The 56,703-nt window shown below is 60.4% G+C and carries 49 protein-coding genes; 33 read left to right on the top strand and 16 right to left on the bottom strand.

Annotated elements, in window-relative coordinates:
* Positions 1-216: 216 nt before the first annotated feature.
* The gene (locus ACKZ62_RS00820; protein ID WP_003213894.1) at positions 217-1,593 is read right to left on the bottom strand and encodes a glutamine synthetase family protein; all 1,377 of its coding nucleotides are present in this window, start codon (positions 1,591-1,593) and stop codon (positions 217-219) included.
* 598 nt (positions 1,594-2,191) lie between these two features.
* Between ACKZ62_RS00820 and ACKZ62_RS00825 the strand changes: the two genes are divergently transcribed.
* The 7 genes from ACKZ62_RS00825 (at position 2,192) to ACKZ62_RS00855 (ending at position 10,560) form a co-directional block, all read left to right on the top strand.
* Entirely contained in the window at positions 2,192-3,550 is a 1,359-nt protein-coding gene (locus ACKZ62_RS00825) for a glutamine synthetase family protein (protein ID WP_032884240.1), read from the top strand.
* Between the two features lie 58 nt (positions 3,551-3,608).
* Positions 3,609-4,973, top strand: a complete 1,365-nt coding sequence (locus ACKZ62_RS00830) for an aspartate aminotransferase family protein (protein WP_032884238.1) — start codon at positions 3,609-3,611, stop codon at positions 4,971-4,973.
* A 181-nt stretch (positions 4,974-5,154) separates the two neighbouring features.
* A complete protein-coding gene (locus ACKZ62_RS00835) occupies positions 5,155-6,249 on the top strand; it encodes a polyamine ABC transporter substrate-binding protein (RefSeq protein ID WP_032884518.1) in 1,095 nt (364 codons plus the stop codon).
* 208 nt (positions 6,250-6,457) lie between these two features.
* Positions 6,458-7,552, top strand: coding sequence for a polyamine ABC transporter substrate-binding protein (locus tag ACKZ62_RS00840; RefSeq protein WP_032884236.1), 1,095 nt, complete (start codon positions 6,458-6,460; stop codon positions 7,550-7,552).
* A gap of 67 nt (positions 7,553-7,619) precedes the next feature.
* Positions 7,620-8,762, top strand: coding sequence for an ABC transporter ATP-binding protein (locus tag ACKZ62_RS00845; protein WP_003195240.1), 1,143 nt, complete (start codon positions 7,620-7,622; stop codon positions 8,760-8,762).
* Positions 8,759-9,679, top strand: coding sequence for an ABC transporter permease subunit (locus ACKZ62_RS00850; protein WP_447096222.1), 921 nt, complete (start codon positions 8,759-8,761; stop codon positions 9,677-9,679). The genes ACKZ62_RS00845 and ACKZ62_RS00850 overlap by 4 nt, the downstream gene beginning before the upstream one ends.
* Entirely contained in the window at positions 9,676-10,560 is an 885-nt protein-coding gene (locus ACKZ62_RS00855; RefSeq protein ID WP_115485540.1) for an ABC transporter permease subunit, read from the top strand. Before ACKZ62_RS00850 ends, ACKZ62_RS00855 begins: the two co-directional genes overlap by 4 nt.
* A 112-nt stretch (positions 10,561-10,672) precedes the next feature.
* Here ACKZ62_RS00855 and ACKZ62_RS00860 read toward each other — a convergent pair whose 3' ends face one another.
* Positions 10,673-11,314, bottom strand: coding sequence for an HD domain-containing protein (locus tag ACKZ62_RS00860; RefSeq protein WP_447096223.1), 642 nt, complete (start codon positions 11,312-11,314; stop codon positions 10,673-10,675).
* Positions 11,315-11,606: 292 nt separating this feature from the next.
* Between ACKZ62_RS00860 and ACKZ62_RS00865 the strand changes: the two genes are divergently transcribed.
* Complete coding sequence (locus tag ACKZ62_RS00865; protein WP_447096224.1) at positions 11,607-12,578, top strand: GlxA family transcriptional regulator; 972 nt, start codon at positions 11,607-11,609, stop codon at positions 12,576-12,578.
* Between the two features lie 29 nt (positions 12,579-12,607).
* On the opposite strand, the gene ACKZ62_RS00870 is transcribed toward ACKZ62_RS00865, so the two are convergent.
* Positions 12,608-14,962, bottom strand: coding sequence for a penicillin acylase family protein (locus ACKZ62_RS00870; RefSeq protein ID WP_447096225.1), 2,355 nt, complete (start codon positions 14,960-14,962; stop codon positions 12,608-12,610).
* A gap of 27 nt (positions 14,963-14,989) precedes the next feature.
* Positions 14,990-15,565, bottom strand: a complete 576-nt coding sequence (locus ACKZ62_RS00875; protein WP_032884222.1) for a DUF6436 domain-containing protein — start codon at positions 15,563-15,565, stop codon at positions 14,990-14,992.
* Between the two features lie 104 nt (positions 15,566-15,669).
* On the opposite strand from ACKZ62_RS00875, the gene ACKZ62_RS00880 reads away from it, so the two are divergent.
* Positions 15,670-16,611, top strand: coding sequence for a phospholipase BipL (locus ACKZ62_RS00880; protein WP_095185158.1), 942 nt, complete (start codon positions 15,670-15,672; stop codon positions 16,609-16,611).
* A gap of 104 nt (positions 16,612-16,715) precedes the next feature.
* Here the strand turns inward: ACKZ62_RS00880 and ACKZ62_RS00885 are convergent, their stop codons facing one another.
* A complete protein-coding gene (locus ACKZ62_RS00885; RefSeq protein ID WP_078050614.1) occupies positions 16,716-17,468 on the bottom strand; it encodes a DUF2059 domain-containing protein in 753 nt (250 codons plus the stop codon).
* A gap of 131 nt (positions 17,469-17,599) precedes the next feature.
* Between ACKZ62_RS00885 and ACKZ62_RS00890 the strand changes: the two genes are divergently transcribed.
* Positions 17,600-18,232 carry a 2OG-Fe(II) oxygenase gene (locus tag ACKZ62_RS00890; RefSeq protein ID WP_095185157.1) on the top strand — a complete coding sequence of 211 codons (633 nt, stop codon included), beginning with the start codon at positions 17,600-17,602 and terminating at the stop codon, positions 18,230-18,232.
* Between the two features lie 2 nt (positions 18,233-18,234).
* A complete protein-coding gene (locus tag ACKZ62_RS00895; protein ID WP_032884217.1) occupies positions 18,235-18,717 on the top strand; it encodes a 2-thiouracil desulfurase family protein in 483 nt (160 codons plus the stop codon).
* Here the strand turns inward: ACKZ62_RS00895 and ACKZ62_RS00900 are convergent.
* Positions 18,668-19,192 carry a transporter substrate-binding domain-containing protein gene (locus ACKZ62_RS00900; protein WP_095185156.1) on the bottom strand — a complete coding sequence of 175 codons (525 nt, stop codon included), beginning with the start codon at positions 19,190-19,192 and terminating at the stop codon, positions 18,668-18,670. The two genes, ACKZ62_RS00895 and ACKZ62_RS00900, sit on opposite strands and share 50 nt — an antisense overlap.
* A 134-nt stretch (positions 19,193-19,326) precedes the next feature.
* Between ACKZ62_RS00900 and ACKZ62_RS00905 the strand changes: the two genes are divergently transcribed.
* Complete coding sequence (locus tag ACKZ62_RS00905) at positions 19,327-19,767, top strand: DUF4399 domain-containing protein (protein WP_447096226.1); 441 nt, start codon at positions 19,327-19,329, stop codon at positions 19,765-19,767.
* Positions 19,768-19,836: 69 nt separating this feature from the next.
* On the opposite strand, the gene serA is transcribed toward ACKZ62_RS00905, so the two are convergent.
* A complete protein-coding gene (gene serA, locus ACKZ62_RS00910) occupies positions 19,837-21,066 on the bottom strand; it encodes a phosphoglycerate dehydrogenase (protein WP_003176761.1) in 1,230 nt (409 codons plus the stop codon).
* Between the two features lie 205 nt (positions 21,067-21,271).
* On the opposite strand from serA, the gene ACKZ62_RS00915 reads away from it, so the two are divergent.
* The 4 genes from ACKZ62_RS00915 to ACKZ62_RS00930 all read left to right on the top strand — a co-directional run bounded on the left by ACKZ62_RS00915 (position 21,272) and on the right by ACKZ62_RS00930 (position 25,567).
* Positions 21,272-22,666, top strand: a complete 1,395-nt coding sequence (locus ACKZ62_RS00915) for a D-2-hydroxyglutarate dehydrogenase (RefSeq protein WP_032884215.1) — start codon at positions 21,272-21,274, stop codon at positions 22,664-22,666.
* Between the two features lie 22 nt (positions 22,667-22,688).
* Entirely contained in the window at positions 22,689-23,354 is a 666-nt protein-coding gene (locus tag ACKZ62_RS00920) for a fumarylacetoacetate hydrolase family protein (RefSeq protein WP_032884213.1), read from the top strand.
* A 251-nt stretch (positions 23,355-23,605) separates the two neighbouring features.
* The gene (locus ACKZ62_RS00925) at positions 23,606-24,532 is read left to right on the top strand and encodes an SdiA-regulated domain-containing protein (protein ID WP_095185154.1); all 927 of its coding nucleotides are present in this window, start codon (positions 23,606-23,608) and stop codon (positions 24,530-24,532) included.
* A 120-nt stretch (positions 24,533-24,652) separates the two neighbouring features.
* The gene (locus ACKZ62_RS00930; RefSeq protein ID WP_181639293.1) at positions 24,653-25,567 is read left to right on the top strand and encodes an SdiA-regulated domain-containing protein; all 915 of its coding nucleotides are present in this window, start codon (positions 24,653-24,655) and stop codon (positions 25,565-25,567) included.
* Positions 25,568-25,618: 51 nt separating this feature from the next.
* Here the strand turns inward: ACKZ62_RS00930 and rpiA are convergent, their stop codons facing one another.
* A complete protein-coding gene (gene rpiA / locus ACKZ62_RS00935; protein WP_017253881.1) occupies positions 25,619-26,290 on the bottom strand; it encodes a ribose-5-phosphate isomerase RpiA in 672 nt (223 codons plus the stop codon).
* Positions 26,291-26,426: 136 nt separating this feature from the next.
* On the opposite strand from rpiA, the gene ilvA reads away from it, so the two are divergent.
* Both ilvA and ACKZ62_RS00945 read left to right on the top strand, forming a co-directional pair.
* On the top strand, positions 26,427-27,941 hold the full coding sequence (ilvA, locus tag ACKZ62_RS00940) for a threonine ammonia-lyase, biosynthetic (protein ID WP_032884206.1): 1,515 nt from the start codon (positions 26,427-26,429) through the stop codon (positions 27,939-27,941).
* A 42-nt stretch (positions 27,942-27,983) separates the two neighbouring features.
* Positions 27,984-28,397 (top strand): DUF2269 family protein, encoded by a 414-nt coding sequence (locus ACKZ62_RS00945; protein WP_095185153.1) that lies wholly within the window; start codon positions 27,984-27,986, stop codon positions 28,395-28,397.
* A 149-nt stretch (positions 28,398-28,546) separates the two neighbouring features.
* Here the strand turns inward: ACKZ62_RS00945 and ACKZ62_RS00950 are convergent, their stop codons facing one another.
* The gene (locus ACKZ62_RS00950) at positions 28,547-29,206 is read right to left on the bottom strand and encodes a histidinol-phosphatase (RefSeq protein WP_032884204.1); all 660 of its coding nucleotides are present in this window, start codon (positions 29,204-29,206) and stop codon (positions 28,547-28,549) included.
* A 143-nt stretch (positions 29,207-29,349) separates the two neighbouring features.
* Here ACKZ62_RS00950 and ACKZ62_RS00955 point away from each other — a divergent pair, with 143 nt between their 5' ends.
* Both ACKZ62_RS00955 and ptsP read left to right on the top strand, forming a co-directional pair.
* Complete coding sequence (locus ACKZ62_RS00955) at positions 29,350-29,829, top strand: RNA pyrophosphohydrolase (RefSeq protein ID WP_003176750.1); 480 nt, start codon at positions 29,350-29,352, stop codon at positions 29,827-29,829.
* Positions 29,830-29,851: 22 nt separating this feature from the next.
* Entirely contained in the window at positions 29,852-32,131 is a 2,280-nt protein-coding gene (gene ptsP / locus ACKZ62_RS00960) for a phosphoenolpyruvate--protein phosphotransferase (RefSeq protein WP_032884201.1), read from the top strand.
* A gap of 126 nt (positions 32,132-32,257) precedes the next feature.
* Here ptsP and ACKZ62_RS00965 read toward each other — a convergent pair whose 3' ends face one another.
* A complete protein-coding gene (locus tag ACKZ62_RS00965) occupies positions 32,258-33,004 on the bottom strand; it encodes an NRDE family protein (RefSeq protein WP_032884199.1) in 747 nt (248 codons plus the stop codon).
* A gap of 121 nt (positions 33,005-33,125) precedes the next feature.
* On the opposite strand from ACKZ62_RS00965, the gene ACKZ62_RS00970 reads away from it, so the two are divergent.
* The 3 genes from ACKZ62_RS00970 to ACKZ62_RS00980 all read left to right on the top strand — a co-directional run bounded on the left by ACKZ62_RS00970 (position 33,126) and on the right by ACKZ62_RS00980 (position 35,675).
* The gene (locus ACKZ62_RS00970; protein WP_032884198.1) at positions 33,126-33,908 is read left to right on the top strand and encodes a sulfite exporter TauE/SafE family protein; all 783 of its coding nucleotides are present in this window, start codon (positions 33,126-33,128) and stop codon (positions 33,906-33,908) included.
* 65 nt (positions 33,909-33,973) lie between these two features.
* Entirely contained in the window at positions 33,974-34,786 is an 813-nt protein-coding gene (lgt, locus tag ACKZ62_RS00975; RefSeq protein WP_032884196.1) for a prolipoprotein diacylglyceryl transferase, read from the top strand.
* A 55-nt stretch (positions 34,787-34,841) separates the two neighbouring features.
* The gene (locus ACKZ62_RS00980; protein WP_015886389.1) at positions 34,842-35,675 is read left to right on the top strand and encodes a thymidylate synthase; all 834 of its coding nucleotides are present in this window, start codon (positions 34,842-34,844) and stop codon (positions 35,673-35,675) included.
* A gap of 116 nt (positions 35,676-35,791) precedes the next feature.
* Here ACKZ62_RS00980 and cadR read toward each other — a convergent pair whose 3' ends face one another.
* Positions 35,792-36,232 carry a Cd(II)/Pb(II)-responsive transcriptional regulator gene (gene cadR, locus ACKZ62_RS00985; RefSeq protein WP_032884195.1) on the bottom strand — a complete coding sequence of 147 codons (441 nt, stop codon included), beginning with the start codon at positions 36,230-36,232 and terminating at the stop codon, positions 35,792-35,794.
* 85 nt (positions 36,233-36,317) lie between these two features.
* Here cadR and ACKZ62_RS00990 point away from each other — a divergent pair, with 85 nt between their 5' ends.
* From ACKZ62_RS00990 to ACKZ62_RS01020, 7 genes are all read left to right on the top strand, one after another.
* Positions 36,318-38,564, top strand: a complete 2,247-nt coding sequence (locus ACKZ62_RS00990; protein ID WP_447096227.1) for a heavy metal translocating P-type ATPase — start codon at positions 36,318-36,320, stop codon at positions 38,562-38,564.
* A 16-nt stretch (positions 38,565-38,580) separates the two neighbouring features.
* Positions 38,581-39,444 carry a LysR family transcriptional regulator gene (locus ACKZ62_RS00995; RefSeq protein WP_032884193.1) on the top strand — a complete coding sequence of 288 codons (864 nt, stop codon included), beginning with the start codon at positions 38,581-38,583 and terminating at the stop codon, positions 39,442-39,444.
* 237 nt (positions 39,445-39,681) lie between these two features.
* On the top strand, positions 39,682-40,746 hold the full coding sequence (locus ACKZ62_RS01000; protein WP_032884191.1) for a putative 2-aminoethylphosphonate ABC transporter ATP-binding protein: 1,065 nt from the start codon (positions 39,682-39,684) through the stop codon (positions 40,744-40,746).
* A gap of 1 nt (position 40,747) precedes the next feature.
* Entirely contained in the window at positions 40,748-42,454 is a 1,707-nt protein-coding gene (locus tag ACKZ62_RS01005) for a putative 2-aminoethylphosphonate ABC transporter permease subunit (RefSeq protein WP_032884190.1), read from the top strand.
* A gap of 19 nt (positions 42,455-42,473) precedes the next feature.
* Complete coding sequence (locus ACKZ62_RS01010) at positions 42,474-43,496, top strand: putative 2-aminoethylphosphonate ABC transporter substrate-binding protein (protein ID WP_095185149.1); 1,023 nt, start codon at positions 42,474-42,476, stop codon at positions 43,494-43,496.
* Positions 43,497-43,631: 135 nt separating this feature from the next.
* Positions 43,632-44,765, top strand: coding sequence for a TIGR03364 family FAD-dependent oxidoreductase (locus tag ACKZ62_RS01015; RefSeq protein WP_032884185.1), 1,134 nt, complete (start codon positions 43,632-43,634; stop codon positions 44,763-44,765).
* Positions 44,765-45,319, top strand: coding sequence for a phosphonate degradation HD-domain oxygenase (locus ACKZ62_RS01020; RefSeq protein WP_122681960.1), 555 nt, complete (start codon positions 44,765-44,767; stop codon positions 45,317-45,319). Before ACKZ62_RS01015 ends, ACKZ62_RS01020 begins: the two co-directional genes overlap by 1 nt.
* Here ACKZ62_RS01020 and ACKZ62_RS01025 read toward each other — a convergent pair.
* Together ACKZ62_RS01025 and ACKZ62_RS01030 are read right to left on the bottom strand one after the other, a co-directional pair.
* Positions 45,316-46,683, bottom strand: coding sequence for a DUF3482 domain-containing protein (locus ACKZ62_RS01025; protein ID WP_032884183.1), 1,368 nt, complete (start codon positions 46,681-46,683; stop codon positions 45,316-45,318). The genes ACKZ62_RS01020 and ACKZ62_RS01025 overlap by 4 nt on opposite strands.
* Entirely contained in the window at positions 46,676-48,055 is a 1,380-nt protein-coding gene (locus ACKZ62_RS01030) for a DUF2868 domain-containing protein (RefSeq protein ID WP_447096228.1), read from the bottom strand. The genes ACKZ62_RS01025 and ACKZ62_RS01030 overlap by 8 nt, the downstream gene beginning before the upstream one ends.
* 69 nt (positions 48,056-48,124) lie before the next feature.
* Here ACKZ62_RS01030 and ACKZ62_RS01035 point away from each other — a divergent pair, with 69 nt between their 5' ends.
* Positions 48,125-48,637 carry a dihydrofolate reductase gene (locus tag ACKZ62_RS01035; protein ID WP_095185145.1) on the top strand — a complete coding sequence of 171 codons (513 nt, stop codon included), beginning with the start codon at positions 48,125-48,127 and terminating at the stop codon, positions 48,635-48,637.
* A 78-nt stretch (positions 48,638-48,715) separates the two neighbouring features.
* Here the strand turns inward: ACKZ62_RS01035 and ACKZ62_RS01040 are convergent, their stop codons facing one another.
* Positions 48,716-50,107: an L-cystine transporter gene (locus tag ACKZ62_RS01040; RefSeq protein ID WP_447096229.1), complete on the bottom strand. Its 1,392-nt coding sequence runs from the start codon at positions 50,105-50,107 to the stop codon at positions 48,716-48,718.
* Between the two features lie 242 nt (positions 50,108-50,349).
* Between ACKZ62_RS01040 and ACKZ62_RS01045 the strand changes: the two genes are divergently transcribed.
* Positions 50,350-51,411 carry an HAD family hydrolase gene (locus tag ACKZ62_RS01045; RefSeq protein WP_095185144.1) on the top strand — a complete coding sequence of 354 codons (1,062 nt, stop codon included), beginning with the start codon at positions 50,350-50,352 and terminating at the stop codon, positions 51,409-51,411.
* A 193-nt stretch (positions 51,412-51,604) separates the two neighbouring features.
* On the opposite strand, the gene ilvD is transcribed toward ACKZ62_RS01045, so the two are convergent.
* Positions 51,605-53,446 (bottom strand): dihydroxy-acid dehydratase, encoded by a 1,842-nt coding sequence (gene ilvD / locus ACKZ62_RS01050; protein WP_032884175.1) that lies wholly within the window; start codon positions 53,444-53,446, stop codon positions 51,605-51,607.
* 281 nt (positions 53,447-53,727) lie between these two features.
* Here ilvD and ACKZ62_RS01055 point away from each other — a divergent pair, with 281 nt between their 5' ends.
* A complete protein-coding gene (locus ACKZ62_RS01055; RefSeq protein ID WP_447096230.1) occupies positions 53,728-55,461 on the top strand; it encodes a DUF4153 domain-containing protein in 1,734 nt (577 codons plus the stop codon).
* Here ACKZ62_RS01055 and ACKZ62_RS01060 read toward each other — a convergent pair.
* A complete protein-coding gene (locus ACKZ62_RS01060; protein WP_122763938.1) occupies positions 55,458-56,618 on the bottom strand; it encodes an MFS transporter in 1,161 nt (386 codons plus the stop codon). The genes ACKZ62_RS01055 and ACKZ62_RS01060 overlap by 4 nt on opposite strands.
* Positions 56,619-56,703: the final 85 nt, after the last annotated feature.

A 56,703-nucleotide genomic window follows, 5' to 3' on the forward strand; every position in this document is an offset into this window, starting at 1 on the left:
GTCTCCTACAAGGCAGCGGGCATTGTATGAGTAGGAGTCTGTGTTGTCTTCCAGGCCGCCATCGGGAGCAAGCCCCCTCCCACACTTTGATCTGTGAACATTCAAATGTGGGAGGGGGCTTGCCCCCGATGAGGCTGGCTCGGTCTTCTGGAAGAAACCCAAAAAAAACGCCGCAGACCATAAGGTCTGCGGCGCTCTTTTTTCTGCAGCCGTCGTTTAGACGGTATGCAGGTACCAGTTGTACTCAAGGTCGGAGATGGAGTGTTCGAACTCTTCCAGCTCACTTTCCTTACAGGCGACGAAGATATCGATGTACTTAGGATCGATGTACTTGGCCATCACCTCGCTGTCGTCCAACTCGCGCAGGGCATCGCGCAGGTTGTTCGGCAGGCTCTGCTCGTTCTGCTCGTAGCTGTTGCCTTCCACGGGTGCGCCCGGTTCGATCTTGTTGGTCAGACCGTGGTGCACGCCTGCCAGGACCGAAGCCATCAACAGGTAAGGGTTGGCGTCGGCGCCGGCTACACGGTGTTCGATACGTACAGCGTCGGACGAGCCGGTCGGTACGCGAATCGCCACGGTGCGGTTATCCAGGCCCCAGCACGGCGAGTTCGGCACGTAGAACTGTGCGCCGAAACGACGGTAGGAGTTAACGTTAGGGCAAAGGAACGCCATTTGGGCGGGTAGGGTCTCCAGCACACCGCCGATCGCGTGACGCAATGCGGCGTTCTGCTCGGGATCCTCGCTGGCAAAGATGTTCTTGCCGTCTTTGTCCAGAATCGAAATGTGTACGTGCAGCCCGTTGCCTGCCTGGCCTGGGTAAGGCTTGGCCATGAAGGTGGTGTCCATCTCATGGTCGTAGGCGATGTTCTTGATCAAGCGCTTGAGCAGTACAGCGTAATCGCACGCTTTGATCGGGTCGGCGACGTGGTGCAGGTTCACTTCGAACTGCGCCGGGGCACTTTCCTTGACGATGGCGTCAGCCGGGATACCTTGCTCTTTGGCACCTTCCAGGATGTCCTGGAGGCAGTCGACGTATTCGTCGAGGTCGTCGATCAGGTAGACCTGTGTCGAGTGCGGGCGTTTGCCGGAGATCGGCGAGCGGGGCGGTTGCGGGCGGCCGTTCACGTTCTCCTGGTCGATCAGGTAGAACTCAAGCTCGAAGGCAGCGCAGATGGTCAGACCGAGGTCGTCAAATTTGCTTACAACTTGGCGGAGCACTTCGCGTGGATCGGCGAAGAAAGGTTCACCTTCAAGTTCGTGCATGGTCATCAGCAATTGCGCGGTAGGGCGCTTTTGCCAAGGTTCATTGCACAGGGTGTCGGGGATTGGATAACAGATTCGGTCAGCATCACCGATGTCCAGACCCAGGCCGGTGCTTTCCACCGTCGAGCCGTTGATATCCAGGGCAAATAAAGAGGCAGGCAGGTTAATGCCCTTCTCGTAAACCTTGTGGAGGCTGGTGCGTTCGATGCGCTTACCGCGCACCACACCATTCATATCCGCAATTAGAAGGTCTACGTACAGAACCTCAGGATGATCCTTAAGGAACGCGTTCGCTTCGTTAAGCTGAACGGCACGCGGGGGTACCGACATGATGCAACACCTTTGTTGTTAAAAATATCAATCATTGATCTTTTCTGGTTTCAGTCAACCCGAACGGCATGCCGAAGTCAAGCGAGGCCTTTTTTGCCCTAAAAAAGCGCCGTGAAGGCATTTTTGGGGCTTTTTGGGGCGGTTTTTTGCATTTGATTCGCTTGGGACTCGCAGGCTTGAGCGGGCCGTGTTGTATTTTTTACGGGGGTGTTGTGTAAAAAAATGAACAAGGCTAAGCTCGATTCAAACCCATAACAGCAATAATACCGGGGTGCTTCATGTTTCACCTGCCGCCGCTCGGCGTCTCTGCCTGCTCCAGCCAGGCGTTGTCCGCAGTTCGTTCGCCCCGCGTGAATGTCCCTGCACCGGCTAATATTCTTGACGGCCCGTCCGACCTCTTCTTTGCCACCTCAACTGCCTCTGACCGGCTCCCGTCCACGGAGCCGATCATGATTCTGCACGACTTTGGCGTGAGGAATGCAACGCTGCAGCAAATGGCAGGTAAGCTCCTACCCTGAATGAACAAAACGACGCGGATGCTGCGTCAACCAACGCCTGGCCTTTAATGGATGCCAGGAAACCCAGCCCAGAGGCATTTATGAGTAACAACCTCGACCAGCTCACCGATTGGTTGAAAGACCACAAGATCACAGAAGTCGAATGCATGATTGGCGACCTCACCGGCATCACCCGGGGCAAGATCTCGCCGACCAACAAGTTCATCGCCGAAAAAGGCATGCGCCTGCCCGAGAGCGTTCTGCTCCAGACCGTGACCGGCGACTATGTCGAAGACGACATCTATTACGAATTGCTCGACCCGGCCGATATCGACATGATCTGCCGCCCCGACCAGAACGCGGTATTCCTGGTGCCTTGGGCCATCGAGCCCACCGCCCAGGTGATCCACGATACCTACGACAAGCAAGGCAACCCGATCGAGCTGTCGCCGCGCAACGTGCTCAAGAAAGTCCTCAAGCTCTACGCCGACAAAGGCTGGCAGCCCATCGTGGCGCCGGAGATGGAGTTCTACCTGACCAAACGCTGCGAAGACCCTGACTTCCCGCTGCAACCGCCGATTGGCCGTTCCGGGCGCCCGGAGACCGGTCGTCAGTCCTTCTCTATAGAAGCCGCCAACGAATTCGACCCGCTGTTCGAAGACGTCTACGACTGGTGCGAACTGCAGGAGCTGGACCTCGACACGCTGATCCACGAAGACGGTACCGCGCAGATGGAAATCAATTTCCGTCACGGCGATGCGCTGTCCCTGGCTGACCAGATCCTAGTGTTCAAACGCACGATGCGTGAAGCAGCGCTCAAGCACAACGTGGCGGCCACCTTTATGGCCAAGCCGATGACCGGCGAGCCCGGCAGCGCGATGCACCTGCACCAGAGCATCATCGACATCGCGACTGGCAAGAACGTCTTCTCCAATGAAGACGGGAGCATGAGCCAGCTGTTCCTCAACCACATTGGCGGCCTGCAGAAATTCATCCCTGAATTGCTGCCGCTGTTTGCTCCCAACGTGAACTCGTTCCGCCGTTTCCTGCCCGACACCTCGGCGCCGGTCAACGTGGAATGGGGCGAAGAAAACCGCACCGTCGGCCTGCGCGTACCGGATGCCGGCCCGCAGAACCGCCGCGTAGAAAACCGCCTGCCGGGGGCCGACGCCAACCCTTACCTGGCGATTGCCGCCAGTTTGCTGTGCGGCTACATCGGCATGGTCGAAGGCCATAACCCGAGCGCACCGGTGGTAGGTCGTGGTTACGAACGACGCAACCTGCGTCTGCCGTTGACCATCGAAGACGCCCTGGAACGCATGGAAAACAGCAAGACCATCGAGAAATACCTGGGTCAGAAATTCATCACAGGCTACGTCGCGGTCAAGCGGGCCGAGCATGAAAACTTCAAGCGCGTGATCAGTTCGTGGGAGCGGGAATTCCTGCTCTTCGCCGTCTGATGCGCCGGGCGCACGGGGTAACCCGCGCGCCCTTAACTGAAAAGTCTAGGAGATTGGTATGTCCAGCAACAACCCGCAAACCCGTGAATGGCAAGCCTTGAGCAACGATCACCACCTGGCGCCGTTCAGCGACTTCAAGCAATTGAAAGAGAAAGGCCCACGGATTATCACCAAAGCCCACGGCGTTTACCTGTGGGACAGCGAAGGCAACAAGATCCTCGACGGCATGGCCGGCCTGTGGTGCGTGGCGATCGGTTATGGTCGCGATGAACTGGCTGACGCCGCCGCCAAGCAAATGAAAGAACTGCCGTACTACAACCTGTTCTTCCAGACCGCTCACCCGCCGGTGTTGGAGCTGGCCAAAGCCATTTCCGACATCGCACCCGCCGGCATGAACCACGTGTTCTTTACCGGTTCCGGCTCCGAAGGCAACGACACCATGTTGCGCATGGTCCGCCACTACTGGGCGATCAAAGGCCAGCCGAACAAGAAAACCATCATCAGCCGCAAGAACGGCTACCACGGCTCCACCGTGGCCGGCGCGAGCCTGGGTGGCATGACTTATATGCACGAACAGGGCGACTTGCCGATCCCGGGCATCACCCACATCGCCCAGCCGTACTGGTTCGGTGAAGGTGGCGACATGAGCCCCGAGGAGTTCGGGATCTGGGCCGCCAACCAGTTGGAAGAGAAGATCCTCGAGTTGGGCGTGGACACCGTTGGTGCCTTTATTGCCGAGCCGATCCAGGGTGCCGGTGGCGTGATCGTCCCGCCCGCCACTTACTGGCCGCGCATCAAGGAAATCCTCGCTAAATACGACATCTTGTTTGTGGCCGACGAAGTGATCTGCGGGTTTGGCCGTACCGGTGAGTGGTTCGGTAGCGATTTCTACGACCTCAAGCCGGACATGATGACCATCGCCAAGGGCCTGACCTCGGGTTACATCCCTATGGGCGGCCTGATCGTGCGCGACGAAGTGGTCGAGGTGCTGAACGAAGGCGGCGATTTCAACCACGGGTTTACCTACTCCGGTCACCCGGTGGCCGCAGCGGTGGCCCTGGAAAACATCCGCATCATGCGTGATGAAAAAATCATCGAGCAGGTCAACAGCGAAACGGCACCCTATTTGCAGCGTCGTCTGCGCGAGCTCAACGATCACCCGTTGGTGGGCGAAGTTCGCGGAGTGGGTCTGTTGGGCGCCATTGAGCTGGTGCAGGACAAGGCCACGCGCAAGCGTTATGAAGGCAAAGGCGTGGGCATGATTTGCCGCAACTTCTGTTTCAACAATGGCCTGATCATGCGCGCCGTGGGCGACACCATGATCATTTCCCCGCCACTGGTGATCAGCAAGGCTGAGATCGACGAGTTGGTGACCAAGGCGCGCAAGTGCCTGGATCTGACTTTGGCGGCATTGCAGGGCTAGGTGCTAGGCTCAGTGCGCAGAGCACTGGGCAGTTATAAATGTAGGGGCTTTGGTTGAAAGCCGGCCCCTGAACTTGCCAGACTGTCGCCCTGTTTTGTTGCCCTCTGGAAGGGCCGCAGAACATGAAAAAACGTGGCCCAAAAAAGAAAAATTGGAGCATCACCAAATGAAGGCATTAGGTTTGAAGAACGCTGGCAAGACCCTGCTCGCCTTGTCCCTGATGGGCGCAATGGCGGGCGCGGCCCAGGCAGACGATAAGGTGCTGCACGTCTACAACTGGTCCGACTACATTGCACCGGACACCATCGCCAACTTTGAAAAAGAGTCGGGCATTAAAGTGGTGTACGACGTTTTTGACAGCAACGAAACCCTGGAAGCCAAGTTGCTGGCAGGCAAGTCCGGTTACGACATCGTCGTGCCGTCGAACAACTTCCTCGCCAAGCAGATCAAGGCCGGTGTCTACCAGGAGCTGGACACGTCCAAGCTGTCCAACTACAGCAACCTGAACAAGTCCCTGCTTAAAGCCGTGTCGGTCAGCGACCCGGACAACAAGCACGCCTTCCCGTACATGTGGGGTTCGATCGGCATCGGCTACAACCCGGAGAAGGTCAAGGCTGCGCTGGGCGTGGACAAGATCGACTCGTGGGACATCCTGCTCAAGCCTGAGAACATCGCCAAGCTCAAAAGCTGCGGCGTGAGCTTCCTCGATTCGCCGACCGAAATGCTGCCAATCGCGCTGCATTACCTGGGCCTGCCGACCGACAGCCAGAAGAAAGAGGACCTCAAGCAAGCCGAAGCGCTCTTCCTGAAGATCCGTCCTTCGATCGGCTACTTCCACTCCTCCAAGTACATCTCGGACCTGGCCAACGGCAACATCTGCGTGGCCGTGGGTTACTCGGGTGATATCCAGCAGGCTAAATCCCGCGCGGCTGAAGCCGGTGGCAAAGTGAAAGTTGCCTACGACATTCCGAAAGAAGGCGCTGGTAGCTTCTTCGACATGGTCGCCATCCCTAAAGATGCCGAAAACGTCGACGCCGCTTACAAGTTCATGAACTACCTGCTCAAGCCGGAAGTCATGGCGTCGATCACCAACAGCGTGCGTTTCCCGAACGGTAACGAGAAGGCCACCGCACTGGTCGACAAAGACATCACCAGCGATCCGGGCATCTACCCGCCAGCCGATGTGCAAGCCAAGCTCTACGCCATTGCTGACTTGCCAGCCGCAACTCAGCGTGAAATGACGCGCAGCTGGACCAAGATCAAATCGGGCAAGTAAGCCTTAAAACCTGTGGGAGGGGGCTTGCCCCCGATGGCGTTGTATCAGAAACACATGTGCAAGCTGACACACCGCCATCGGGGGTAAACCACCTCCCGCACATTAAATGACAGAAAGTTTTGCCGGATCGGTTTATCGAGGGTAAGTTGCGCGCCGGTTTTGTTGCCGGGCAACAACTTCAGGCCCAACTATTTAAGAGGACCTCCACTTGCCAATTTCTTTATTTCGCAAAGCCATGCTGGTGGGCGCAGGTGTCACGCTGGCTGTCAGCGTGCAGGCCGCATCGACGGTGCATATTTATAACTGGTCGGACTATATCGGTACCGACACCCTGGCCAACTTCGAAAAGGCCACCGGCATCAAGCCCGTGTATGACGTGTTTGATTCCAACGAAACCCTGGAAGGTAAGTTGCTGGCCGGACGTACCGGCTACGACGTAGTCGTGCCGTCCAACCACTTCCTCGGTAAGCAGATCAAGGCCGGGGCGTTTCAGAAACTCGACAAATCGCTGCTGACGAATTACGCAAATCTTGACCCGGCCTTGCTCAAACGCCTGGAAAAGAACGACCCAGGCAACCAGTACGCCGTGCCGTACCTCTGGGGTACCAACGGCATCGGTTACAACGTCGACAAAGTGAAGGAAGTGTTGGGCGTCGACAAGATCGACTCCTGGGCTGTGCTGTTCGAGCCGGAAAACATGAAGAAGCTGGCCACCTGCGGTGTGTCGTTCATGGACTCGGCAGATGAAATGCTGCCGGCGGTGCTCAACTACATGGGCCTGGACCCTAACAGCACCAACCCTGAAGACTACAAAAAGGCCGAAGAAAAGCTGCTTAAAGTACGGCCCTACGTGACCTACTTCCATTCGTCCAAATACATCTCGGACCTGGCCAACGGCAACATCTGTGTGGCGGCCGGTTTCTCTGGCGATGTGTTCCAGGCCAAAGCCCGTGCGGCTGAGGCAGGCAAGGGCGTGAACATCGCCTACGCGATTCCAAAAGAAGGCGGCAACCTGTGGTTTGACGTGCTGGCGATCCCCAAGGACGCCACCAACGTTAAACAGGCCCACGCCTACATCAACTATTTGCTGCAACCTGAGGTAATCGCCCAGGTCAGTGATTACGTCGGTTACGCCAACCCTAACCCAGGGGCGGACAAACTGATGGAGCAATCGATACGCACCGACGAAGCGGTTTACCCACCGCAGGCGGTTCTCGATCGGACATTCGTCAACTTCGAGCTACCCCCGAAAGTGCAACGTTTAATGACCCGTAGCTGGACCAAGGTCAAGACGGGCAAGTAAGGCTCTAATTATCCAAGGGTCGTCCGTATTGGGCGCTCTGCACTCTTTTTTTCTGGGAGTTTCGTAAATGGCAGTTGCCTCCGGCGCCTACAAGAAAGCCCTCGAAGGGGACCAGACACCGAAGAAGGTGTTGGTCAAAATCGACCGGGTCACGAAGAAGTTCGACGAGACGATTGCCGTGGACGATGTGTCCCTGGAAATCAAGAAAGGCGAGATCTTCGCCTTGCTCGGCGGTTCGGGTTCGGGCAAATCCACGCTGCTGCGCATGCTCGCAGGTTTCGAGCGCCCGACCGAGGGTCGCATCTACCTCGACGGTGTGGACATCACCGACATGCCGCCGTACGAGCGGCCGATCAACATGATGTTCCAGTCCTACGCCCTGTTCCCGCACATGACCGTGGCGCAGAACATCGCCTTCGGCCTGCAACAGGACAAGATCCCCAAGGCCGAAGTCGACGCCCGCGTAGCCGAAATGCTCAAGCTGGTGCAGATGAGCCAGTACGCCAAACGCAAGCCGCACCAGTTGTCCGGCGGCCAGCGTCAGCGTGTGGCCCTGGCCCGCTCCCTGGCCAAGCGCCCGAAACTGCTGCTGCTCGATGAGCCCATGGGCGCCCTCGACAAGAAACTGCGTTCGCAGATGCAACTGGAGTTGGTGGAGATCATCGAGCGCGTCGGGGTGACCTGCGTGATGGTGACCCACGACCAGGAAGAGGCCATGACCATGGCCGAGCGCATCGCAATCATGCACTTGGGCTGGATCGCACAGATCGGCAGCCCGATCGATATCTACGAAACCCCTACCAGCCGCCTGGTGTGCGAGTTCATCGGCAACGTCAATATTTTCGACACCCAAGTGGTGGACGACGCCGAAGGCCACGCCGTGCTCAAGTGCCCGGACTTGGACCGCGACATCTACGTGGGCTACGGCATCGCCACCTCGGTGGAAGACAAGTCGGTGACCTACGCCATCCGCCCGGAAAAACTGCTGGTCACCACCGAAATGCCGACCTGCGAGCACAACTGGTCCAGCGGCAAGGTGCACGACATCGCTTACCTGGGCGGCCACTCGGTGTTCTATGTGGAACTGCCGAGCGGCAAGCTGGTGCAGTCCTTCGTCGCCAACGCCGAGCGCCGTGGTCAGCGGCCGACCTGGGGTGATCAGGTTTACGTGTGGTGGGAAGACGACAGCGGCGTGGTACTTCGCTCATGAACACAAAAAAGCTCAAGCGGCGCTTGAACCGCCTCGTCCCGAGCGGCAAGCAGGTGGTCATCGGGATTCCGTTCCTGTGGCTGTTCCTGTTTTTTGCCCTGCCGTTTTTCATCGTCCTGAAAATCAGCTTTGCCGAAGCCGACGTGGCAATCCCGCCGTACACCGAGATCTACACCTACGTTGAACAAAAGCTGCAAGTGGTGCTGAACCTGGCCAACTACAGCTTGTTGGCAGGTGATGAGCTGTACATCGCTGCGTACCTGGGCTCGCTGAAGATGGCGTTCTTCAGCACGCTGCTGTGCCTGCTGATCGGCTATCCGATGGCGTATGCCATTGCCACTGCGCGCAAAGAGATGCAGACCGTGCTGGTGCTGCTGATCATGATGCCGACCTGGACCGCGATCCTGATCCGGGTGTATGCGTGGATGGGCATCCTCAGCAATAACGGCTTGCTCAATGGTTTCCTGATGTCCATGGGGGTGATCAACGAACCGCTGCAGATCCTCAACACCAACATCGCGGTGTACATCGGCGTGGTCTATTCGTACCTGCCGTTCATGATCCTGCCGCTGTACGCCAACTTGGTGAAGCACGATCAGAGCCTGCTGGAAGCCGCATCCGACTTGGGTTCGAGCACCTTCAACAGCTTCTGGAAAATCACCGTGCCGCTGTCCAAGAACGGCATCATCGCCGGCTGCATGCTGGTGTTTATTCCGGTGGTGGGCGAGTTCGTGATTCCGGAACTGCTGGGCGGCCCGGAAACCCTGATGATCGGTAAAGTGTTGTGGCAAGAGTTCTTCAACAACCGTGACTGGCCGGTGGCGTCTGCCCTGGCGGTAGTGATGCTGGCGATCCTGATCGTGCCCATCATTCTGTTTAACCGCAGCCAAGCCAAAGAGATGGAGGGCAAGATATGAAGCGCGTCAGTTTCTCAAGCTTCATGCTGGTGGCGGGGTTGTTGTTCATCTACCTGCCGATGTTGATCCTGGTGATCTACTCGTTCAACGAATCCAAGCTGGTAACGGTGTGGGGCGGTTGGTCGATCAAGTGGTACGTGGGCCTGCTGGACAACACCCAGTTGATGGGCTCGGTGGCACGTTCCCTGGAAATCGCCTGCTACACGGCGGTGGCCGCTGTTGCGCTGGGTACGTTGGCGGCGTTTGTGCTGACGCGCATCAGCCAGTTCAAGGGCCGCACGTTGTTCGGCGGCCTGGTGACCGCGCCGTTGGTGATGCCGGAAGTGATCACCGGTCTGTCGCTGTTGCTGCTGTTCGTGGCTATGGCGCAGATGATCGGCTGGCCCCAGGAACGTGGCATCGTCACCATCTGGATCGCCCACACCACGTTCTGTGCGGCGTATGTGGCGGTGGTGGTGTCGGCGCGTTTGCGTGAGCTGGACCTGTCGATTGAAGAGGCGGCCATGGACCTCGGCGCGCGGCCTTGGAAGGTGTTCTTCCTGATCACCATCCCGATGATCGCGCCATCGTTGGCGGCAGGCGGCATGATGTCGTTTGCGCTGTCCCTGGATGACCTGGTACTTGCCAGCTTCGTCTCGGGCCCGGGTTCGACGACGTTGCCGATGGAGGTGTTCTCGGCGGTGCGTCTTGGGGTTAAACCTGAGATCAACGCCGTAGCCAGCCTGATTCTGTTGGCGGTGTCGTTGGTGACCTTCCTGGTGTGGTTCTTCAGCCGTCGTGCCGAAGAGAATCGCAAGAAAGCCATTCAGCAAGCCATCGAAGAAGCCGCGGCGGATGGCTGGAAACAGCCGGACGTGCGTCGGGCGCAGGCGCCGGTCTAAAGGTGGGAGGGGGCTTGCTCCCGATGGCGGTGGGTCAGTCAATAGATGCAGTGACTGACACTCAGCAATCGGGGGCAAGTCCCCTCCCACATTTGATCGCATTTCAACTCCGCTACGCCAACCACGGCGACTTGCGAATCACCTCGACAAAATTCATCGGCTTGAACCCCGGCTCCTGATCCACCAGTACATCCGTCTTCACGTTGCCAAACGTGGTCTGCGGGCGATGGCGCAAGCCGTCGGCGAACGCACAGATGATGCACTCCTTGAACCCTTCACCCCGTGGATGCGCATGCACCACTGCTTCGCGCTGCACACTGCTAAACGCGGCGTAGTCCATGCCCAGCACGTCCATCTCCACCCCGGCAGTTACCAGCGCGACGGTGGGGCGCAGATGCTGCGGCACACCTGGCGTAGTGTGCAGGGCGATGGACAGCCACACCTGTTCGATATCGTCATCGCTGAGCCCGTAAGGTTTGAGGAAGGCCGCCGCCGCGTTGGCGCCGTCCACTTCGAAACGCTCGTTATCGCTGCGATACCCTTCCACCAGGCCCAAGTCATGGAACATCGCACCCACGTAGAGCAACTCCGGGTTATAGGCCAACTGCTTGCGCTCACCGCTCAATGCGCCGAATAGAAATACCCGCCGCGAGTGGTGGTAGAGCAGATCGGATTCGATGTCGCGGATGTACTCGGTGGTGGCCTTGGCCAGGGTGCTGTCGGGGATCTTGATACCGGCGATGGTGGTGGTCATGGTTGCTCTCCTCTGGAAAGCAATCAGTTTGGTCGCTCGTCTGTGCAGCGGCCATCGCGGTGAGGGCGCGATCCCGGCCAATGTGCCGACACATCGTGCCAAGCAGAAATCGACTAGGGTGTAGCGGGCGATATCACTCTTGAAGCCTGCGAAAATCCCAATGTGGGAGGGGGCTTGCTCCCGATTACTGAGTACCAGGCACTGCATCTGCTGGCTGATACAGCGCCATCGGGAGCAAGCCCCCTCCCACAGGGTTTGCATTTTATTCCGCTAGAAAAAGGTGTCTGTGAGCATGCACAAGACCGTCGCCATCCTGATCTTCCCCGGCGTCCAGTCACTGGATGTGACCGGCCCCATGGATGTGTTCTGCGAAGCCAACCGCTTTCTGCCGCCCCAGGATCACTACCAGATAGAGGTCATCGGGCTAGGCCACGGCACCATGGCCGCCTCCAATGGTTTGGCATTGCAGGCCCACAGGCATTACAGCGAAGCCCTGCAGGCCTATGACCTGCTGCTGGTCGCCGGTGGCCCGCAGTTGCCGTTCGAAGATTTCGGCGTGTCGTTCGATAATTGGCTGCGTGGCGCCACCGCTCGGGCGCGACGTTTTGGCTCGATCTGCAACGGCGCCTTCATGCTGGCGCGCGCCGGATTGCTGGACGGAAAAACCGTCACCACCCATTGGAACGACGCCGCTGACCTGGCGCGCCTGTGCCCCTCGGCCCAGGTCGAAGCCGACCGCCTGTACGTCCAGCACGGCAACCTCTACACCTCGGCCGGGGTCACGGCGGGCATCGATTTGTCGTTGTACCTGCTGGCCCAGGACCACGGTCCGGAAGTGGCTTTGAGCGTGGCCAAGCGCCTGGTGGTGTTCACCCAGCGTTCGGGCGGGCAGTCGCAGTTCAGCCCTTTTCTTACACCCCACGCCGAAACCACATCGGCGGTAGCGCTGGTGCAGCTGTATGTATTGGCGAATTTGACCGGGGATCTGACCATCGCCGACCTGGCCAAGGCTGCCAATATGAGCGCGCGCAATTTTTCTCGGGTGTTTGCCCGTGAGGCGCAGGTTACGCCTGCGGAATTTGTTGAGCGGGCCCGGGTGGATGCGGCGCGGGTGATGCTTGAAAGTACTCACGCGCCATTGAAAACCGTGGCGTACCAATGCGGTTTTCGCGATGCCCAGCACATGCGCAGTGTGTTCAATCGCCGCCTTGGGGTGACGCCGCAGCAGTTTCGGCTCAACTTTGCGCCCCCAGCAACGGCGTAGACCAACGGTAGGCGTTGGCTTGCATAGGGCTACCGCGCCGGTAGTAGCTTCAAGGTGCCGCGCGTATTCGCCGTGACTTCCTCATCACTGAAATGCGCTTGCTCGTAACCGCCTTCGATATAGGTCTCTGCCTGGTCGCCATAGTGCTTGTCAAACGGCACACCGCTTTGACCGACTGGGTTGATCGTCAGCGCGTGGGCCACATCGGCGAAGTCGATCAGACGGCGGGTCGAAGGGCCGTAGGTCACCGGCCACGGCGCCGGGCCGATGGCGGCCGACTGATTGTTCGGCACTTCGTGAGTGCCGGGCGCCGGGAAGGGGCCGACGTTGAGAATCAGGTCCAGCGGCTTTTGCGAACCCAGCGGATGGCCGTGGGTCAGGGTATGGGCCTTGCCCCACTGCCACTGGGTCGGGTCATCGCCGAAAGTGGCTTTCAGGTGCGTGAGGCTGTTGTCCCAGGCGAGTTTGACGGTGTCGGCGCGCTTGCCGTCCCACCAGGGTGAGTCCGGGTCGGCAGCCAGGCGGGGCAGGGCGGCGTCGATTACGCGGGTGGTGAGCAGGGTCTTGAACATGGCGTCACCCAGTTTCGGGTGGAAGGCTGCATCGGCGAGGTTGAACAGGAACTGGTTGAACAGCGTGGCGCTGATGGAATCGAGTGGGTAGTCACCCTTCCAGCTTGCAAGCTGTTCCACCTGTTTCAACTGTGCCGGGTCTTTGACCACCTCACGCAGCACCGGCAACAACGGCGCCAACAGGCGCGGGCCGAAGGCGGTAGTGGTACCCAGTTGCAGGGCCTGGCTGTTGTTCACATCCCACTTCACGCTTTTGTCGCTTAACTGCGCGTTCAACTGCTGGCCACGGTCGGCCAGATTGTAATAGCCGGGGATTTCCATGCCGGTGGGTGATGCCGGTTGGGCATTGGCCGACACTACATAGCCACGCGCGGGGTTTTCTTCCTGGGGGTTGGCGCTGAACGGGTAGAAGCCCAACTTGTCGGCCTGGGCGGTGCTGCCGTCGAGGATAAACCCAGGGTTGACGCCGGCCGGACGAATCGGCAACTGCGCCGCCGCCCACCAGCCGATATCGCCCTTGGCGTTGGCCCACACGATATTCAGCCCCGGCGCCGACACTTTGGCCGCCGCCGCACGGGCCTTGGTCAGGGTGTCGGCGCGGTTGAGTTGGTAAAAGCCGTCGAGAATCGGGTTCTGGGTGTCGAGGAAGGCCCACCACATGGCGATGGGCGTCTTGCCGGCGCTCTCGCCGAGTACGTCATTGATAATCGGCCCGTGGGGCGACTGGCGCAGGGTGAAGGTGACTGGCGTCTGGCCCTTCACCGCGATCTGTTGTTCGCTGCTGGTCATGTCGACCCATTGGCCCTGGTACCAGACCTGGTTGGGGTTGTCCGGGTTGAGCTTCTCGGCGATCAGGTCGACGTCGTCGTTCTGGAACATCGTCAGGCTCCAGCCGAAATCCAGGTTGTGCCCCAGGAAGGCCACTGGCACCAGCGCGTTGTGATAGCCATACAGCTCAAAGCCCGGCGCCGACAGGTGCGCCTCGTACCACACCGACGGCACCGAGAAACGGATATGCGGGTCACCCGCCAGTAGCGGCTTGCCGCTCTTGGTGCGACTGCCGCTGATGGCCCAAGCGTTGCTGCCTTCGAACTGCGGCAAGCCGTTGTCGGCCAAGGCCTGTTCGCTCAGGGACGCGATGGCACCGAGGGTTTGCCAATCGCCGGCAGCCAGGTTGAGTGCGCCTTTGGGTTGCCAGTCGAGGTCGAACACTTTCAGGTAGTCACCGCCCAATTGGTCGCGAACGTAGGTCAACAAGGGCTCGGTGCGAAACGCGGCGGCAAAGCTGTAGGCCATGTATCCGGCGACGCTGATGGTGTCTTCGGCGGTGAACCGGCGCTTGGGGATGCCCAGCACGTCAAACTCCATGGGGCTGGCGTGGGTGTCCTGATACTGATTGATTCCATCCAGATAGGCTTGCAGGGCCTTCCAGGACGCAGACTCGTGATCCATCTGCTCCACATAGCTCAAGGCCCGCTCACGGATGCGCAGGCTACGAAACAGTTTGTCGGTCTCCAGCAGCTTGGGGCCGAGTACTTCGGCCAACTCTCCACGGGACAGGCGCCGCATGATCTCCATCTGGAACAAGCGGTCCTGGGCGTGCACATAGCCCAGGGCGCGATACAGGTCTGTCTCGTTGTCGGCGCGAATATGCGGCACGCCACGGTCGTCGTAGCGCACCGTGACCGAGCCTTGCAGGTTGGTCAGCGTGACCGAGCCCTGGCGAGTGGGCTGCTTGCTGTACACGTACCAGCCGCCGCCGAGGGCGATCAGCACCAGCAGAACCGCGAGAACCCGCAAGACGCGCTTCATGAACTTTCCTTACCGGGAGTGGAGTGACTAACGATCTTCAGGCCACGAACAATAGCAGCCCACTGCCAAGGTGTGAGTGGCATTCACTTCGCGCCCCGCTTGGAGTGCCTTCAGGATCGGCTCGATAAAACTGTTGCTGGCGTTGCACGTCAGGCCTTCGCTGTACGGCCCGAAATACGCGAGCTTGCCCGTGCGATCCCAGATACCCACGGCCGGGCTGGCCGGTACTTGGTCGGCGCCGGGCAGGGCGGTGAGGATCTTCATGCTGCGCAGGTTGTCTGGCAAACGGCCGTGGCTGTCAGGTTTTTGCAGGGCGTAGAACTCGACGCCTTGTGGCGCGTATTGCTCGATCAACTCGCCCAAGTGTTGCTGGTTACCGACGTTGCACGGGCAGGCCGGGTCCCAGAAGTGCACCAGGCGGATCGGGCCAGGCCCGCTCAGCTCGGCGGGCAGGCGCAGTGCATCGCCGGAAAACACCGCTGTGTGTTCGCTGAAGGCGCGCAGGTAGCGGCCCTGGAACCAGTCATACGCGGCCCACAGCGCGACAGCGCAGATGATCAGGATCAGGCTGGCGAACAGGGTGGTACGGTAGGGTTGTCGCATCCGGATCTATCCTCGAAGGTCGCGTAGCTTGCCATGCTTGTCCTGACAGATGAATATCGCAGCTCGATATTCATCTGCCCTGTGCGTTAAGTCTGGAACCCCTTATGCCCGTTACCTTTGACCCCGATCATCTGCGCGACAGCTTGCGACCCCTGGTGGATGCGCAACCGCTCAGCGCCGAAGCGCGGGTGTACCAGCGCTTTTATGGATTGGACCTGGCCGCGCGCAAAGTGCCGGCTATGAGCCGCCTGGGGCGCTTTGAGGTGCGCGGGTTCGAGGTGGTGGGGCAGGTGTGGTCGCCCCCACAACCGGTGGCGACGATGTTTATGTTTCACGGCTTCTACGACCACATGGGCCTGTACCGCCACGTGGTGGACTGGGCGCTGGACCAGGGCTTTGTGGTGATCGCCTGCGACCTGCCGGGCCATGGCCTGTCCAGCGGCGCGCGGGCCAGCATCGATGATTTTGCGGTGTACCAGGAGGTGGTGCAGGCGCTGTTCGCCCAAGCCCAGGCGCTGAAATTGCCGCAGCCCTGGCATCTGTTTGGGCAGAGCACGGGCGGCGCGGTGGTGGTGGACCATTTGCTTAACCAGGGGGCCGACAGCCCGGCCCAAGGCAAGACCTTCCTGCTGTCACCGTTAGTGCGGCCGCGTGCGTGGGGGTGGTCGCAGGTCAGTTATTACCTGCTGCGTCCGTTCGTCAAAGGTATCGCCCGGCGTTTCAGCGAGAACACTAACGACCCCGCCTTCAAGCCGTTCCTGGAGGCCGACCCGCTTCAGCCGCGCCAACTGCCCACCGCCTGGGTGGGGGCGTTGGCGCGCTGGATCAAGCGCATCGAAGCCGCACCGCGCAGCCCCCGGAGGCCGGTGATTGTGCAGGGTGAGGAAGACATGACGGTGGACTGGCAGCACAACTTGCAGGTGCTTCGGGGTAAGTTCGACCAGCCTGAGGTGCTGATGCTGAAGCGGGGAAGGCATCACCTGGCGAATGAGATTCCCGAGATTCGTGAAGAGTACTTCCGGTATTTGACAGACCATTTGAAATAACACAATCCAAATGTGGGAGGGGGCTTGCCCCCGATGGCAGTGGGTCAGCTACAGATAAGCTGACTGATGCACCGCTATCGGGAGCAAGCCCCCTCCCACATTTTCTACTGCGTCAGGCTTGAAGTGCTTTGGCCGACCGCCAGCCCCGCGCGAATCGCTGCCAGCGCCGCCTGGTAATACGCCTTACCTTCCGGCGACTCTGCAAACGTGGCGAACTCTTCCAGCTCCGGGTCGGACAAATCCCGATAGACGTACAGCAGGGTGTTGTTCAGATCCTTATCGATCTGCTGCATCAGCCGTTCACGTTGACCATTCAACATGCCCTGCGCCTGACCACCGCCCAGCAAACCGGGAATCATTTGGCTCAAACTGTCGGCCGCCACGCCGGCAATCGCCAGGCTGACTTCCGCACCGGCCTCGCGGGCGGGCAGGGCCTGGGCCAGGTGGCCGATGATCAGGCTGCGGGTGGCGTCGGCTTCGATTTTCGGCAGGCCTTGGGCGTTTTTGGCCAGTTGGTCGCGGCGGGTGGCCAGCAGCTCTGCGGCGACAATCTTGCGGCCCAGCGGTGATTGGAAGAACGCCAGGGCAGGCTTCGGATCCGCCAGGTTCTTGCGCAATTGCGCCTCGGCGCGCTGGTCCATGGCCTGGGCGGCAAAGCGCTTATTGCTGTTGTCCACCAGCGCCTGGTACACCGCCGGTGGCAGGCTATTGCGATAGCGCTGCTGGGCGGCACTGAGGGCGTCATTGAAATGCGCACGTTGTTCGGCCCAGCCGGCGACCTTGTACAACTGGTCATGGCCGTCTGCCCAAGCGGGCAAAACGCAGAACATCAGCAAGGAAAAAAACAAACGACGCATATGGACTCCTGTCAGTCGGCCACTATTGTCCGTGTCGGGCGTAGGATTTGTCGAGAAGTCCTATCAGTCACCTGACTAAAGTGTATTGAGACGCTCGACGGCGCTGTCGGATTTGAAGGCGTATGGATACTATGCGCGCCATGCAAATACCCCTTGATCACCCCCTGCTGCAACGCATTGTCGACGACCTGGCCGAGAAAGGTTGGTCGCAGCAGAACGGCTTCCTGCCCCAGGCTCTGACCCTGGAACTGGCGGCTGAGTGCCGTAAACGTGCGGCCGAGGGTGAATTGGCACCGGCGGCGGTGGGGCGCGGACCATCCCAGGAGATCCGCGAGGGCATTCGCGGCGACCATATCCAGTGGCTGGAGGAGGGCGACGCCGCCGTCTGCGACAGCTACATGGCGTTGATGGACAGCCTGCGCCTGGCGATGAATCGAGGGCTGTTCCTCGGTCTGGAAGACTTCGAAAGCCACTTCGCGATGTACCCACCGGGGGCGTTTTACCTCAAGCACCTGGACCGTTTCCGCGACGATGACCGGCGCATGGTTTCGGCGGTGATCTACCTGAATGACGCCTGGCTGCCCGAGCATGGTGGCCAGTTGCGCATGTACCTCAAGGACGGTGTCGAATACGATGTGGTGCCTACCGGCGGTTGCCTGGTGGTGTTCCTGTCGGGCGAAGTGCCCCACGAAGTTATGCCCGCCACGCGCGAACGCCTGTCCCTCACCGGCTGGTTTCGGCGGCGGGGCAACGAGCCGTTTTAATCATGCAAAAGATACTGATCAGCCGCTGCCTGCTCGGGCACAAGGTGCGTTATGACGGCGGAGCCAGCGGGCCGTTCGATCAACTGGCTGCGTGGCAGGCCGAAGGCCGTGTGGTTGCGATCTGCCCGGAAGTGTCGGGCGGTTTGCCGACGCCCAGGCCCTCTGCCGAGATTCCCGGCGGGCAAGGCATCGATGTCTGGGAAGGTCGCGCCAAAGTGCTGACTGCCGAGGGCGAAGACTTCAGCGCTGCCTTCCTAGACGGCGCCCGCCAAGCGTTGGCGCTGGTGCAGCGCCACAACATCCGCGTCGCCATCTTAAAGGCCAATAGCCCATCCTGCGGCAATCTGCTGACCTATGACGGCACCTTCACTGGCGTAAAGGTGAGCGGCGAGGGCGTCACGGCGGCGCTGCTCAAACGCCATGGGGTGCAGGTGTTCAGTGAGCTGGAGTTGCCGGAGGCGGCACAGGCGTTGGCGCTTCTGTAGAGGCATCCCCCTCTAACCACTTCTGCGACAGCGCTTTCAACCGGCCATCGTCCTTCACCCGCTTCAACGCCCCGTCCAGGCTGGTCTTGAACGCCGGGTTGCCTTTCTGGAACGGGATTGCCAGCTCGGGTTTCTCGCTATAAGCCTCGCTGAAATCGAACTGATCCTTAAGCTCGGCAGTCAGAGCGATATGGTTGATGGCCACGTCGTATTTGCCGGTGGCAACCCCTGGCAGCAGGTCGGCGCCATCAGTGGTGATAAACGAGGGGCGCACGTCCATTTCTTTAGCCAGCAGTTCTCCCAGCTCGACTTCAAAACCGGTGAGTTTTTCGCCTTCCTTGAAGTTATAGGGCGGGGTGTTGGCTTCAAGGGCGATGCGCAGTTCACCGCGATCATTGACGTCGTCGATCAGTTCGGCATGAGCCAAGGGGCTCAGAAGGGGAAGCAAAAGTAACAGGCCAGGCGAAAAGCGCATGGTCACTCCTAAAGAATTCGAATGTGCGAGACGCCGTTCAGCATCGCTTTGCTATGGTGGTGAGTGACTTGGACAGCAATTTATCGCGAAGTTGTCATAACCCTACAGATTTCACAGAAAAACTGGAGAAGCGAATGAAAGCCCTTTTGTCCCGTGCAACGATTGCCAGCCTGTTGCTGGGTGCCTCGGTGTTGGCAAATGCCGCTGATGTGCCTCGTACCCCAGCACCCAAGGGCGCGGAGGTGTTTATCGTCTCGCCCAAAGATGGCGCCACCGTCGACAAAACCTTCACTGTCAAATTCGGCGTCAAGGGCCTGGACCTGGAGCCGATCGACAAGCAAGTGCCTAACGCCGGTCACCACCACTTGCTGGTAGACAAGGACGTGCAGTCGCTTAAAGCCGACGAAGCCATCCCGGCCACTGCAACTTCGATTCACTTCGGCAAGGCGCAAACCGAAACCGAACTGACCCTGACTCCAGGCAAGCACACCCTGCAGCTGGTAGCTGGCGACAACGTGCATCGCCAGTTCGAACCCACTGTAGCGTCGAAAGTGATCACGGTTAACGTCAAGTAAGATTTGTTCAGACAAAAAAATGGGAGGCCCCTGCGGGTCTCCCATTTTTTTTGTGCAGCGTTTAAAGCGTTAGAACAACACGCGGCTACGGATAGTGCCGTTGATGTGCTGCAGCTTCTCTTGCGCCAGGTCCGAGTACTCGGCGTCGACGTCGATCACCACGTAGCCAACCTTCTCGTTGGTCTGCAGGAACTGACCGGAGATGTTGATGCCGTTTTCCGCGAAGACCTTGTTGATCTCCATCATCACGCCAGGGATGTTCTGGTGGATGTGCAGCAGACGGTGCTTGCCAGGGTGAGCCGGCAGGGCCACTTCCGGGAAGTTCACAGACGATACCGACGTACCGTTGTCGCTGTACTTGACCAGCTTTTCCGAGACTTCCAGGCCGATGTTGGCCTGCGCTTCAGCGGTGGAGCCGCCGATATGCGGAGTCAGGATCACGTTGTCCAGGCCACGCAGTGGGCTTTCGAAGATATCGTCGTTGGAGCGAGGCTCCACCGGGAACACGTCGATGGCGGCGCCGATCAGGTGCTTGTCCTTGATCGCGTCGGCCAGGGCGTCCAGCTCGACCACAGTGCCGCGCGCGGCGTTGATCAGGATGCCGCCTTTCTTGATGGCGCGGATTTCCTTCTCGCCGATCATCCACTGGGTCTCAGCGGTTTCCGGAACGTGCAGGGTCACGATATCGGACATGCCCAGCAGCTCGGTCAGGCTCGACACCTGGGTAGCGTTGCCCAATGGCAGCTTGGTCAGGGTGTCGTAGAAGAACACCTGCATGCCCAGGCCTTCAGCCAGTACCGACAGCTGAGTGCCGATCGAGCCATAACCGACGATGCCCAGCTTCTTGCCGCGGATTTCGAAGGAGTTGGCCGCGCTTTTGATCCAGCCGCCACGGTGGCAGGAAGCGTTCTTCTCCGGGATGCCGCGCAGCAGCAGGATGGCCTCGGCCAGCACCAGCTCCGCAACGGAACGGGTGTTGGAGTACGGTGCGTTGAACACCGCGATGCCGCGTTCGCGCGCAGCGTTGAGGTCGACCTGGTTGGTGCCGATGCAGAAACAGCCGACAGCCACGAGTTTCTTGGCGTGATCGAAGATTTCTTCGGTCAGCTGAGTGCGGGAGCGAATGCCGATGAAGTGCGCGTCGGCGATCTTTTCCTTGAGCTGGGCTTCCGGCAGAGAACTGGTGATGTACTCAATGCTGGTGTACCCGGCGGCTTTCAGAACGTCGACAGCCGATGGGTGGACGCCTTCCAGAAGAAGGAACTTGATCTTGCTCTTATCGAGAGAAGTCTTGCTCATCTGCGTAAACCTGTATCCCGGAGAAAAATGGCAGGGAATCGAGCAGCGCAAGCTGACCCGGACGGCAGGAAAGCCGTCACCGCAGAAACGCCCTTGGGCTCTGTCCTGCGGGGGCGGTATGCTAGCATACGCGCCCCGCTAAACACCTATTCCTGCGACGTGAAGCGTTCTCAGGATGACCATGAATTGTTCGAGAGTTCTGTCGATGACCCATCCTGCCCTGATTGATGAGCTAAAGACCCTGGTTGAGCCCGGCAAAGTGCTGACCGACGCCGACTCCCTGGAGACTTACGGCAAGGATTGGACCAAGCACTTCGCACCCGCGCCCACCGCCATCGTGTTCCCCAAGACCATCGAGCAGGTACAGGCCATTGTCCGTTGGGCCAATGAGCACAAGGTGGCACTGGTGCCGTCTGGCGGTCGCACTGGCCTGTCTGCAGCCGCTGTTGCGGCCAATGGCGAAGTGGTCGTGTCCTTCGACTATATGAACCAGATTCTGGACGTGAACCTCACCGACCGCACCGCCGTGTGCCAGCCGGGCGTGGTCACAAAGCAATTGCAGAACGTCGCCGAAGAAAAAGGCCTGTACTACCCGGTGGACTTCGCCTCGTCCGGTTCCAGCCAGATTGGCGGCAATATCGGCACCAATGCCGGCGGGATCAAGGTTATTCGCTACGGCATGACCCGTAACTGGGTCGCCGGCATGAAAGTCGTCACCGGCAAAGGCGATGTGCTGGAACTGAACCGCGACTTAATCAAGAACGCCACCGGCTACGACATGCGCCAGCTGTTCATCGGCGCTGAAGGCACCCTGGGTTTTGTGGTCGAGGCCACCATGCGCCTGGACCGTGCGCCGAAGAACCTCACCGCCATGGTGCTTGGCACCACCGACTTCGACTCGATCATGCCGGTGCTGCACGCGTTCCAGAGCAAGCTGGACCTGACCGCGTTCGAGTTCTTCTCCGACAAAGCCCTGGCCAAAGTGCTGGGTCGTGGCGATGTGCCGGCACCGTTTGAAACCGAGTGCCCGTTCTACGCACTGCTGGAATTCGAAGCCACTACCGAAGAAGTCGCCAACCACGCGCTGGAAACCTTCGAACACTGTGTCGAACAGGGCTGGGTGCTGGACGGCGTGATGAGCCAGAGCGAAACCCAACTGCACAACCTGTGGAAACTGCGCGAGTACATCTCCGAGACCATTTCCCACTGGACGCCGTACAAGAACGATATCTCAGTCACTGTCTCCAAAGTGCCAGCGTTCTTGAAAGAAATCGACGCGATCGTCGGCGAACACTATCCGGACTTCGAAATCGTCTGGTTTGGCCACATCGGTGACGGCAACCTGCACTTGAACATTCTCAAGCCTGAAAGCCTGAGCAAGGACGAGTTCTTCGCCAAATGCGCCACCGTGAACAAATGGGTGTTCGAGACCGTTGAGAAATACAACGGCTCTATCTCCGCCGAACACGGCGTGGGCATGACCAAGCGCGATTACCTGACGTACAGCCGTTCGCCGGTCGAAATTGAATACATGAAGGCCGTCAAAGCAGTGTTCGACCCGAACGGGATCATGAACCCTGGCAAGATCTTCGCTGTTTAACCGCCCCCGAAGGAGTCGTTCCATGAGCTACCAGCACAAGTATGTCGACGGCACCAACATCCACTTCCCGGTGGGTAAAGTGGTGTGCATTGGCCGTAACTACGCCGAACATGCCAAGGAACTGGATAATCCAGTGCCGACCGAACCGTTGCTGTTCATCAAGCCCGGCAGCTGTGTCGTGGCGCTGGAAGGCGGTTTTGCCATCCCTGCCGACCGTGGCTCGGTGCACTACGAAGCGGAAATCGCGGTATTGATCGGCAAGCCGTTGTCGAACAAGCCAAGCCGTGAAGAAGTGCTGGACGCCATCTCCGGCTTCGCCCCGGCCCTGGACCTGACACTGCGTGACAAACAGGCCGAGCTGAAAGCCAAGGGCCTGCCGTGGGAAATTGCCAAATCCTTCGACGGCGCGGCAGTGATCGCACCGTTCGTGGTGGGCAGCACTTTCCCGGACGTGACCGATATCGGCATTCGCCTGACCATCAACGGCGAAGTGCGCCAGGACGGCAACAGCTCGCAAATGCTCAACCCGATCATCCCGATGATCCAGCACATGGCCGGCTGCTTCTCGCTGCAGGCTGGTGATGTGATTCTCACCGGCACCCCGGCTGGCGTGGGTCCGCTGAATGTGGGTGATGAGTTGGTGTTGGAATTGGCGGGCGTGAATCGCTTCGACAGCAGCGTTCGATAAGCACCTGGCCAACGCGGTCAAACCTGTGGGAGGGGGCTTGCCTCCGATGGCGGTGTATCAGTTAAGTGGATGTTGACTGACGCGCTGCTATCGGGGGCAAGCCCCCTCCCACATTGGAGTTGTGTCGGCCGGTAAAGCCCCGGGTTTTTGCATTTTTTTCACACGCCATCCGGATAATCCCCAGCCTCCAGAGCGCGGGCCCGTCGATCCTGTGCTATCACCTAACGCTGACTTTCCGGAAAAAGCGCCCCATGGCCGTGTCCCTGCCCTCTGCCACACCCAAGCCGCGTTCCCGTTTTGCCCTGCGCTGGTATTCCTGGCTGTTTCTGGCGGGGGCCATCTTTTATGGCGTTGCCTGGGCCATGCATTGGGATGACCGCGGCGTGCTGTGGGTGCTGGAGCGCTTCGAGACGCCCACCGAGCGCAGTGAAAGCGTATGGCTGCCGGACTACCACGCGGTCATCGACGCCAAGGTGTTGCCGGGAATGGAGAAGGACGAAGCCTCGGACGTCGCCTACAACCCGCAGACCAAAACGCTGTTTTCCGTCATGGGCAAAAACCCGTTCCTCGTTGAGTTGAGCCTGCAAGGCGATGTGCTCCGCAAGATGCCGCTCAATGGCTGGGAAAATCCGGAAGGCGTGACGGTCCTGGAAAACGGGCTGATGGCAGTGGTCGACGAGCGCCAGCACAGCCTGACCATCGTCAAGGTCGACGCGACGACCCAACAGTTGAACAAGGCTGATTTCCAGGCCTACGACCTGGGCCCGTCCAAAGACCAGAACAAAGCTTTTGAGGCGATCACCTGGGACAAGCGCAACCAGCAACTGGTGTTGGGCGAAGAGCGCCCGCCGGCGTTGTTTACCTGGAAAAGCGACGGCAGCCAGATCCTGAACGGCGATAAACAAAAACTCGCCAGCAAAGAACTGGACATGCGCAACCTCTCGGCCCTGGCTGTCGATCCGCGCACCGGCCACCTCCTTGCGCTTTCGGCCGACTCTCACCTGTTGCTGGAGCTGGACGAGAAGGGCGAACAAGTCAGCTTCATGACCTTGCTGGGCGGCTTCAATGGTCTCAACAAAACCATTCCTCGTGCGGAAGGGGTGACCATGGATGAGGAAGGCACTCTGTACATAGTGAGTGAGCCGAATCTGTTCTATCGTTTCGAAAAGCAGAAATAATCGACCAGTTACGTCGGATATTTCTCTATCAGCGGCATTCGCCAGACATCCGGGCGCGTTTAAGTTTAAATTCAGACAGGCGTGATATTCATTCGCCACTTTTGATTTTGAGCCCGCCCAATGCGCCGACTTGCCCGCCCCAAGCCCATTCTTTTTCTGTTCGTGCTGATCGCCTTGATCTGCGCCGGGGTCGCTGGGCAGCACTTTCGCTTGTTCGAGCGCGCTTGGTTCAATTGGCAGGCATGGCGTCATCCCGCCGATGAGCGTTCCATTGGCCTCGCCGATTACCGGGTAACGCTGGAGGCCCAAGTCATCGAGGGGCTCGATGACGATGTCTCGGCACTCACCTATGACCCTGTGCGCAAAAGCCTGTTTACCGTGACCAATCAAAACGCCGAACTGATCGAGTTGTCGCTGGACGGCAAGATCCTGCGGCGCATTCCCTTGGTGGGATTTGGTGATGCCGAGGCCGTGGAGTTCATCAGCGACAACATCTACGTCATCACCGATGAACGCCAACAGCGCCTGATCAAGGTGCATGTGGACGACGACACCCAGTTCCTCGACGCCGCAGATGCAGAGCAAATGACCCTGGGCCTGCATGTAGGTGGCAACAAGGGCTTTGAGGGGTTGGCCTATGACTCAGTGGGCAAGCGCCTGTTCGTGGCCAAGGAGCGCGATCCGATGTTGATCTATGAGGTCCACGGGTTTCCTCATTTCAAACCGGAAAAAACCTACTCGGTGCACGTGATCAATAACCCCAAACGTGACGCCGGGCTGTTTGTACGCGATCTGTCGAGCCTGCAATACGACGAGCGCAGCGGCCATCTGCTGGCGCTGTCGGATGAGTCATTTTTGGTGTTGGAACTGGATATCGACGGTCGCCCATTGAGCAGTCTTTCTCTACTCAATGGGCGCCATGGCCTGAAAAAACGTGTGCCTCAGGCCGAAGGGATCGCCATGGACGACGAAGGTACGTTGTACCTGGTCAGCGAGCCGAACCTGTTCTACGTGTTCAAGAAACCCAGTCCCTGACACACCGCCATTCGGGGGCAGGCCCCCTCCCACATTGGATTGGTGGTGTCCTCAGGCCTTGAGGGTTTTCACGCCTTCGGAAGTGCCCAAGAGCAGCACATCCGCCGGACGCGCAGCGAACAGGCCGTTGGTGACCACGCCGACGATGGCATTGATCTGCGTTTCAAGCTCCACCGGATTGGTGATCTGCATATTGAATACGTCGAGGATGATGTTGCCGTTGTCGGTCAGCACGCCTTCGCGGTACACCGGATCGCCGCCCAGCTTCACCAGCTCGCGGGCCACGTGGCTGCGGGCCATCGGGATGACTTCCACCGGCAGCGGGAATGCGCCGAGGACCGGTACCAGCTTGCTGGCGTCGGCGATGCAGATGAAGGTCTTGGCCACGGCCGCGACGATCTTCTCGCGAGTCAGGGCTGCGCCGCCGCCCTTGATCAGGTTCAGGTGCGCGTCGCTCTCATCGGCGCCGTCGACATAGAACTCCAGGTCGCTCACGGTGTTGAGCTCGTACACCGGAATCCCATGGCCTTTCAGGCGTGCGGCAGTGGCTTCGGAGCTGGCCACGGCGCCATCGAACGCGCCCTTGTGCTGGGCCAGCGCATCGATAAAGCAGTTGGCAGTGGAGCCGGTGCCGACACCGACGATGCTTTTGTCGTCGAGTTTAGGAAGGATTAAATCGACAGCGGCCTGGGCCACTGCCTGTTTGAGTTGATCCTGGGTCATGCGGGCTCCGGAACGGGCGGGGAGTAAAGAGGGGCGCGAGTATAACCCAACAAAACCTCGGGATTCGTGTGGTCGTACGGCCAAAAGCCGGGTTAGACTCCTCGGCCCTGCCCAACTCGCCCAGTGATTCCCGCCGATGCTTGAACAGTACGTCAAAAAGATCCTCACCTCGCGCGTTTACGACGTTGCCGTAGAAACCCCGCTGCAGACCGCCCGCCAGCTCTCCGAGCGGCTGGGCAACAAGGTCTGGCTCAAGCGCGAAGACTTGCAGCCGGTGTTCTCGTTCAAGATTCGCGGCGCGTACAACAAGCTGACTCAGTTGACGGCTGAAGAGCGCGCACGCGGCGTAGTCACGGCGTCGGCGGGCAACCATGCGCAGGGCCTGGCCCTGGCGGCCAAGGTGCTGGGGGTCAAGGCCACTATTGTGATGCCCAAGACCACCCCTGAGATCAAGGTCGAAGGCGTGCGCTCTCGCGGCGGTAAAGTGGTGCTGCATGGCGACTCTTTCCCAGAGGCGCTGGCCTACTCGCTGAAACTGGTCGACGAAAAAGGCTACGTCTACATTCACCCCTACGATGATCCGCACACCATTGCCGGGCAGGGCACCGTGGCGATGGAGATTCTGCGCCAGCATCCAGGGCCGCTGGATGCGATCTTCGTACCCGTGGGCGGCGGTGGTTTGATCGCGGGCATCGCGGCGTACGTGAAATACCTGCGCCCGGAAATCAAGGTCATCGGCGTCGAGCCGGACGACTCCAACTGCCTGCAAGCTGCCATGGCCGCGGGTGAGCGCGTGGTCTTGCCGACGGTTGGGATCTTTGCCGACGGCGTGGCGGTGGCGCAGATCGGCCAGCACACCTTTGAAATCTGCAAAGACTATGTCGACGAAGTGATCACCGTGAGCACCGATGAAATCTGTGCGGCGATCAAGGACATCTACGACGATACCCGCTCCATCACCGAGCCAGCAGGCGCGTTGGGTGTGGCCGGGATCAAGAAGTACGTTGAGACCCGTGGTGTCAGCGGCCAGACGTTCGTCGCCATCGACTCCGGGGCCAACGTCAACTTCGACCGCCTGCGCCACGTGGCTGAGCGCGCTGAGTTGGGTGAAGGCCGTGAAGCCATCATCGCCGTGACCATTCCTGAGAAACCGGGCAGTTTCAAGGCGTTCTGCGAGGCCGTGGGCAAGCGCCAGATCACCGAATTTAACTACCGCTACCACTCCGGCAGCGAGGCGCACATCTTTGTTGGCGTGCAGACCCACCCGGAAACCGACCCGCGCAGCGCGCTGATCGCCAGCCTCACCGAGCAGGGTTTCCCGGTGCTCGACCTGACAGAGAACGAACTGGCCAAGCTGCACATCCGCCATATGGTCGGTGGGCATGCCGCGCACGTCAGCAATGAAGTGGTGTTTCGCTTTGAGTTCCCGGAGCGTCCGGGGGCGCTGTTCAACTTTCTTAACAAGTTGGGCGGGCGCTGGAATATCTCGATGTTCCACTATCGCAACCACGGCGCGGCTGATGGCCGTGTGGTCGCCGGCCTGCAAGTGCCGGCGAACGAGCGTCACCTGGTACCGGCAGCGCTGGAGGCGATTGGCTACCCGTATTGGGATGAAAGTGATAACCCGGCCTACAAACTGTTCCTCGGTTGAGCGACTACGCTGATTGGGGGCAGCCTCTAAGGAATACGAAACATGGAAACCCTGATCACCCTGAAAGTTGTCCACATCGCGGCCACCGTGGTGTTGTTGCTCAGCGGCCTTGGCTTGGCGCTACTGGCCTGGCGTAAACGCAGCGCTGGCCCAGCCGTCACCGTGCAGCGTCCGTGGGCGTTTGTGTGGTTGCTGATGGGTATTTGTATGGTGAGCATGCCGTTCACCGGCTGGTGGTTGGTGCACCTGGTCGGCTGGCCATTGGGGCAGACTTGGATTCTGGGCTCCAGCATTCTCTACACCGTGGCGGCGCTGGCGTGGTTCTGGCTGGTGGCACGGCTCAATCGCCTGCGCAAAGGCGAGGGCGGCAGCCTGAATTTCACCCTGGTGCTGGCGGTGGTGAGCCTGGTGGGGTTTGTGGCGATTGCCGGGCTCATGGGCGCCAAGCCGGTTTAACGCGGTGAGGGCTTCTGTGGTGAGCCGGCTTGCCCCGCGCTGAGCTGCGAAGCGGCCCTGACAAAGGCCCGCATTTTTCCTGATAAGACCGGTTGGCAGGTTTTGGGGCTGCTTCGCAGCCCAGCGCGGGGCAAGCCCGCTCACCACGGTTACTCGCTACGCAGCGTAATCACCGGCCAACCACGCTTCTCGGCTTCAGCGCGCAGATTCGGATCCGGATCCACCGCCACCGGATGCGTCACTTGCTCCAATAGCGGCAGGTCATTCATCGAGTCGCTATAGAAGTAGCTGTCTTCCAGGCTATACCCCGTTTCTTCCAACCAACGATTCAAGCGCGTCACCTTGCCTTCTCGGAAGCACGGCACGTCAGTGCTGCGCCCGGTGTATCGGCCATTTTCCATCTCGCACTCGGTGGCGATGAGGGTTTCAACGCCCAGGCGTGCGGCAATTGGCGCGGTGACGAAACGGTTGGTGGCGGTGATGATCACCAGCTTGTCGCCAGCGGCGCGGTGCTTGGCCAGCAGTTCGACGGCCAGTGGCAGCATGATCGGCTCGATGCAGTCGCGCATATAGTCGTTGTGCCACTCATCCAGTTGGGCCATTTCGGTGCGGCCGAGGATTTCCAGGCAGAAATTCAGGTAGGCGGCGTTGTCCAGCTTGCCGGCCAGGTAGTCCTGATAGAACTCGTCGTTGCGGGCCTTGTAGGCTACCGGGTCGAGAATCCCGCGTTCGCACAGGTAATCGCCCCACGCGTGGTCGCTGTCACCGCCGATAAGGGTGTTGTCCAAGTCGAATAAAGCCAGGCGCATTGCAGTTACTCGCTGAAAAGTCTGTAAAAAGGCGTCCAGAATACGGTCTTTTCACAAGAGTGCACATAAGCTAAGAAGCCTCGTTGCCGCTTGCGCAACCTTTGTGGAACAATGCGGCGACATGCGTTTGCGAGGTTGTTGCCGTGATCGACCCCGATGGTTTCCGTCCTAATGTCGGGATTATTCTTACGAATGATGCCGGACAGGTGCTATGGGCTCGCCGAATCAACCAAGATGCCTGGCAGTTTCCTCAAGGCGGAATCAACCCCGACGAAACCCCTGAAGACGCCTTGTACCGTGAGTTGAACGAAGAAGTCGGCCTTGAGCGCGAAGATGTGCAGATTCTGGCCTGTACCCGTGGCTGGTTGCGCTATCGTTTGCCGCAACGCCTGGTGCGTACCCACAGCCAACCGCTGTGCATCGGCCAGAAGCAGAAATGGTTTCTCCTGCGCCTGATCTCCAACGAGCAGCGGGTGCGGATGGATTTGACCGGTAAACCGGAGTTCGATGGCTGGCGTTGGGTCAGCTATTGGTACCCGTTGGGCCAGGTGGTGACATTCAAGCGCGAGGTTTATCGTCGCGCTCTCAAAGAGCTTGCCCCGCGCCTTTTAGCGCGCGACTGACGACGGAGTTCGACCCCGAGCCATGCTCAATACGCTGCGCAAGATCGTCCAGGAAGTTAACTCCGCCAAGGATCTCAAGGCGGCGTTGGGGATTATTGTGTTGCGCGTCAAGGAAGCCATGGGCAGCCAGGTCTGCTCGGTTTACCTGCTGGACCCAGAGACCAACCGTTTTGTGCTGATGGCCACGGAGGGCTTGAACAAGCGCTCCATCGGCAAAGTCAGCATGGCGCCCAATGAAGGTCTGGTGGGCCTGGTGGGGACGCGTGAAGAACCCCTCAACCTTGAAAACGCGGCCGATCACCCGCGTTATCGCTACTTTGCCGAAACCGGCGAAGAGCGCTACGCGTCATTCCTCGGCGCACCGATCATTCACCACCGCCGCGTTGTCGGCGTGTTGGTCATCCAGCAAAAAGAACGCCGCCAGTTCGACGAAGGTGAAGAAGCCTTCCTCGTGACCATGAGCGCGCAGCTCGCCGGGGTTATTGCCCACGCCGAGGCCACGGGTTCGATTCGCGGCCTGGGCCGTCAGGGCAAGGGCATCCAGGAAGCCAAGTTCGTCGGCGTACCGGGTTCGCCGGGTGCTGCCGTCGGTACGGCGGTGGTCATGCTGCCACCGGCCGACCTCGATGTGGTGCCGGACAAGACCGTCAACGACATCGACGCCGAAATCAAACTGTTCAAGACCGCCCTGGAAGGCGTGCGCGCCGACATGCGCAACCTGTCGACCAAGCTGGCCACCCAACTGCGCCCTGAAGAACGTGCGCTGTTCGACGTTTACCAGATGATGCTCGACGACGCGTCCCTCGGGAACGAAGTCAAAACCGTGATCAAGACCGGTCAATGGGCCCAGGGCGCACTGCGCCAAGTGGTCACTGATCACGTCAACCGTTTCGAATTGATGGACGACGCCTACCTGCGCGAGCGTGCCTCGGATGTGCGCGACCTGGGTCGCCGTCTGCTGGCTTACCTGCAGGAAGACCGCACCACCAACCTGGTCTACCCCGACAACACCATCCTGATCAGTGAAGAACTGACCGCCACCATGCTCGGCGAAGTGCCGGAAGGCAAACTGGTGGGATTGGTCTCGGTTCTCGGTTCGGGTAACTCCCACGTCGCGATCCTGGCCCGCGCCATGGGCATTCCGACGGTGATGGGTCTGGTGGACCTGCCGTACTCCAAGGTCGATGGCATCGACATGATCGTCGATGGCCACCGTGGTGAAGTCTTCACCAACCCCAGCGACGTGCTGCGCAAGCAATACGCCGAAGTGGTGGAAGAAGAGAAACAACTGGCGCTGGGCCTGGATTCATTGCGCGAGTTGCCGTGCGTGACCACTGATGGTCACCGCGTACCGCTGTTGGTGAATACCGGACTGCTGGCCGACGTGGCCCGGGCGCAGCAGCGCGGCGCCGAGGGCGTGGGGCTGTACCGCACCGAAGTGCCGTTCATGATCAACCAGCGTTTCCCGAGTGAGAAGGAGCAGCTGGCGATTTATCGCGAGCAACTGCAAGCCTTCCACCCGTTGCCGGTGACCATGCGCAGCCTGGACATCGGCGGCGACAAGTCACTGTCGTATTTCCCGATCAAGGAAGACAACCCCTTCCTCGGCTGGCGAGGCATTCGCGTGACGCTCGACCACCCGGAAATTTTCCTCGTACAGACTCGCGCCATGCTTAAGGCCAGCGAAGGCCTGAACAACCTACGCATCCTGTTGCCGATGATCTCCGGCACTCATGAGCTGGAGGAGGCGCTCCATTTGATCCACCGCGCCTGGGGCGAGGTGCGCGACGAAGGCGCTGACGTACCGATGCCGCCGATTGGCGTCATGATCGAAATTCCAGCGGCGGTGTACCAGGCCAAAGAACTGGCGCGGCAGGTGGACTTCCTGTCGGTCGGCTCCAACGACCTGACCCAATACCTGCTGGCCGTGGACCGCAACAACCCACGGGTAGCCGATCTCTACGACTATCTGCACCCGGCGGTGCTGCAAGCGCTGCAACACGTAGTGCGCGACGCCCATGCCGAAGGCAAACCGGTGAGCATCTGCGGTGAAATGGCTGGTGATCCGGCGGCGGCGGTGCTGTTGATGGCGATGGGCTTTGACAGCCTGTCGATGAACGCCACCAACTTGCCGAAGGTGAAGTGGATGTTGCGCCAAGTCGAGCTGAGTATGGCCAAGGATCTGCTGGCGGAGTTGATGACCATCGACAACCCGCAAGTTATCCACAGCTCGCTGCAATTGGCGCTGAAGAACCTTGGGCTGACACGGATGATCAATCCGGCCTCTGCCAAGACCCTCTAACGCCTGGCGGCGATCAAAAATGTGGGAGGGGGCTTGCTCCCGATGGCGGTGTGTCAGTACCAGATATTCTGACTGACACACTGCCATCGGGAGCAAGCCCCCTCCCACATTGGTTTTGTGGTGTGTCTAGAGCGTGAGTTCGACTTCGCCGAGTCGGCCACCATGGGGCCCAAAACTACGTTCCACCATCCGCCGCGTGCCATCGGCATTTACAATCAGCGCCGTACTCGCCCGTGTTCCATAACTTGGGCTGGCGATAAATACGCTCGATAACAGGCTTTCAGTCGCCAACCCCACGCCGGTATCCGGCAACTCAGCAAAGGGCGCGATCTGCGGATCGCTCAGAATCTCCAGTAGCGCTTCGGGTTGCGGATTGTTCAGCAACTCACTCAGCGCAGCTTTGGCCTTAAGCAGTTTCGGCCAAGGCGTATCCAGCCCTGCGTTGGATAACCCGTACACGCCCGCTTTCAACTGCGTGGGCTCGGTGTGATTGGCGTTGTAATGCCACAACTCATCCCGCGTGCCCACCAGCAGGTTAAACCCGGCGTATTCAATCGATCGGCCGTTAACGTCGGCCAAGTAGTCGTCAATGGGCAGTGAACCGCTGAGAAAGCGCGCCACCAATTCCCCGCGCGACTTGCGTGCAGGCGGTTGGTGGGGATCACGGATATTGGTCAGGGCAGCAAATCGCCCATCGGCATTCACGCCAAGCCAAGTGCCGCCTGCTTCCTGATCGCGACCGGCATAGATTTCGGGCACGTCCGGCCACTGGGCCAGCGGCAGACTGGGGCGGGCATAGAACTCGTCACGGTTGGCCGCGACGATCAGCGGTTGGGCGTGGCCCGGCCGCCAGGCGAAAACAATCAGGCACATCAGGCGATTCCCTTTTGTGTTTTTTGCCACTCTACCCACACCGGCAGCGGTGTTCCATCGTATCCAGTTGGGCCGCATGCCTTCCATCCGTTAACATGCCGGACTTGATTCGGGGGCTCCCATGGAATTTCTGCTGTATTTGCTGCTGGGCGCCTGTGCGGGTGTGCTCGCCGGGCTGTTTGGCGTGGGCGGCGGGATCATTATCGTGCCGGTGCTGGTGTTCAGCTTCACCTTGCAGGGCTTCGACCCGCAGGTGCTGACTCACTTGGCCGTAGGCACATCCTTGGCGACGATCATCTTTACCTCGGTCAATGCCGTGCGTGAGCACCACCGACGTGGCGCGGTGCGTTGGCCGATCTTTGTGTGGATGACCGTGGGCATCCTGATCGGTGCAGGTTTCGGTGCGCTGACCGCCGAGGCGATTTCCGGTCCGCATTTGCAGAAGATCATTGGCGTGTTCGCGCTGATCATCGCCGTGCAACTGGCCCTGGAGGTCAAGCCCAAGGCCAGTCGAACGGTGCCAGGCAAGGTCGGCCTGACCCTGGCCGGTACGGTGATTGGCTGGGCTTCGGCCATTTTCGGCATCGGGGGCGGCTCGCTGACCGTGCCGTTTTTGACCTGGCGCAGCGTGCCGATGCAACAGGCGGTGGCCACCTCGTCCGCCTGTGGCCTGCCGATTGCCCTGGCCAGTGCATTAAGTTTCATGATTCTGGGCTGGCATGACCCGCTGTTGCCCGCTCATAGTCTAGGGTTCGTGTATTTACCGGCGCTGCTGGGCATTGCCCTGACCAGTATGGTGTTTGCCCGCTTTGGCGCACGCCTGGCGCATCGATTGTCGCCGCGGTTGCTAAAGCGGTTGTTCGCCGGCTTGCTGTTTTGCGTGGGTTTAAACTTTTTGCTGTAACGCAGACTTAATCGCGCCCGGGCATGGTCCGGTCGCCATAACGCATGATTTAACGAGGAGTCGCAATGCTGCCTTACCCGCAGATCGACCCGGTGGCTCTGGCCATCGGTCCGCTGAAAATCCACTGGTACGGGTTGATGTACCTGATCGGCATCGGCGGCGCTTGGCTGCTGGCCTCCCGCCGCCTGAACCGTTTCGACCCGACCTGGACCAAGGAGAAACTCTCCGACATGGTCTTCTGGCTGTCCATGGGGGTCATCGTCGGCGGGCGTCTGGGGTATGTGCTGTTCTACGATCTGTCCGCCTACATCGCCAATCCGACACTGATTTTCGAAGTGTGGAAGGGCGGCATGGCGTTCCACGGCGGGTTTATCGGCGTAATGATTGCTGCCTGGTGGTTCGGCCGCCGCAATGGCAAGTCGTTCTTCCAACTGATGGACTTCGTTGCGCCGCTGGTGCCGATTGGCCTGGGCGCCGGGCGTATCGGTAACTTCATCAACGCCGAGCTCTGGGGCAAGCCGACCGACGTGCCGTGGGCCATGGTGTTCCCGCCCTTCAGCGACCCGGCACAACTGCCGCGCCATCCGTCGCAGCTATACCAGTTCGCACTGGAAGGTGTGGCACTGTTCCTCATTCTGTACATTTTCTCGCGCAAACCGCGCCCGACCATGGCCGTTTCCGGCATGTTCGCGCTGTTTTACGGCATCTTCCGTTTCATCGTCGAGTTCGTACGTGTGCCGGATGCGCAGTTGGGTTACCTGGCGTGGGGCTGGCTGACCATGGGTCAGGTGTTGAGCATCCCAATGATCCTCGTGGGGCTGGGCCTGCTGTGGTGGGCGTACAATCGCCCGCAGCCGCTGAAGAACACCGCGCTTTAAATTCGAATGCCGGGGCCTGCGTGCGGGCTCCGGCTTCAACGATACGGGTACTTACATGAAGCAATATCTCGAACTACTGAACGACGTCGTGACCAATGGCCTGACCAAGGGCGATCGCACCGGCACCGGCACCAAGGCCGTGTTCGCCCGTCAGTATCGGCATAACTTGGCCGACGGCTTCCCGCTGCTGACCACCAAGAAGCTTCACTTCAAAAGCATCGCCAATGAGCTGATCTGGATGTTGAGCGGCAACACCAATATCAAGTGGCTCAACGAAAACGGCGTGAAGATTTGGGACGAATGGGCCACCGAAGACGGCGACCTGGGCCCGGTCTACGGCGAGCAGTGGACTGCCTGGCCGACCAAAGACGGCGGCACGATCAACCAGATCGACTACATGGTGCACACGCTCAAGACCAACCCCAACAGCCGTCGCATTCTGTTCCACGGCTGGAACGTCGAATACCTGCCGGACGAAACCAAGAGCCCACAGGAAAACGCGCGCAACGGCAAACAAGCCCTGCCACCGTGCCACCTGCTGTACCAGGCGTTCGTGCATGACGGCCATCTGTCGATGCAGTTGTACATCCGCAGCTCCGACGTATTCCTTGGTCTGCCATACAACACCGCGGCCCTGGCGTTGCTCACCCATATGTTGGCCCAACAGTGCGACTTGATCCCTCACGAGATCATCGTCACCACTGGCGATACCCATGCCTACAGCAACCATATGGAACAGATCCGGACCCAACTGGCGCGTACACCGAAGAAGCTGCCGGAGTTGGTGATCAAGCGTAAGCCGGCGTCGATCTACGATTACAAGTTCGAAGATTTTGAGATTGTGGGCTATGACGCTGATCCAAGCATCAAGGCCGATGTCGCTATCTAGCGTCTGACGCCGTCCAATGTGGGAGGGGGCTTGCCCCCGATTGCGGTGGGTCAGTCACCCAATACTTAACTGACCCACCGCCATCGGGGGCAAGCCCCCTCCCACATTTGGCCCGTTTAATGGCCGTGGCTTCTGCCTACATGTGAGGGCTCAGCCTCGCTGGCCTGCATACTCCCGCTGACCTCCAACTGCTGCAAAATCCCACAGTGATCCCCGCCGCCACAGCGTTGGCGCAAGTCCAGCAACTGCACCTGCAACGCCAATAGCCCGTCGATCCGCGCTTTCACATGGTGGATATGCTCGTCGACCAACGCATTCACGCTTTCGCATTGGTCCTGTGGGCTGTCGCGCAGGCTGAGCAGGCTGCGGATTTCTTCGAGGGTCATGTCGAGGCTGCGGCAGTTGCGGATAAAGATCAGCCGCTCGGTGTGCGCCTGGGTGTACACGCGGTAATTGGCGTCGGTGCGCGCCGGTGGCGGCAGCAGGCCTTCTTTCTCGTAATAACGGATGGTTTCCACCTGACAGTCAGTCAGTTTGGCCAATTCGCCGATCTTCATCGCAGCAATCTCCAAATGGGTGCTTGACCCTATAGTGGCTACAGGGTCTTTACTTGGCAACAGGCACCTTTACGGACGCGACCGAATGAGCGACTCCATCCACACCCTTCATAAACACGATCACGATCATGGCCCTAAGAAACTCACGCCTGTGCATAACCACGGCCACGGTGGTGCCTGCTGTTCCGGCACTCCAGCACCGGAGTTGGTGCAATTGAGCGAAGCGCCCACCGCCGGCTCGCGCCTCAGCACCTTCCGCATCGAAGCCATGGACTGCCCCACCGAGCAAACGCTGATCCAGAACAAACTGGGCAAGTTGGCGGGTGTGCAGCAATTGGAATTTAACCTGATCAACCGCATCCTCGGCGTCACCCACGACTTGCCGAGTACCGCGCCGATCATCGATGCCATCAAGTCCTTGGGCATGCAGGCCGACCCGATCGAGGAAGGTACCCCGGCTGCCGAACCGCCTGCCAAAAAACACTGGTGGCCGTTGGCGTTGTCCGGCGTCGGTGCGTTGGGCGCCGAAGTGCTGCACTTCACGAATGCCGCGCCGACGTGGGTCATCGCCCTCGTGGCGCTGGTGTCGATCCTCAGCGGCGGCCTCACCACCTATAAAAAGGGCTGGATCGCCCTGAAGAACCTCAACCTGAACATCAACGCCTTAATGAGCATCGCCGTGACGGGCGCGATCCTGATCGGCCAGTGGCCGGAAGCCGCCATGGTGATGTTCCTGTTCACCGTCGCCGAGCTGATTGAAGCCAAGTCCCTGGACCGTGCGCGCAATGCCATCAGCGGCTTGATGCAGATGACCCCGGAACAGGCCACGGTGCAGCAGGCCGACGGTAACTGGGTTGAGCAGGAGGTTAAAAGCATCGAACTGGGCGCCATCGTCCGGGTTAAACCCGGCGAGCGCATCGGCCTGGACGGTGAAGTCACCGCAGGTCAATCCACCATCGACCAGGCGCCGATCACCGGGGAAAGCCTGCCGATTGAAAAAGCTGTGGGCGATAAAGTCTTCGCCGGCACCATTAACCAAGCCGGCTCCCTGGAATACAAAGTCACGGCAGCGGCCAATAACTCCACACTGGCGCGGATCATCCACGCCGTCGAGCAAGCACAAGGCGCACGGGCTCCGACCCAGCGCTTCGTCGACAGTTTTTCCAAGGTCTACACCCCGGCCGTCTTCCTGTTTGCCTTGGGTGTAGCGATTATTCCGCCGCTGTTCATGGCCGGTGTCTGGTTCGACTGGATCTACCGCGCCCTGGTGCTGCTGGTGGTCGCCTGCCCCTGCGCGTTGGTGATCTCCACTCCGGTGACGATCGTCAGCGGCCTGGCGGCGGCGGCGCGCAAAGGCATCCTGATCAAGGGCGGCGTGTACCTGGAGGGTGGTTACAAGCTCGACTACCTGGCGCTGGACAAGACCGGCACCATCACGCACGGCAAACCGGTGCAGACCGATTACTTGGCGTTGTTCCCAAACGTCGAGGACAGCGCACCGGCCCTCGCCGCCAGTTTGGCTGGGCGTTCTGACCACCCGGTGTCGTTGGCCATCGCGAATGCGGCTGTGGATAAAAACCTGCCGGTGCACGTTGTGGATAACTTCGAAGCCCTGGCCGGTCGTGGTGTGCGCGGCGATATCAAGGGTGAGACTTACCACTTGGGCAACCACCGTCTGGTGGAAGACCTCGGCCTGTGCTCGCCTGAGCTGGAAGAAAAGCTGTTCGCGCTGGAGAAGCAAGGAAAGTCCGTGGTGTTGCTGCTCGATAAGTCCGGCCCCCTGGCGCTGTTCGCCGTGGCCGATACCGTCAAGGACAGCAGTCGCGAGGCCATTCAGCAATTGCACGAGTTGGGCATCAAAACCCTGATGCTCACCGGCGACAACACCCACACCGCCCAGGCGATTGCGGCCCAGGTCGGCATCGACCAGGCTCAAGGCGACCTGTTGCCCACCGACAAACTGCAAGCCATCGAAACCCTCTACGGCCAAGGCCACCGGGTGGGCATGGTCGGCGACGGCATCAACGACGCCCCGGCCCTGGCCCGCGCCGAGATCGGTTTTGCAATGGCCGCTGCTGGTACCGACACTGCCATCGAGACTGCCGACGTGGCGCTGATGGACGATGATTTGCGCAAGATACCGGCATTCATTCGTTTGTCGCGGCAAACGTCGAGTATCCTCAAGCAGAACATCGCCCTGGCGCTGGTGATCAAGGCGATCTTCCTCGCAGTCACTTTCCTGGGGATGGCCACCATGTGGATGGCGGTCTTCGCCGACATGGGCGTGAGCCTGCTGGTGGTGTTCAATGGCCTGCGCCTGTTGCGCAAATAAACGATGAGAGGGCGGTGTGCTGAGTGCTGAGCTGAAGGCGTTTTTTATGGTCGCCCGCCTGGGCAGTATTACCCAGGCGGCGAAAAAACTCGGCCTGAGCCAGCCCACAGTCACCACCCAGATCCGAAACCTGGAAAGCCAGTACGGCGTTGAGCTGTTCTACCGCGGTGGTCGCCGCCTCACGGTCAGTGATGACGGCGCCCGGTTGCTGCCGATGGTCAAGGCGTTGTTGCAGCAGGAAGCGGACATCGAGTTTTTCCTGCGCAACAGTGGTCAACTCCAGGGCGCTTTGCGCATTGCCGCGACAGCGCCGTATTACATCCTCGACCTGGTCAAAGCCTTTCGCGAACGCCTGCCCCATGTGGAGGTGTCGGTGGACATCGGCAATTCTCAGCAGGTACTCGAAGCGCTGGACGAGTACCGCGTAGACGTCGCCGCCTCTTCGCAGTTGCTGGAAGACCCGCGTTTGATCCGCCGCGTATTGGGCACTGATCCTCTGGTGTTGGCGGTGCATCGCAATCATCCCCTGGCCAAGCTTGATCATGTGCCATTGACTGCCCTGGCCGGACACACCTTATTGATGCGCGAAGCAGGTTCCACCACCCGACGGCTTACCGAGGAAATGCTGCAGGGTGCTGGGGTGAGCTATGGGCCGTTGCTGGAGATCGGCAGTCGCGAGTCAATCCGGGAGGCGGTGTTGCGCAATATCGGTATCAGCATCATTGCTCGACAGGAAGTGCCCCATGATCCGCAGTTGCGGGTGTTGACCATTGAGAATGCGCCGCAGATTCCGGAGTACCTGTACTGCCTCAAAGAACGAAAAGGCGCTCGCCTGCCGGCGGCGTTTCTAGGGTTGGCGCAGGAAATGTCGCCAATTTAGAGGTTTGGTGGCTGCCTTTAGGGCCAATCGGGGGCAAGCCCCCTCCCACACTTGGGATGTGTTCGCAGATTAAAATGTGGGAGGGGGCTTGCCCCCGATTGCGGTAAACCAGGCACCCCCCTCCAAATCACCTACACAAATCCACCAATACCACTATCACTCCCTTTTGCCTTTCTGCCACAAGAGGGACGCATTGCCCGCCTAGCATGGCCTTCATCAGTTCGATGAGGTGCCACCATGAACACAGTCCTGACCCAACCCGGCGCGCCAATGAAAGTGCGCGGTATCCAGAAACGCTTCGGCGCCTTTACCGCGCTGGACCACGTGTCCCTGGACGTCGCCGCCGGCGAGCTGGTGTGTCTGCTGGGTCCGTCTGGCTGCGGCAAGACCACCTTGCTGCGTTGCATCGCCGGCCTGGAGCGCCAGGACAGCGGCGAACTTTACCTGGGTGATCGCGATGTTTCCCTGCTGCCACCTCAGGCGCGGGACTACGGCATTCTGTTCCAGTCCTACGCGCTGTTTCCCAACCTGACCATCGAAGCGAACATCGGCTACGGCCTCACCGGCAGTGGTCGCGATGAAGTGCGCCAGCGTGTTGGGCAGATGCTGGAACTGGTCGGTCTGGTCGGCAGCGAAAAGAAATACCCCGGCCAGCTGTCCGGCGGCCAACAGCAGCGCGTTGCCCTGGCCCGCGCCTTGGCGCCGGCCCCTTCGTTACTGCTGCTGGACGAACCCATGTCCGCCCTCGACGCCCGCGTGCGTGAGCACCTGTGCACCGAGCTGCGCCAGCTGCAACGGCGCTTGGGCATCACCACGCTGATGGTCACCCACAACCAGGACGAAGCCATGTTGATGGCCGACCGTATTGCCGTAATGAACAACGGTAAGGTCGAGCAATACGCCACGCCCCAAGAAATTTACGACCGCCCGGCCACGCCGTTCGTGGCGGAGTTTGTCGGCCAGGGCAACTGGCTGCCGTTCAGCCGCAACAGTGCCAGCCATGCCCAGGTCGGCGGGATGAACATGCGCCTGGCCGAGGATGCCGGTGTGGCCACGTCCGGCCGCCTGTTCTGCCGACCGGAAGCCATCAGCGTCAACCCGCCAGTGCATGAAGAAAACCTGTTCGCGGCCAAGGTCCGCGAGATCACCTTCCTCGGCAACCGCTGCCGCATGAGCTTTGAACTGGACCAACTGCCGGGCCACCCGCTGCTGGCTGAACTGGCCCCGGAGGCGATGCCGCGCCTGGGCGCCCAAGACATCTGGGTCGCCTTGCCGCCGCGCAGCCTGCAGGTGTTTGCCTGAGATGGCCGCTGTCATGACCCTGCCGCGGCAAGTTTCCCGCGCCGAAACCGGCGACCGTATTTTTGTGCTCGGCGGCAAACTGCTCTGGCTGTGCCTGCTCAGTGTTGCCGTGTTGATGCCGCTGCTGGCGATCTTCTGGCGCGGCTTCAGCAGCGAGGCCGGGCAGGGCGGTGGCCTTGTGGCCGCTCGGGAATTAATCACCAGCGAGAACTTCCACTGGCTGCTGGGCAATAGCCTGAAAGTCTCCCTCAGCGTGGCGGCCATTGTCGTACCGCTGGCCTACCTGTTTGCCTACGCGCTGCAACGCACGTTGATTCCAGGCAAGGCGATCTGGCGAGGCCTGTCGCTGCTGCCGTTGATGGCACCGTCGATGCTGCCGGGCATTGCGCTGGTTTATCTGTTCGGTAATCAGGGCATGCTGCGCGGGCTGCTTTCGGACAACATCTACGGCTTCTGGGGGATTGTGCTCGGGGAAGTGATCTACACCTTCCCGCACGCGTTGATGATCCTGCTGTCGGCGCTGTCCCTGGCGGATGCGCGGCTGTTCGATGCCGCCTCCAGCATGGGCGCCAGCCCGGCACGGGCGTTTCGCAGCATCACCTGGCCGGCCACGCGCCAGGCGGTGTTCGCCGCATTCTGCCTGGTGTTCACCTTGACCATTACCGACTTCGGCGTGCCCGTGGTGGTCGGTGGTGATTACCAGGTGCTGGCGTTGGAAGCCTACAAGGCGGTGGTCGGCCAGCAACAATTTGGTCGCGGCGCGTTGATCGGCATGGTGTTGCTACTGCCGGCGCTGTTCAGTTTTGGCGTGGATGCGTGGTTGCGCCGGCGTCATGGCGACGCCATGAGTGGCCGCGCCCAGGTGTTCCAGCCCACGCCATCGCGGGTAAGGGATGGCTGCTACCTGGCCATCGTCCTACTGATCTGCGCCGTGTTGCTGCTGGTGTTCGGCATGGCGGTGTACTCCTCGCTGGTGAAATTCTGGCCGTACAACCTGTCGCTGTCGCTGAACCACTACCAGTTTGAAGACACGGCGGGCGGCGGCTGGCTGGCCTATCGCAACAGCCTGCGCATGGCCTTGTGCACGGCACTGATCGGCAGTGTGCTGATCTTCACCGGCGCCTATCTGATGGAAAAAACCAAAGGTCAGAAGGGCCTGAACCTGGCGCTGCGCATGCTCAGCTTTGTCCCGATGGCCGTGCCGGGTTTGGTGCTGGGCCTGGGCTACGTGTTCTTCTTCAACCTCAACGGCAACCCATTGCACGTGTTCTACGGGACCATGACCCTGCTGGTGGTGTGCACCATTGCTCACTATTTGACCACTGCGCAGATGACCGCCACCACCGCGTTGCGCCAGCTGGACGCCGAGTTTGAAGCCGCCGCGCTGTCGCTCAAGGCGCCGCTGTACCGTCATTACCTGCGCGTCACCGTGCCGATCTGCCTGCCGGCGCTGCTGGACATCGTGCGCTACCTGTTTGTATCGGCGATGACCACCGTGTCCGCCGCGATCTTTCTCTACAGCCCCGACACCATCCTCGCCGCCGTCGCCGTGTTGAACATGGACGACGCCGGCAATGTGGGCGGCGCGGCGGCCATGTCGACCCTGATCCTGTTCACCTCGGCCGGCGTCTCGCTGCTGCTGGCGTGGGCCTCACGTGGCGCGCTGCGCCGATCCCAAGCCTGGCGCCAGACCGCGCCCGGCCAATAACCCTTAAAGGAGGTATTCCATGTTCAAGCCCCTGGCGCTGGTCGCTGCCGTACTCACTGCATTCAGCCTGAATGCCTTCGCCAAGACCGAGCTGACCGTGTACACGGCCCTCGAAGCCGAGCAGTTGAAGACCTACAAAAAGGCCTTCGAGCAAGCCAACCCTGATGTTGAAATCAAGTGGGTACGCGACTCCACCGGCATCATCACGGCCAAGCTGCTGGCCGAGAAAGATCGCCCGCAAGCCGACGTGGTCTGGGGACTGGCGGCCTCCAGTCTGGCGATCCTCGACCAGCAGGGCATGCTCGACAACTACGCGCCGAAGGACCTGGACAAGATCGGCAAAAACTACCGCGACGCTGCCAACCCCCCGGCCTGGGTCGGCATGGACGTGTGGGCCGCGACCATCTGCTTCAACACCGTCGAAGCCGAGAAACAGGGCCTGACCAAGCCGGTGAGCTGGCAAGACCTGACCAAGCCTGAGTACAAGGGCAAGATCGTGATGCCCAACCCGGCGTCGTCCGGCACCGGTTTCCTGGACGTAAGCGCGTGGCTGCAGACCTTCGGCGAGAAACAAGGCTGGCAGTACATGGACGACCTGCACCAGAACATCGGCCAGTACGTTCACTCCGGTTCCAAGCCTTGCAAGCTGGCGGCTTCGGGGGAATTCCCGATTGGTATCTCGTTTGAATACCCGGCGGTACAGCTCAAGCGTCAGGGCGCGCCGCTGGACATCATCCTGCCCAAAGAGGGCCTGGGTTGGGACATCGAAGCGACTGCCGTGATCAAGGGCAGCGCCCATGCCGACGCGGCGAAGAAGCTGGCGGACTTTTCTGCCAGCCCTGCGGCGATGGAGTTGTACAAGGACAACTTTGCCGTGCTCGCCCAGCCGGGAATCGCCAAGCCGCAGACCGAATTGCCGGCGGACTACGAGCAGCGTTTGATCAAGAACGACTTCGGCTGGGCCTCCAAAAACCGCGACAGCATCCTGACTGAATGGCGTAAGCGTTATGACGGAAAGTCGGAGAAGGTAGCGGGTCAGTAAGGTTTTCGTTAGGGCTGATGGCCCTAGCGGGAGCAAGCCCCCTCCCATAGTCGACCGAGTTCCTGCATGAGAATGCGGTCAACTGTGGGAGGGGGCTTGCCCCCGATGGCGGTCTTGAAAACAGGACATCACTAAATGACACACCACAGCGACCTGCTGATCATCGGCGCCGGCATCCTCGGCCTTTCCCACGCTTATGCAGCCGCCAAACGCGGCCTCAAGGTCAAAGTCTTCGAGCGCAGCGCCACGCCGTTGGGCGCCTCGGTGCGCAACTTCGGCCAGGCTCTGGTCACCGGCCAACCACCGGGGCCGATGCTCGACCTGGCGCGGGAAAGCCGTGAGATCTGGGGGCAGTGGGCGCAAGTCGCCGGGCTGCAACTTAAGCGCAACGGCTCGTACTTGTTCGCCCGCACCGAAGCTGAAGAACACCTGCTGGAAGCCTTCTGCGCCGGTCGCGCGCAGGAGTACGGCTATAACGTCGAGTTGCTGCAAGGCGCAGCAATGAAGGACCTGTACGGCGGCCAGTTCCGCCACCACCGCGCCGCGCTGCATGGCAAGGACGATCAACAGCTGTATTCGCGCGAGGCGATTCCGGCGCTGATCAACTACCTGACGCAAGCGCTGAACGTGGAGTTTCATTTCTCCACGCTCGTGCGCGACGTGGAGCCGGGGCAACTGCACAGCACGGCGGGGAGCTTTCGTGGCGAGCAGATCATCGTCTGCTCCGGCCACGATTACCAAACCCTGCTGGCCGAATCGATTGCGCCGCTCAACCCGCAGGTCTGTCGCCTGCAAATGCTGCGCGCCCGGCCGGTGCTCAACCTGAACCTGCAACACGCCTTGCTCACCGGCCTCAGTTGCGTGCATTACGGTGCTTTCGCCGACTTGCCGGAAGCCGCGCCGGTGCAGGCGCAGATCCTTCGCGAAGCACCGTACCTGCATGAGCATGGCATTCACTTGCTGATCAGCCCGACGCCTCACGGCGAACTGATCATCGGCGATTCCCACGAGTACGGCAGCGATGCGTCGCCCTTCAACGCCGAACAGGTCGATGACTGGATGATCGAACTGGCCCAGCAGACCCTGGGCTGCAAGATCCAGGTGGTGGAGCGTTGGCAGGGCGTATATGGCTCGCGTGGACCGGCGCCGTTCTCGTTCTTGCGGGCGGCGCCAGGCGTGAGTGCAGCGTTGATGCACACCGGCGTGGGCATGAGCGTGGGACCAGCGATGGCCGAGCGCAATATCCGCGCGTTGTGTGGGGAGGCGTGATGAACCGGGAACAGGTGATTACCGACGTCTTTGGTTTGTACGAACTGCACGGCACGGCGGACTACATCGGCGAGCCGGTGTCGCAGATCGAACACATGTCCCAGGCCGCGCAGTTGGCCATGGCAGAAGGTTTCGATGATGAAGTGGTATTGGCAGCGTTCTTCCACGACATCGGCCATCTCTGCGGCCAGGGCGGCGCGAACATGGGCGGTTATGGCGTGGTCAGCCATGAGCGGTTGGGGGCGGATTACCTGCGTCGGGCAGGGTTCAGCGAACGCATGGCCAGGCTGGTGGAATATCACGTGCAGGCCAAGCGCTACCTGACCTTCAGCCAGCCGGATTACTACGCGCGCCTGAGCGAAGCCAGCCGTCGAACCTTGGCTTATCAGGGCGGCGTGATGACGGCCGATGAGGCACGGGCCTTCGAGCAAGACCCGCTCTGTCACGTCAGTCTGCGCATGCGCCACTGGGACGAACAAGCCAAGGACATGCACGTGCCGCTGCTCGACCTTGAAGTGCTCAAGGCCAAGGCCCGCAAGGTGCTGGCAGCTTAGGTCTCGTCGAGGCGTTGGGCCAGGGCCTCGATTTGCTCTTGGCGCTCGGCCTGGCTCAGCTTGGCGTGGGGGTTGAGCGACGACCATTGCGGATGGGCACGGGCTTTGTGCAGCGCCTCCGGCAACTTGCCTTCGCGCCAGGTTTTGTCCTGGGGCGTATCGACCTTGATGCTGTGCATCGCCGCGTGGCCGCGCACGCTCAGGGCCTTGAGCAACTGGCGTTGGCGCAGGGCGAGCAGGCGCAGGACGCTATCATCGACGGTCAACTCGCGTTGGCCCTTGATCTTGCCCAGCAGGCGGCTGCCATAGCTGCGCGCGGTTTGCAGCGCGCCCCCGGCGATGGCACCGGCCAGGGCAGCGGCGCCCAGCGTCAGCCCGCCAACCAGCAGATCCACGCCGGCACCCGCCGCCGCGCCGGCAGCGATCCCGCCACCCACGCGCACGCCGAGTTGCTTGAGGGTTTCCGGGTTGAACAGGTCGTCGCCCCAGCGGCCATCCAGCAGTGGCAAGTCGCTGGCGGCCGCGTCTTGTGGGCGGAAACCGAACAGCTTGAGCAGGGCCTCCACACATTTTTGTTCGCGCTGGCGCACGGCCTTGCGCAAATCGCCGATGGCTTGCTGCTCATCTTCAGTGACCACGCTGCGCCTGCACGCGGCGCAGTCGATCAATAATTCGGCGATCAACCGCGCTGCGCTTTGCTGGCGGGCCTGGCGTTGGGCTTGCTGATCAAGGACCAAGCGTTCCAACTGCGGTCGTGCGTTTTCCAGCAGCAGGGCCAGACTTTCATACAGACGACGCTCGCCGTCTTCCGGCGGCGCGACGCTGTCGAAACGCACCAGCGCATGCAGGCCGAGGCGGGCCAGGGCTTCGCGCCAGTCCGGTTCGCGGTGGTCGCTGCTGCTGACGAAATTGAGCACCGGCAGCAAGGGTTTGCCGCAACTGGCTAGTACTTGCAGCTCATCGCGGTACTTGGCCAGCACCGGCTCGCGGGCATCAATCACATACAGACCGGCGTCCGAGGCCAGCAGTTGGCGCAGCACTTTGGCTTCCTGCTCGAAACGCTGGCGCGCTTCGCTGCCTTCGAGGAACCGCGCCAGGCGCGCCGGGCCGTCCAAGCGTTCGCCAGGTCGGTCGAGACGTTCCAGGTAATCAAGCAGGGCGATGGCATCTTCCAGGCCGGGCGTGTCGTACAGCTCCAGCAGGGCTTCGCCGTCCACCGACAGGCGCGCGCCTTCTACATGCCGCGTGGTGCTGGGACGATGGGAGACTTCACCGAAGCCCACATCCCGGGTCAGGGTGCGCAGCAGCGAGGTTTTGCCCACGTTGGTGTGGCCGACCACGGCGAGTTTCAGCGGTTTAGTCATGACCGGTCTCCAGCCAGTTCAACGGCGCGCAGTCGGCGAAGGGCAGCTCCAGCTGATGCAGCGCGGTGTGCCAATCGCCGAGGCGTTCGGCATCCAGCGCTTGGCCGGGCGGCGCTTGCAGCAGCCAGACGCGGGTGGCTGCGGCGCTGCGCGCGAGTTCGGCGATCAGCGCGAGGCTGCCGCGATCCGGCGAACGGCGGGGGTCGCAGGCGATGGCCAAGCGCGCGGGCGGGAAGCGGGTGAGCTGCTCCAACAGCTTGTTGCGCGATTCACGGCTGTCTAGGATGCCGGCGTTTTTCACTTGGGCTGGTAGCTTGGGCGGCCAGGGGTGTTGGTCGTCCAGCTCGATGGCCACCAGCAGGGCGCCGTCGCTTTCCAGCTCGCTGACGCCGCCGGTAACGTGGTGCAGTTGCTCGGGCGCGGCGTCGTTGACGCCGAGGCGTTCACTGCTTGGCATCAGGCGTTCACGCAGTTGGCTATAGCCCGGTAGGTTCAGGTCCAGACGCAAGGCCGCGCGTCCTGCTTTCCAACGCCACAGGCACAACAGGGCGAGGATGATTCGGGGCAGCAGGCCGTAGACCAGCAACACGCCCACCAACCAAGCGGCCCAGGCTTGGCGGGCGCTTTCGATATTGAGGGCGGAGTCGCCGCTGGCGCGGATCATCTCGACGGTCGGTACATTGAAACCAAGCACAGCGGGCAGGGCACCGAGGGCCTGGGTGACGGCGACGAAGGTGTCGGCACCGAGAATGGTGGTTTCCCACACAAAGCCGTAGCGCCTTGTGGCGAGCAGTGTCAGCAGAATGACCAGCGCGCTGAGCAATGCCAGTAGCCACAGTCCGTTGACCAGCACACCGACTGCCCAGCGATTGAGTTTCTGGCGCTGCAACAACAGCAATAACGCCGGGGCCAATTGCGCGGCCTTGGCGTCACGGGCGAGTTTTTCACTGAGCCACAGCCATAAGCGACCAAGGCTGGCGCTGTGCTCTCCAGCAAACAGCAGGCCCAGTGCCCAGCTTATCAACAGGATCAGGTTCAAACCGAGCAGGCTGCCCAGGGCCCAGAACACATTCACCGGGGCCAAGCCGTTGCCCAGTGCCGCGAAGGCCAGCCCGGCGCCGCTGATAACGGCGACTAGCGCCAGCAGCGCCAGTGCCAAACGCGCACCTTGCAGCCAGCGGGTGAGGGCGGCAGTCAGCCCATCGCGCTCGGCCAGATGCAAGGCGCGATGCTGGATGCGCGTCGGCAGATCGCCGCCAGCCGTGCGGGCCAGGCGGTTGGCTTCCAAGTCTTCCAGGGCGCCTGCGTGTTCTTCACGCAGGCGCACGGTTTCTGTCAGCCAGAGTTTTTGCAGCGGGTTCAGTGCAGTCACGCGCCGTCCTGTTGAGCAAGTGAGGTTGGAGCATAACCGCTAGGTCTTGGCTCTGGTATTCTCGTCGCCATGAAAAAAACTCTCCCTTTAAGCCTGATCGCAGCCCTCGGTGAAAACCGCGTGATCGGCGTCGATAACAGCATGCCCTGGCATTTGCCGGGGGATTTCAAATATTTCAAGGCCACCACCCTTGGCAAGCCAATCATCATGGGGCGCAAGACCTGGGATTCTCTGGGGCGACCGCTGCCTGGGCGCTTGAACCTGGTGGTCAGCCGTCAGACCGATCTTAAGCTTGAAGGTGCGGAAGTTTTTCCGTCACTCGATGCCGCCGTGGCGCGGGCTGAAGCCTGGGCGCTGGAGCAGGGCGTGGATGAGTTGATGCTGATCGGTGGCGCGCAGCTGTATGCGCAGGGGCTGGAGCAGGCGGATCGGTTATATCTCACGCGCGTGGCGCTGAGTCCGGAAGGGGATGCGTGGTTTCCGGAGTTTGATGCGAACCAGTGGACGTTGGTTTCCAATCTGCCAAACCCAGCCGAAGGTGATAAGCCGGCTTACAACTTCGAAGTCTGGGAAAAAGTCTAAAAGCATCGGGGGCAAGCCCCCTCCCACATTGAAGTGCAGTCCAAATGTGGGAGGGGGCTTGCCCCCGATGGCGGTCTATCAGGCCTGCGCTAACTCCGCATGCTCATCTGCATCCAACAACGCCTTGTCCGTCTGCCCCATGATCTGGCTGGTAATTGCCCCTGCCGTCATCGAACCATTCACGTTCAACGCCGTACGGCCCATGTCGATCAGCGGCTCCACGGAAATCAGCAGCGCCACCAGTGAGACCGGCAAGCCCATGGCCGGCAGCACGATCAGCGCGGCAAACGTCGCACCGCCACCCACGCCAGCAACACCGGCCGAACTCAGGGTCACAATCGCCACCAGGGTCGCGATCCATAGCGGGTCCAATGGGTTGATGCCCACGGTCGGCGCCACCATCACCGCCAACATGGCCGGGTAGAGGCCGGCGCAACCGTTCTGGCCGATGGTCGCGCCGAACGAAGCAGCGAAACCGGCGATGGATTGCGGAATGCCGAGGCGGCGAGTCTGCGCCTCAATGCTCAGCGGGATAGCCGCCGCGCTGGAACGGCTGGTGAAGGCAAACGTCAGCACTGGCCAGACCTTGCGGAAGAAGCGCAGCGGGTTGATCCCGGCCAGCGACAGCAGCAGGCCATGCACCACGAACATCAGGCCCAGGGCCAGGTACGACACCAGCACGAAACTGCCGAGCTTGATGATGTCTTGCAGGTTGGAACCGGCGACCACTTTGGTCATCAGCGCCAATACGCCGTACGGGGTCAGTTTCATCACCAGGCGCACCAGACGCATCACCCAGGCTTGCAGGGTGTCGATGGCGTTGAGCACTTTCTGGCCTTTTTCCACGTCATCCTTGAGCAGTTGCAGCGCGGAAACCCCCAGGAATGCAGCGAAGATCACCACGCTGATGATCGACGTCGGCTTGGCGCGGGCCAAGTCGGCAAACGGGTTTGACGGCACAAACGAGAGCAGCAATTGAGGGATGTTCAGGTCGGCGACCTTACCTGCGTAATCACTCTGGATCACTTGCAGGCGCGCCATTTCCTGGGTGCCGGCCACCAGGCCCTCGGCGGTGAGGCCGAACAGGTTGGTCAAACCGATACCGATCAATGCCGCAATCGCGGTGGTGAACAGCAGCGTGCCGATGGTCAGGAAGCTGATCTTGCCCAAGGACGCTGCGTTATGCAGGCGCGCCACAGCGCTGAGGATCGAGGCAAATACCAGCGGGATCACGATCATTTGCAGCAACTGCACGTAGCCGTTACCGACTAGGTCGAACCAGCCGATGGAGGCCTTGAGCACCGGGTTGCCGGCACCGTAAATGCTGTGCAGCGCCACACCAAACGCCACGCCCAGGACCAGGGCAAACAGAACCTTCTTGGCGAGGCTCCAGTTTGTGCGACGGGTTTGTGCCAGGCCCAATAGCAGGGCCACGAACACGAGTAAGTTGAGAATCAGGGGCAGATTCATTGAAGCTCCGTTGAGAAGGCAGCCAATCGCGTGAGCCTGCGATTGCGAACCGGAAATCCTAACAGCTTGAAATATATTGATTTAATACCAATATGGAATGGTGACTGTCGTTTTTGGAATAAGCCTTTGACGCTCAGGCGTATGCCGTTGGCGGGATCAGGACGCGCGCGGTCGCGCTCAACATGGGAACTGTCACGAGGATTTGTTAGCGTCGATGTCTTTCACTCAGGGAGACAACGTCTATGAAGCTCGCGCCGAAACTACTGGTATCCGCCGCACTTTGCCTGGGACTCGCCAGCCAGGCGTTTGCCGCCACGGAGTTGAAACACTGGCCCGCACCTGCGGCCAAGCAACTGAACGACATGATCGCCGCCAACGCCAACAAGGGTAACTACGCGGTGTTCGACATGGACAACACCAGCTACCGCTACGACCTCGAAGAGTCCCTGCTGCCCTACATGGAAAACAAGGGCCTGATCACTCGCGACAGCCTTGATCCTTCGCTCAAGCTGATGCCGTTCAAAGACACGGCCGACCATAAGGAAAGCCTGTTCAGTTACTACTATCGCCTGTGCGAAGTGGACGACATGGTCTGCTACCCCTGGGTCGCCCAGGTGTTTTCCGGCTTCACCCTCAAGGAACTCAAGGTTCAGGTGGATGAGCTGATGGCGTCCGGCAAGCCCGTGCCGGTCAGCTATTTCGAAGGCGACGTGGTGAAGAAGTCCGAGGTGCAGCCGCCGAAAGTCTTCACCGGCCAGACCGAGCTGTACAACAAGCTGATGGAAAACGGCATCGAGGTGTACGTGATGACGGCCGCTTCCGAGGAACTGGTGCGCATGGTCGCGGCGGATCCGAAGTACGGCTACAACGTCAAACCTGAAAACGTCATCGGCGTGACCACCCTGCTCAAGGACCGCAAGACCGGCGAGCTGACCACCGCCCGCAAGCAGATCACCGCCGGCAAATACGATGAGAAAGCCAACCTCGGCCTGGAGCTGACCCCCTACCTGTGGACCCCGGCGACCTGGATGGCGGGTAAACACGCGGCGATCCTCACCTACATCGACGAATGGAAAAAACCGGTGATCGTCGGTGGCGACACGCCGACCAGCGACGGCTACATGTTGTTCCACGATGTAGACGTCGCCAAGGGCGGCGTGCACCTGTGGATCAACCGCAAAGACAAATACATGACCCAACTCAACGGCATGATGGCCAAGCATGCTGCGGCGCAGGCCAAGGAAGGGTTGCCGGTGACGGCGGATAAGAACTGGGTGATCGTCAAGCCGGATGAGATTCAATAACCACGGCTCTACGCCGGTAAATGTGGGAGGGGGCTTGCTCCCGATAGCAGGGTGCCAGTCGGTGCATGTGTTGACTGACCCATCTATATCGGGAGCAAGCCCCCTCCCACATTGTGATCCTCAGTGTTTTGGAGAATTGCTCCAGGCAAAAAAATGCCCCGCACTTGGCGGGGCATTTTTATTGGGGCGAGGCTTACAGGCCGTCGAGCATCGCCTTGTTACGCACAGCACCCTTATCGGCGCTGGTGGCCAGCAGGGCATAAGCCTTCAGCGCGGTGGTCACTTTACGTGGACGTTTTTCAACCGGCTTCCAGCCTTTCTTGTCCTGCTCGACGCGGCGTGCAGCCAGTTCTTCATCGCTGATCAACAGGTTGATCGAACGGTTCGGAATGTCGATCAGCACCTTGTCGCCATCCTGCACCAGGCCAATCGCGCCACCGGCAGCGGCTTCTGGCGAAGCATGGCCGATGGACAGGCCCGAGGTGCCGCCGGAGAAGCGGCCGTCGGTCAGCAGGGCGCAGGCTTTGCCCAGGCCTTTGGATTTCAGGTAGGACGTCGGGTAGAGCATCTCCTGCATACCCGGACCGCCTTTCGGGCCTTCGTAGCGGATGATCACGATGTCGCCTTCTTTCACTTCGTCGGCGAGGATGCCGCGAACCGAGCTGTCCTGGCTTTCGTAGATCTTGGCGCGACCTTCGAAGACGTGGATGGACTCATCCACACCGGCGGTTTTCACCACACAGCCATCGAGGGCGATGTTGCCGTAGAGCACGGCCAGGCCGCCTTCTTGGGAGTAGGCGTGTTCGACACTGCGGATGCAGCCGTTTTCACGATCGTCGTCCAGGGTGTCCCAACGGGTCGACTGGCTGAACGCAGTCTGAGTCGGGATGCCCGCCGGGCCGGCCTTGAAGAAGGTATGCACGGCTTCGTCGTCAGTCTGGGTGATGTCCCACTTGGCGATGCCTTCGGCGAGGGACTTGCTGTGCACGGTCGGCAGGTCAGTGTGCAGCAGGCCGCCACGGGCCAGAGAGCCTAAGATCGAGAAGATCCCGCCGGCGCGGTGCACGTCTTCCATGTGGTACTTCTGGATGTTCGGCGCGACTTTGCACAGTTGCGGCACGTGACGGGACAGGCGGTCGATGTCGCGCAGGTCGAAATCGATCTCGGCTTCCTGGGCGGCGGCCAGCAAGTGCAGGATGGTGTTGGTGGAACCGCCCATGGCGATGTCCAGGGTCATGGCGTTTTCGAACGCCTTGAAGTTGGCGATGTTGCGCGGCAATACCGAGTCATCGTTCTCGGTGTAGTAACGCTTGCACAGCTCGACGATGGTGCGGCCGGCCTGCAGGAACAACTGCTCGCGGTCGCTGTGGGTCGCCAGGGTCGAACCGTTGCCCGGCAACGCCAGGCCCAGTGCCTCGACCAGGCAGTTCATCGAGTTGGCGGTAAACATGCCGGAGCACGAACCGCAGGTCGGGCAGGCGCTGCGCTCGTATTCCGCAACCTTCTCGTCAGAAGCGCTGGAATCGGCGGCGATGACCATGGCGTCGACCAGGTCCAGGCCATGGGAGGCGAGCTTGGTCTTGCCGGCTTCCATCGGGCCGCCGGAGACGAAGATCACCGGGATGTTCAGGCGCAGGGAGGCCATCAGCATGCCGGGGGTGATCTTGTCGCAGTTGGAGATGCAGACGATGGCGTCGGCGCAGTGCGCGTTGACCATGTACTCCACGGAGTCGGCGATGATCTCGCGGCTTGGCAGCGAGTACAGCATGCCGTCATGGCCCATGGCGATGCCGTCATCCACGGCGATGGTGTTGAATTCTTTTGCTACGCCGCCAGCGCGTTCGATCTCGCGGGCGACCAGTTGGCCCAGGTCCTTGAGGTGGACGTGGCCCGGTACGAACTGGGTAAAAGAGTTGGCAATCGCGATGATCGGCTTCTTGAAGTCGTCATCTTTCATCCCCGTGGCACGCCACAGTGCGCGCGCGCCGGCCATGTTGCGGCCGTGGGTGGATGTTTTCGAGCGGTAATCAGGCATTGGAGCACTCCGGGCGGCTAATCGGTATCAAAGGGGAGTGAGCTTCTAGTGACGTCTGGAACACCCGAAAAATGGCCCTGGTGTCCGGAAGTTGCCGCAAACGTGACGGGATCGCCGTGCGCATTGGCCTTGAGCTCATAAACCCGCCGGGGGATGACTGGCGATGAATAGGGCCGATTCTACACCGCTGGCGGCTGGAGGGAACGGGGCAATACTCATGTCCGTGGGCTTTGTTTAGACTAGCGACCCTTTGCCCCCCACCCCTCTCCAAAGGAATTGGAATGCCCGGTATCCATCGTTTTCTTGGGTTTTACCTGCTGATCGGTCTGATCCAGGGAATCGTCTTCAATTACTCCGATCAGCTCTATCGCTTGAGCGAAACTCTGTTTTTTGTCACCTACACCGTTGTGTTGGTCGGCGGTACCACCTTGCAGTTGCTGGGGGAAAAAGCTCTGCGGTGGCGGTCGCTGCTACCTACGCTGGCGTTCACCCTGTTGATGGGCGGCATGACGCTGTGGGTCTGTTACGGCCTCGACCATGTCGGCAATAGCCGTTGGGCGATCAATTCCTGGTTTATCAGCGTGATGTTGTTGAGTTATGTCTGTGCCACGTTTTTGTTCGCCTGGCCCGCCGAAAAAGGGCAGCGCTGGCGTTATGAGGACCTGTTTCAGCAGGCCTGGAACAGCGTGTTCATCGTGCTGTACGCCCTGATCCTGGTGGGGGTGTTCATGTTGTTGCTCAAGCTATGGGGCCGACTGTTCCTGATGCTGGGCATCGAATTTTTTGAGCATCACTTCTGGAGCCAGCGATTCCTGTGCATCAGCTTGCCGTTGGTGTTCGCCCTGGGCATGTACCTGGCCGCGCGCAGCGAGAAAGTCATCGGCCAGATGCGCGGCATGCTGTTCAGCGGCTGTGGCTTGTTGTTGCCGTTGATCGCCCTGATCAGTCTGCTCTTTACCCTGACTTTACCGTTCACCGGGCTCCAACGAATTTGGGCGACGGGTTATTCAACGCCCATTCTGCTGGTGCTGGCAGGTGCGCAGCTGTTCTTGCTCAACGGTGTTTTTCAGGAGGGTGTTCAGCCTCGGCCGTACCCCAAATGGTTAACTCGTTTTATCGAGTTGAGCCTGCTGTGTCTGCCGATTCTCGCCGCCATCGCGTTTTATTCGAGCTGGCTGCGGGTGGAGCAATATGCCTTGTCGCCGCAACGCTTCATTGCGCTGGCGGCGGCGCTATTGTGTGGCTTGTACGGCCTGGCGGCCGTTTGGGCGGTGGTGTTGCGTTCGCCGATCTGGCTCGCCAACTTGCGGGTGACCAACCCGGCCCTGGCGTTGCTGTTTTGTGGGCTGGTGGTGTTGGTCAATACGCCGATCCTCGATCCGGTACGTTTGAGCGTCGACGATCAGGTCCGGCGTTTGCTCGACGGGCGCACCAAGGCTGAAGCGTTCGATGCGGACTACTTGCGGTTTGGCCTGGAGAAAGCAGGCGAGGAGGCGTTTGCAAAGTTGCAGGTCGACTTGGATCAGGAACGCATTCTGGACCCGGATTCACGCCGCGCCTTGCGTGAGCGGATGGACGACACGGCGCTGAGTTTCACCGAGCGTTATGCAAAGGAACAGGCGGAGCGGCCCAAGCCCGAACTGGAATGGATCGGCCCGGAGCCCAAAGGTAGCGAGCAATTTGCCGAGCTCAGCCTGAGCACGGACTCCCCTTGCGAGTTGGGTTGCGTGCTGTGGGCGGTCGACCTGGATCAGGATGGCCAACCCGAAGTGCTGGCAATGCCGAGCACCAGTTATCGTCACGACTCCAAGCCGCCACGCATTTTCGTGCTGGATGAGAAGGGCGAATGGGACGATCGCGGTCCGTTGTTGTGGACGCAGCTGCCGGACGGTTATGTCGACACGGAGACGCTGATCCACGATATCCGCGAAGGAAAGGTTTCGCTGGTCAAACCCCGTTATTTGCAGTTGCAGACCAGCGATATGCTGCTTACGCCGGTGATTCGGGAGCCTTAGCGGCCCGCACGGCTGTTGGTCATCAGCCCCCACAGGCTGAGCACAATGAACCCGATGGCGATGGTGATGAGCAGATAATCGCCGGCCTGTGCCAGTGCGGCGCTGCTGATGGCCGCCGTGAGAAACATGATGCTGTTCCCGGCCGATGCCGCGGTGCCCGCACTGCTTGAGAACAACAGCATCGCTGCGGAAATCGCAGCAGGCCGAACCAGGGTCACGGCCAGGGCGCTGATCAGCATTGGGATGAGCAAGGTCACGGTGCTGATGGCTTTCAGGCTCACGATCAGGGTTAACAGTGCGCCAGCAACGAGCAGTAGTCCGAGACCGATGTTGATTTGCCGGGACAGCGTCATGCGTTTTTGCAGGTGCGAGGCTGCGACGCCCCCGAGCAGGTAGGCCACGCCATACACCATCAGCACCAACGCATATTGGTACTCGGACAGCTTCAGCGCATCCATGAAAATCAGCGGTGTCACGCTGATCAAGGCGAAATAGCAGGCAAACACCAGGGCGGCGATCCACCAATAGCGCAGAAAGTCGCGATTGGCGGCGACTGCTTTGAGCGTGCCCAGGATCGAAACGGGTACGCGGTGCGGGCTGGCAGCCTGGGAAGGCAGAATGCAGAACGCATGGATCAACATGCCCAATGCCATGAGCGCAAACCCATAGAAGCTCCCTTGCCAGTCGAAGGTGGTTTGCAGCCAGGAGCCGATCAGTGGTGATAGGGCGACAAACGAGCCGCTCAGGGTCATGTAATAGAGGCGTACCCGGGCTCGGTCCTGTTCGTCGAACAGGTCTTCCACCAGTGCATGGCCCAACACGAAGAAGCCGCAGCCCATGGCCTGCACCGTGCGAAACAGCAGGAACGTCAGGTAATCCGGGGCCATTGCGCAGCCTATCGCCCCGAGGATCGACAGCGTTATGCAGCCGAGCAGCACTTCCTTGCGACCCCATTTATCCGACAGCGGGCCAGTGACCAGTTGGGAGATCGAAAACACCAAAGTGAACAGGCTGATGGACAGTGCGATGTCTGCGCTGGGCGTATCGAACTGCGCAGACAGGGCGGGAAACGAGGGCAGCAGGATATTGATCGGGAAGAAGCTGATCAGGGAAATGCAGGTGATTAGGATGAAGCGGGAGAGAGACGGCCCAGACATTGTTTTTGTTTTCCGGAGTAAAACCAGAAACCGATACTAGTCTGCGAAAAGTGGAATTCAATCAAAAGCGTTGAGAGAAATTTCC

Source organism: Pseudomonas sivasensis (assembly GCF_052938085.1).

What these genes read in the sequence shown, in the direction of transcription:
- ACKZ62_RS00820 (WP_003213894.1), bottom strand. Translation starts at nt 1,593, where the DNA reads ATGTCGGTACCCCCGCGTGCCGTTCAGCTTAACGAAGCGAACGCGTTC.
- ACKZ62_RS00825 (WP_032884240.1), top strand. Translation starts at nt 2,192, where the DNA reads ATGAGTAACAACCTCGACCAGCTCACCGATTGGTTGAAAGACCACAAG.
- ACKZ62_RS00830 (WP_032884238.1), top strand. Translation starts at nt 3,609, where the DNA reads ATGTCCAGCAACAACCCGCAAACCCGTGAATGGCAAGCCTTGAGCAAC.
- ACKZ62_RS00845 (WP_003195240.1), top strand. Translation starts at nt 7,620, where the DNA reads ATGGCAGTTGCCTCCGGCGCCTACAAGAAAGCCCTCGAAGGGGACCAG.
- ACKZ62_RS00850 (WP_447096222.1), top strand. Translation starts at nt 8,759, where the DNA reads ATGAACACAAAAAAGCTCAAGCGGCGCTTGAACCGCCTCGTCCCGAGC.
- ACKZ62_RS00855 (WP_115485540.1), top strand. Translation starts at nt 9,676, where the DNA reads ATGAAGCGCGTCAGTTTCTCAAGCTTCATGCTGGTGGCGGGGTTGTTG.
- ACKZ62_RS00860 (WP_447096223.1), bottom strand. Translation starts at nt 11,314, where the DNA reads ATGACCACCACCATCGCCGGTATCAAGATCCCCGACAGCACCCTGGCC.
- ACKZ62_RS00865 (WP_447096224.1), top strand. Translation starts at nt 11,607, where the DNA reads ATGCACAAGACCGTCGCCATCCTGATCTTCCCCGGCGTCCAGTCACTG.
- ACKZ62_RS00870 (WP_447096225.1), bottom strand. Translation starts at nt 14,962, where the DNA reads ATGAAGCGCGTCTTGCGGGTTCTCGCGGTTCTGCTGGTGCTGATCGCC.
- ACKZ62_RS00875 (WP_032884222.1), bottom strand. Translation starts at nt 15,565, where the DNA reads ATGCGACAACCCTACCGTACCACCCTGTTCGCCAGCCTGATCCTGATC.
- ACKZ62_RS00880 (WP_095185158.1), top strand. Translation starts at nt 15,670, where the DNA reads ATGCCCGTTACCTTTGACCCCGATCATCTGCGCGACAGCTTGCGACCC.
- ACKZ62_RS00885 (WP_078050614.1), bottom strand. Translation starts at nt 17,468, where the DNA reads ATGCGTCGTTTGTTTTTTTCCTTGCTGATGTTCTGCGTTTTGCCCGCT.
- ACKZ62_RS00890 (WP_095185157.1), top strand. Translation starts at nt 17,600, where the DNA reads ATGCGCGCCATGCAAATACCCCTTGATCACCCCCTGCTGCAACGCATT.
- ACKZ62_RS00895 (WP_032884217.1), top strand. Translation starts at nt 18,235, where the DNA reads ATGCAAAAGATACTGATCAGCCGCTGCCTGCTCGGGCACAAGGTGCGT.
- ACKZ62_RS00900 (WP_095185156.1), bottom strand. Translation starts at nt 19,192, where the DNA reads ATGCGCTTTTCGCCTGGCCTGTTACTTTTGCTTCCCCTTCTGAGCCCC.
- ACKZ62_RS00905 (WP_447096226.1), top strand. Translation starts at nt 19,327, where the DNA reads ATGAAAGCCCTTTTGTCCCGTGCAACGATTGCCAGCCTGTTGCTGGGT.
- serA (WP_003176761.1), bottom strand. Translation starts at nt 21,066, where the DNA reads ATGAGCAAGACTTCTCTCGATAAGAGCAAGATCAAGTTCCTTCTTCTG.
- ACKZ62_RS00915 (WP_032884215.1), top strand. Translation starts at nt 21,272, where the DNA reads ATGACCCATCCTGCCCTGATTGATGAGCTAAAGACCCTGGTTGAGCCC.
- ACKZ62_RS00920 (WP_032884213.1), top strand. Translation starts at nt 22,689, where the DNA reads ATGAGCTACCAGCACAAGTATGTCGACGGCACCAACATCCACTTCCCG.
- ACKZ62_RS00925 (WP_095185154.1), top strand. Translation starts at nt 23,606, where the DNA reads ATGGCCGTGTCCCTGCCCTCTGCCACACCCAAGCCGCGTTCCCGTTTT.
- ACKZ62_RS00930 (WP_181639293.1), top strand. Translation starts at nt 24,653, where the DNA reads ATGCGCCGACTTGCCCGCCCCAAGCCCATTCTTTTTCTGTTCGTGCTG.
- rpiA (WP_017253881.1), bottom strand. Translation starts at nt 26,290, where the DNA reads ATGACCCAGGATCAACTCAAACAGGCAGTGGCCCAGGCCGCTGTCGAT.
- ilvA (WP_032884206.1), top strand. Translation starts at nt 26,427, where the DNA reads ATGCTTGAACAGTACGTCAAAAAGATCCTCACCTCGCGCGTTTACGAC.
- ACKZ62_RS00945 (WP_095185153.1), top strand. Translation starts at nt 27,984, where the DNA reads ATGGAAACCCTGATCACCCTGAAAGTTGTCCACATCGCGGCCACCGTG.
- ACKZ62_RS00950 (WP_032884204.1), bottom strand. Translation starts at nt 29,206, where the DNA reads ATGCGCCTGGCTTTATTCGACTTGGACAACACCCTTATCGGCGGTGAC.
- ptsP (WP_032884201.1), top strand. Translation starts at nt 29,852, where the DNA reads ATGCTCAATACGCTGCGCAAGATCGTCCAGGAAGTTAACTCCGCCAAG.
- ACKZ62_RS00965 (WP_032884199.1), bottom strand. Translation starts at nt 33,004, where the DNA reads ATGTGCCTGATTGTTTTCGCCTGGCGGCCGGGCCACGCCCAACCGCTG.
- ACKZ62_RS00970 (WP_032884198.1), top strand. Translation starts at nt 33,126, where the DNA reads ATGGAATTTCTGCTGTATTTGCTGCTGGGCGCCTGTGCGGGTGTGCTC.
- lgt (WP_032884196.1), top strand. Translation starts at nt 33,974, where the DNA reads ATGCTGCCTTACCCGCAGATCGACCCGGTGGCTCTGGCCATCGGTCCG.
- ACKZ62_RS00980 (WP_015886389.1), top strand. Translation starts at nt 34,842, where the DNA reads ATGAAGCAATATCTCGAACTACTGAACGACGTCGTGACCAATGGCCTG.
- cadR (WP_032884195.1), bottom strand. Translation starts at nt 36,232, where the DNA reads ATGAAGATCGGCGAATTGGCCAAACTGACTGACTGTCAGGTGGAAACC.
- ACKZ62_RS00990 (WP_447096227.1), top strand. Translation starts at nt 36,318, where the DNA reads ATGAGCGACTCCATCCACACCCTTCATAAACACGATCACGATCATGGC.
- ACKZ62_RS01000 (WP_032884191.1), top strand. Translation starts at nt 39,682, where the DNA reads ATGAACACAGTCCTGACCCAACCCGGCGCGCCAATGAAAGTGCGCGGT.
- ACKZ62_RS01005 (WP_032884190.1), top strand. Translation starts at nt 40,748, where the DNA reads ATGGCCGCTGTCATGACCCTGCCGCGGCAAGTTTCCCGCGCCGAAACC.
- ACKZ62_RS01010 (WP_095185149.1), top strand. Translation starts at nt 42,474, where the DNA reads ATGTTCAAGCCCCTGGCGCTGGTCGCTGCCGTACTCACTGCATTCAGC.
- ACKZ62_RS01015 (WP_032884185.1), top strand. Translation starts at nt 43,632, where the DNA reads ATGACACACCACAGCGACCTGCTGATCATCGGCGCCGGCATCCTCGGC.
- ACKZ62_RS01020 (WP_122681960.1), top strand. Translation starts at nt 44,765, where the DNA reads ATGAACCGGGAACAGGTGATTACCGACGTCTTTGGTTTGTACGAACTG.
- ACKZ62_RS01025 (WP_032884183.1), bottom strand. Translation starts at nt 46,683, where the DNA reads ATGACTAAACCGCTGAAACTCGCCGTGGTCGGCCACACCAACGTGGGC.
- ACKZ62_RS01035 (WP_095185145.1), top strand. Translation starts at nt 48,125, where the DNA reads ATGAAAAAAACTCTCCCTTTAAGCCTGATCGCAGCCCTCGGTGAAAAC.
- ACKZ62_RS01040 (WP_447096229.1), bottom strand. Translation starts at nt 50,107, where the DNA reads ATGAATCTGCCCCTGATTCTCAACTTACTCGTGTTCGTGGCCCTGCTA.
- ACKZ62_RS01045 (WP_095185144.1), top strand. Translation starts at nt 50,350, where the DNA reads ATGAAGCTCGCGCCGAAACTACTGGTATCCGCCGCACTTTGCCTGGGA.
- ilvD (WP_032884175.1), bottom strand. Translation starts at nt 53,446, where the DNA reads ATGCCTGATTACCGCTCGAAAACATCCACCCACGGCCGCAACATGGCC.
- ACKZ62_RS01055 (WP_447096230.1), top strand. Translation starts at nt 53,728, where the DNA reads ATGCCCGGTATCCATCGTTTTCTTGGGTTTTACCTGCTGATCGGTCTG.
- ACKZ62_RS01060 (WP_122763938.1), bottom strand. Translation starts at nt 56,618, where the DNA reads ATGTCTGGGCCGTCTCTCTCCCGCTTCATCCTAATCACCTGCATTTCC.